This is a genomic window from Streptomyces sp. NPDC002958 (genome assembly GCF_055563255.1).
This window is the reverse complement of sequence record NZ_JBVHDS010000013.1, coordinates 57,672-115,342: the sequence shown is the minus strand read 5'-3', so window position 1 is coordinate 115,342 and position 57,671 is coordinate 57,672. Positions and strand designations below refer to the sequence as shown.

Here is a 57,671-nt window from a genome sequence, read left to right as displayed (position 1 = left end):
AACACGGCTTCGTCCGCAAGGCGGGCGCCTGGTACACGTACGAGGGCGACCAGCTCGGCCAGGGCAAGGAAAACGCCCGTAACTTCCTCAAGGACAACCCCGATCTCGCCAATGAGATCGAGAAGAAGATCCTTGAAAAGCTCGGCGTCGGCGTCAAGCCGGATGCTGCCGAGCCCGGTGCGGACGCGGCGGGCGGCGCCTCGGCTCCGGCCGCCAGCGCGAAGTCGGTGCCCGCTCCGGCCGGCAAGGCCAAGTCGGCCAAGACCGCGGCGGTCAAGGGCTAGACCGTGACGCGTCGTACGGAGTGGCCGGTCAGCGCCACCGACCATGGCGCCGGCCCCGTTCCCGAATTCGCCACCGGGCACACGGCCGAGCCCGAGGGCGCGTACGAGCCGGAGGCCGGTCCTGGTTACGGCACCGGCTCGGGCGCCGGATTCGTTGAGGGGGCGGGGCGTCGTGCCCGCTCCCGCTCCAGGAGCAGCGGCTCCCCCTCCTCGTCGAGGGCCGAGAAGGCCGAGAAGGGGGAGTCGCGAGACCCGGTCGAGCAGGCGCGCAACATCTGTCTGCGGCTGCTCACCGGGACCCCGCGCACCCGAAAGCAGCTCGCGGATGCCTTGCGCAAGCGGGAGATCCCGGATGAGGCGGCAGAAGAAGTGCTGTCGCGCTTCGAGGATGTCGGGTTGATCGACGATGCCGCGTTCGCGGACGCCTGGGTGGAGTCCCGGCACCACGGCCGGGGGCTGGCCCGCCGTGCTCTCGTCCGTGAGCTGCGCACCAAGGGTGTGGACTCCGCCGTGATCGACGAGGCCGTCGGGCAGCTCGACTCCGAGCGGGAGGAGGCGACCGCCCGTGAGCTGGTCGCGCGCAAGCTGCGCTCCACTCGAGGCCTGGACCGCGACAAGCGGCTGCGCCGCCTTGCGGGCATGCTCGCCCGCAAGGGGTACGCGGAAGGCATGGCCCTGCGCGTGGTGCGGCAGGCGCTGGAAGAAGAGGGCGAGGACACGGAAGGCCTTGACGAGCCCTTCTGACCGGGCCTGTACCGGGCGGTGGACGCGCAGCCTACCCGAGGCGTGGGCGGGCCCGGGGGCCGGAGCGGGGAAGCGCGCGGCAGAGGGACGCACGGGGAGGGCGCGGCAGAGGGACGCACGGGGAGGGCGGGGGAGACGAGGGCCGGGGAGCGCCAGGAGCATCGCCGACCCATGCGGGAGGCGGATCGCGGGGGGCCGGGGGCGGCCGCGGTGATTACTGCCCTGCGCGGGAGGCGCGGCTGATGGTGGCGTCGATCAGGGCGAGCGCATCCGCGGCGGTGCGGCCGGGGTGCCGATTCCAGGGCCCGATCAGTCCGGTCCAGCCCTGGGAGCGGAGCTCGGCGACGAGCCAGGCGCCGGCCCGGTCCACGGTGTCGAGGGAGCCGTAGCCCAGGTGGTGCGCGGTGAGGAGGGCGCCGCAGATGCACCGTGCGCCGCGGGCGTTGCGCAGCCGGTACGGGGTGTTCTGCCAGCCCCACTCGGTCAGGATCTGCCGTGCGTAGGCGAGATGGATGGAAGGCCGTACTTCGGGCTGTCCGATGCGCCGCCAGGAGTGGAGCCGGTCGGGGAGGATCGCACCCAGGCGTCCGGGGAGGGGCCGTTCGCGCGGTGCGGTCTCCGGCAGGGCACGGACCGAGTCGGCGATGAGCTGGTCGACCGGTACGGACAGCAGGTCGCGCCAATCGGCCGGGTGACTGTCGCGCAGTTGTTGCGCGGTGCCGGGGGAGGAGGGGAGTACGGGTTCGGGGGTGGTGAGGTCCCATCCCGTGACGATCTGCTGCCACGCCTCGGAGTCATGGAGGCGGGCGACCTGACAATCGAGCTGGTCAGGGGTGATGGTGGGGGTCGGCATGGGTGCGAGGTCTCCGTCACGTCGGTCCTTGGCGTTGAGGTGAATGTCCGTCGGGCAGGGGGATTGCTCCACCGGAGCGTGGCGTTCGGGTGTATCGCGTCGGATTCGGAGGACGCGAGCGGCGTGCAGGTTGGTCGGCGCGACCCGGCGTCAGGTCCTAGGGTCTTCCAGCCGTCGGTGGGCAGCCGGGCAGCGCGCGACAACTCCTTGAGGGTGCCCGCCGCGGTGGTGAAGGCGACAGAGCGCATGGCGCGGCAGGAACAGACGATTCAGCAGGACGGGCGACACACGCAGCCCGCATGGCGGACGCGGTTCATATGTACCCTCCGCGAGAGGCGCACATCGGTGTCGGTCACGTTTCGGAGTAGACCATGACATCCACAGCGGTCAATTGATGCCCGCAGTCTGGTCGGAGCGTACGGAGGCGCGCGCCGCGCCGCCGCGCACAGCGTCCGCTGCCGCGAAGAGCTCCCGGGGCCGTACCCCGCCGAACGACGCCACCAGATGACCGTCCGGCCTGATCAGCAGCACAGTGTGGGCCGACGCCCCCGGATAGCTCTCGGCCACCAGCAGCTCGCCCTTCACCGGCAGCGCGTTGACGGCCGCGACGAGGCGGGGCATGACACCCGCTGTCATCCAGTGCCGCCGGTCCCACACCCCGGTACCGGGCGCCACCAGGACCACCAGCAGATGACCCTGCCCCAGCCGCTCGCGCAGCCGCACGGTCGTGCCGTCGGGTGCCGTCACCCGTACATCGGTGACCGGCGCACCGGGGGGCGTACCCACAGATGTGTGCGCCTCGGCGCGTGCGGGCGCAAGGGGCGAATGCGAGTACGAGGGGGGCGCACCGAGGGGGCCGCACCCCAGATGTCCGTCGGTGAGCAGCGAGTCGTGCCCCCGTGCGCTCCCTGGTACCAGGGTCCGCAGACCTCCACCGCCGCGCAGTATCGGCAGCGACTGGTCCGCGGCACGCAGCCGTGCGGCGACCGCGGCCCGGCGCTCCGCCTGGTAGCTGTCGAGCAGTACGTCGGAGGCGCCGTGGTGCCAGGCCTGGGCCAGTTTCCAGGCCAGGTTCTCGGCGTCCCGCAGCCCCTCGTCGAGCCCCTGGGTGCCCAGCGCGCCCAGCAGATGGGCGGCATCCCCGGCCAGGAAGGCCCGGTCGGCCCGCCAGCGCAGGGCTAGCCGGTGGTGCAGCGTGTACACGCCCGTGTCCAGCAGTTCGTACGGCGGTGTCTCGCCGCACCAGCCCGCCAAGGTGTCCCGGACCCGGGTGATCAGGGCGTCCGGGGTGACGAGCTCGCCACGCGGCGGCAGCAGCCAGTCCAGCCGCCAGGCGCCGTCCGGCAGCGGCCGCGCGGTCACCTCGGTGCCGCCGGTGCGCCACGGCGGCAGCCGGTGCAGCACAGCCTGCCCCGGCCAGGGAAGTTCGGTGCGCAGCGCGGCGACGGCATGCCGCTCCACCGCCGTACGCCCGGGGAAACGGATGTCGAGGAGCTTGCGTACGGTGGACCTGGCGCCGTCACAGCCCACCAGGTAACTCCCGTGCCACCAGGTCGAGTTCGGCTTCCTGGTGTGCACAGTGACCCCGGCCGGGTCCTGCTCCAGCGTGTCGATCCGGCTGTACGGAGCCACCTGCACCAGCTCCTGTGCGGCCACCGCGTCCCGCAGCCCGCGCGTCAGGACGTGCTGCGGCAGATGGATGGGGGCCGGCAACGGATCACCTTCCGGGGAGTCCTCGCCGAGAGGCAGCTCACGCATTAGCTGCCTGCGCCGCATGGACCGCCAGCCGGACCACCGGATGCTCTCGTGCCGGAGCGCTTTGCAGCCGAGCCGTTCCACCAGGGCGGCGGTGTCCTCGCGCAGCACCACGGTGCGGGCGGGGCGTGTCTCGTCCTTGCTCGGGTCCTCGTCGAGCAGGACGGAGGGAACGCCTTGCGCTGCCAGGGCGAGCGACAGCGCCAGACCGACGGGCCCAGCGCCGACGACGATCACCGGGTCCACGACGAGGCTCCTCGAACGCGTGTGGGTGAAAGGCGTGAAACGGGCATAGGGGGCGGAGGGGGTGTGGCGGCGGGGGCTCGGTGCGCGATCACAGAACGTATGCAACCTACTGCCGGTGCTTGCGTCAAGCGAACCGGAACGCGGCGAGGGGCGGTGACGGATGCGCCACCGCCCCTCGGGGACGTCCATCGACGAGCCGTCAGGCGGCGCGCCCGTCGTCGACGACGAGCGACGGCGTACCGATGGTCTCGGGTGCGCACCCGGGCGCGGCACCCTTCCCCTTCTTGCTGCGCCGGAGCCACTGCTCCAGCCACCTGGCGAACGACGTGAGTGCGAAGTTCACGACTATGTAGATCAGGGCGACGATCGTGAAGCACGCGATCGTGTTCGCACCGTAGTTCGCGCTCATCGGGCGGACCGACGCCAGCAGTTCGGAGAAGGTCATCATGGCGCCGCCGAGCGCGGTGTCCTTCACGATGACGACGAGTTGGCTGACGATCGCCGGCAGCATGGCCGTCACCGCCTGCGGCAGCAGCACGGACAGCATGATCTGGCTCTTGCGCATGCCGAGCGCCTTGGCCGCCTCCGCCTGGCCCTTCGGCAGGGTCTTGATTCCGGCCCGCACGATCTCGGCGAGGACCGAGAAGTTGTACAGCACCAGTCCGGTCACCACGGCGTACAGCGGACGCACATCGGTATCGATGGTCGTGTACTCCGCGTACACCGCGTTCGCGATGATCATCAGGATCAGTACCGGGATGGCGCGGAAGAGTTCCACGACGATGCCGGCCGGCATCCGTACCCAACGGTGGTCCGAGAGCCTGCCGATACCGAACAGGGCGCCCAGCGGCAGCGCGATGATCAGGGCGAAGAACGCCGCCTTGAGCGTGTTCTGGAGGCCCGGCCAGATGTACGTCTCCCACGGCTGGGGGCTGGTGAAGAAGGGCTTCCACTTGATCCAGTCGAGCTGGTGCTTTTCGGCCAGACCGTCGTACACCCACCACACCACGGTCGCGGCACACAGGACGAACAGCACCGTGTAGAGGATGTTGCGCTGCTTGGCGCGGGGCCCCTGGGCGTCGTAGAGGACGGAACTCATCGCTTCACCGCCACCTTCTTGCTCACCCAGCCGAGGATCAGGCCGGTCGGGAGGGTCAGGACGACGAAGCCGAATGCGAAGACCAGCGAGATCAGAATCAGCTGGGCCTCGGCCTCGATCATGTCCTTCATCAGGTAGGAGGCCTCGACGACACCGATCGCGGAGGCGACCGTGGTGTTCTTCGTCAGCGCGATCAACACGTTGGACAACGGGTTGACCACCGCACGGAACGCCTGAGGAAGGATGATCAGCCGCAGCACCTGCGTGAAGCTCAGCCCGAGTGCGCGCGCCGCCTCGGCCTGGCCGACCGGCACCGTGTTGATGCCGGAGCGCAGCGCCTCGCAGACGAAGGCGGCCGTGTAGGCGACCAGGGCGAGTACGGCCAGCCGGAAGTTGATGTCTTCGATGACATCGGTGCCGAGCGAGATGTTCAGCGTCTGGTCCAGGCCCAGCGACGAGAAGACGATGATCACGGTCAGCGGAATGTTCCGGACCACGTTCACGTACGCGGTGGCGAAGCCGCGCATCAGGGGGACCGGGCTGACCTTCATGCCGGCCAGCAGCGTTCCCCATATGAGGGAGCCGAGGGCGGAGTAGACGGTGAGCTGCACCGTCACCCAGAAGGCCCCCAGCAGGTCGTAACCTTCAAGAAAGTCGAACACGATCTCCCGTGCTTCCGCGTGTAGGAGGGCACGGCGCGCCGCCGTTCACGGACGGCGCGCCCGGTCAGCCCTGCTTCACTTGACGATGTTGCCGATCTTCGGGGCGGGCTCGTTCTTGTAGTTCGCCGGGCCGAAGTTGTCCTTCACGGCCTTGTCCCAGGAACCGTCCGAGACCATCTTGGTGAGTGCGGCGTCGACCTTCTTCTTGAGATCGGCGTCGCCCTTCTTCAGACCGATGCCGTAGTTCTCGTTGGTCATCTTGAAGCCGGCCAGCTTGAACTTGCCCTGGAAGTTCTGCTGCGAGGCGTAGCCCGCCAGGATGCTGTCATCGGTGGTAAGCGCGTCGATGGCCTCGTTCTCCAGACCGGTCAGGCACTCCGAGTAGCCGCCGTACGTCTGGAGCTGCGCCTTCGGCGCCAGCTTGTCCTTGACGTTCTTCGCCGAGGTCGAGCCGGCGACCGAACACAGCTTCTTGTTGTTCAGGTCGGCCGGCGACTTGATCGAGTCGTCGTCGGCGCGGACCAGGATGTCCTGGTGCGCCAGCAGGTACGGACCGGCGAAGTCGACCTTCTGCAGGCGCTCGTCGTTGATCGAGTAGGAGGCGGCGATGAACTTCACGTCACCGCGCTCGATCGCCGTCTCACGGTCCTGGCTCTTGGTCTCCTTGAAGACGATGTCCTTGGCGTCGTAGCCGAGTTCCTTGGCGACGTACGTGGCGACGTCGATGTCGAAGCCGGTGTACTTGCCGTCGGGGGTCTTCAGGCCGATGCCCGGCTGGTCGATCTTGATGCCGATCGTGATCTTCTTGCCGTCGCCCGAGCCGCCGTCCTCCTTGTCGGAACCACAGGCGGTGGCGGTGAGGGCGAGAGCGAGCACGGCGGCCGAGGCGGCGGTGACCTTACGAAGCTGCATGGTGGTTTTCCCTAGAGTTGACGCGATGTGAGTGATCAGCCGGTCCGAGAACCGGTGGTGCAGGCTCCATCAGTGGTGAAGGATCTTCGACAGGAAGTCCTTGGCCCGGTCACTGCGCGGGTTGCTGAAGAACTGCTCGGGCGTGGCTTCTTCGACGATCTTCCCGTCGGCCATGAAGACGACGCGGTTCGCGGCCGAGCGCGCGAAGCCCATTTCATGGGTGACGACGACCATCGTCATGCCGTCCCGGGCGAGCTGCTGCATGACCTCCAGCACCTCGTTGATCATCTCCGGGTCGAGCGCGGAGGTCGGCTCGTCGAAGAGGATCACCTTGGGGTCCATCGCCAACGCCCGTGCGATCGCCACACGTTGCTGCTGGCCGCCGGAGAGCTGGGCGGGGTACTTGTCGGCCTGCGTCGCCACGCCCACCCGGTCCAGCAGCGAACGGGCCTTGTTCTCGGCGGCCTTCTTGTCCGTCCTGCGGACCTTGATCTGGCCCAGCATCACGTTCTCGAGCACCGTCTTGTGTGCGAAGAGATTGAACGACTGGAAGACCATGCCGACATCGGCACGCAGCCTGGCCAACTCCCTGCCCTCCTGGGGCAGCGGCTTGCCGTCGATCGATATGGCGCCCGAGTCGATCGTCTCCAAGCGGTTGATCGTGCGGCACAGCGTGGACTTCCCGGACCCGGAGGGCCCGATGACGACCACGACCTCGCCACGGGCGATGGTCAGGTCGATGTCCTGGAGCACATGCAGCGCGCCGAAGTGCTTGTTGACGTTGCTCAGTACGACAAGGTCGTTCGCCGCAGGTGCGGCGTCCTCGGCGCCCTTGGTCACTGAAACTCCGCTCATCGGCTTCTTGCTCCGTCCTCCTCGGTTGGGAAGGACCCTAGTGACGCAGTGCGACCAGCGTCATTACATCTGAGCGGAAATTGAGCATAACGATCCGGCGGCAACCGGACACTCCGCGTGAAGGGGACGGCGGGCGGGGCTCCCGGGGCGTACCGGGTGGATAACAGATGTCTCGATGCAATGGGCGGGCTCTTGACTGACGTACTGGTCATCGGAGTGGATGCCCTGGTACGCCATGACGTGAAACACCTCGGTACGGGGAAATGACGAGAGGCGTACGAAGAAATCGCACCGACACGCACCGGCGCCGCACCGGCGGAAGACCGGCACGCCGCACCTTCGGAAAGGGGGGCCATGAGACTGCTGCTCGTCGAGGACGACAACCATGTCGCCGCCGCCCTCTCCGCGATCCTCACCAGGCACGGCTTCCAGGTCGTGCACGCGCGCAGCGGCGAGGAGGCACTGCAGGCGCTGCTGCCCGCGGACAAGGAGCGCTTCGGCGTCGTGCTCCTCGACCTCGGCCTGCCCGACCAGGACGGCTACGAGGTGTGCGGGAAGATCCGCAAGCGCACTTCCACCCCGGTGATCATGGTGACCGCGCGCGCCGACGTCCGCTCCCGTATCCACGGCCTCAACCTCGGGGCCGACGACTACGTGGTCAAGCCCTACGACACCGGTGAGCTCCTCGCCCGTATCCACGCGGTCAGTCGACGCAAATCGGCCGGCGAGGAAACCGTGCCCACACCCGTCGCCGCTCTGCGCCTCGGGCACGTCCACATCGAGCTGCCGACCCGCCGGGTCAGCGTCGATGGATCAGAAGTCCAGCTCACTCGCAAGGAGTTCGACCTGCTCGCGCTGCTCGCCCAGCGCCCCGGAGTGGTCTTCCGCCGGGAGCAGATCATCAGCGAGGTGTGGCGCACGAGCTGGGAGGGAACGGGGCGCACGCTCGAAGTGCACGTCGCGTCCCTGCGTTCCAAACTGCGGCTGCCGGCACTGATCGAGACGGTGCGCGGGGTCGGCTACCGCCTCGTCGCCCCGTCCGCGTAGAGGCGTACGTCCCAGGTGCGCACCCGGCTGCTTCCCCTACTCATCATTCTCATGGCGAGCGTCCTGCTCGCCCTCGGCTTCCCGCTGGCCGTCAGCGTGGCAGCCGCCCAACAGCAACGCGTCGTCATCGATCGCATCGACGACGCGGCACGCTTCGCCGCGCTCGCCCAGTTCATCGCCGAACGGACCCCCGGTTACGACGAACGGCGCCGCACCCTGCGCAGCGAACTCGACACCTACGCATCGGTGTACGGCATCCGCGCCGGTGTCTTCTACCGCGACGACAGCGCCATGGCGAAGGCCCCGGCCACCTGGCAGCTGCCGATCGAGGGGGAGGGGAGAGAGGCCTTCAAGGAGGCGCTCCTGGGGCGTCGCAGCCACGATCCGCCGCAGGTCTGGCCCTGGCAGCGCGGCAGGGTCGTCGTCGCCTCACCCGTGGTACGGGACGGCGATGTCGTCGCCGTCGTGGTCATCGACTCGCCCACCTCCGAAATGCGCGCACGCACACTGCGCGGCTGGTTGCTCATCGCAGCCGGCGAAGCAGTCGCGATGCTGGTGGCGGTCGGCGCCGCGATCCGGCTCACCGGCTGGGTACTGCTGCCCGTACGGACCCTGGACGCGGCCACCCACGACATCGCCAGCGGCCGGATGAGATCCCGGGTCGCGGCCTCCGGAGGGCCGCCGGAACTGAGGCGCCTGGCCCGCTCGTTCAACGAGATGGCCGACAACGTCGAGGACGTGCTGGAGCAGCAGCGCGCCTTCGTCGCCGACGCCTCGCACCAGTTGCGCAACCCTCTCGCCGCGCTGCTGCTGCGGATCGAGCTCCTCGCGCTCGAACTCCCCGAGGGCAACGAGGAGATCGCCTCCGTGCGCACGGAGGGCAAGCGCCTGGGGCAGGTCCTGGACGACCTGCTCGGCTTGGCGCTGGCCGAGCACACCGCGGCCGATCTGCAGCTCACAGACATCGGCGCGCTCACTGCGGAGCGCGTCGCTTCCTGGCGGCCGGTCGCCGAGGAGAAAGGAGTACGGCTCAGGGCGGACGGCTCATCCGCCGTGACCGCCTGGGCGGACCCCATCGCGCTGTCGAGCGCCCTCGACGCCGTCATCGACAACGCCCTGAAATTCACCCCTGCCGACGAAGAGGTCCTCGTCACGGTCGCCTCCGGCCGCGATGATGTCTCGGTGGTCGTCGCCGACCGCGGACCGGGCCTCACCGCACAGGAGATGGAACGTGTAGGCGACCGCTTCTGGCGCAGCGCCCGGCATCAGAATGTGCAGGGTTCCGGCCTCGGGCTCTCCATTTCCCAGGCGCTCCTGTCCGCGGGCGGCGGCTCCCTCAGTTATGCCGCCCATGAGCCGCACGGGCTGCAAGTGACGGTGTCGGTGCCACGCAACGGCCCGCAGGGCTGAGCCGGGACGGGGGTGGTCCGCGCCGGGATCAGGGCTTGACCGAGCGGTAGTAGCGCTTGGCCCCTTCGTGCAGTGGCAGCGGATCGGTGTAGATCGCCGTACGCAGATCCACCAGCTGGGCCGCGTGCACCTCGCGCCCGATCCGATCCCGGCTGTCGATCACCGTCCGGGTGAACGCCTCGGTCATCGCCGGATCCGTACGGTCCGTGGTCACCAGCACATTGGCGACCGCCACCGTCGGCACCGACTGCCCCTGCTGCGCGTTGCGGTAGGCGTCGGCGGGCATCACGGCCGACCGGTAGTAGCGGGCGGACCCGCCCGCGGCCTGAAGCTCCTTGATCAGCGGGGCCTCCAGCGGCACCAGCCGGATCGCGAACCGGTCCGACAACTCCTGCACGGCGGAGGTTGGCAGCCCGCCGGACCAGAAGAAGGCATCGAGCAGGCCGCTCTCCAATCGCTTCGGCATGGTGTCGATACCGTCGGGAAGCGGCGTCACGTCCTTTGCCGGATCGAGACCGGCAGCCGTCATCAGCCGGTCGGCGACCAGCCGTACGCCCGAACCCTGCTGCCCCACCCCGACGCGCTTGCCGCGCAGGTCCGAGACCTTCCGCACCTTCGAGTCCCGGGGTACGACCAGCTGGATGTAGTCGTCGTACAGCCGCACACAGCCCCGCAGCCGGTCGGCGCCCGGCTTGCCGCTGCGCAGATAAGTGGCGAGGGCGTCGGCGGTGGCGATGGTGAAATCGGCCTTCCCGGTCGCCACCCGCGCGATGTTCTGCTGCGAGCCCTCACTGGTCTGCAGCCGTATCGAAACCTCGGGCAGATCCCTGGCCAGGTCCCCCTTGAGCCGCTCGCCGTAGCGCTGGTAGACCCCGCTGCGTACGCCGGTGCTGAAGGTCAGCGTGCCGCTCGGCGCCGGTTCCCCGAGCGGGAGCAGCCACCACAGCAGCAGCCCGAGAACGACGACGAGGGCTGCGCACGCCTGAAGGGTGCGACGCCGGCCGATACGGGACAGTGCCTGGAGCATGGCGGCGATCCTGCCAGCCCGTCCCGGCGATGACCAGGGCAGGTCTCCGGCGGCCCGGAGCCGCACTTCCCGCACCCCTGCACAGGCGCTGCGACGCCGGCCGGTGAGGCATTCATCATCATGGCTTGATCGGAGCCCTTACCCTGGACGGGTGAGCGGCAACGACGTGGCTGGTGGAGTAGTGGACGGTTTGAAGACGTACGAGGTGCGCACCTACGGGTGTCAGATGAACGTCCATGACTCCGAGCGGCTGTCGGGGTTGCTGGAGGACGCGGGTTACGTACGTGCCGCCGAGGGATCCGACGGCGACGCCGACGTCGTCGTCTTCAACACCTGCGCGGTGCGGGAGAACGCCGACAACAAGCTCTACGGCAATCTCGGCCGGCTCGCCCCGATGAAGACCAAGCGGCCCGGCATGCAGATCGCCGTCGGCGGCTGCCTGGCCCAGAAGGACCGCGACACCATTGTCGAGCGGGCCCCCTGGGTGGATGTCGTCTTCGGTACGCACAACATCGGCAAGCTGCCGGTGCTGCTGGAGCGCGCCCGTATCCAGGAAGAGGCGCAGATCGAGATCGCAGAATCCTTGGAGGCCTTCCCCTCCACGCTCCCCACCCGCCGTGAGTCCGCCTACGCGGCGTGGGTCTCCATCTCCGTCGGCTGCAACAACACCTGCACGTTCTGCATCGTCCCGGCGCTGCGCGGCAAGGAGAAGGACCGCCGCACCGGCGACATCCTCGCGGAGATCGAGGCACTGGTCGCCGAGGGCGTTTCGGAGATCACCCTGCTCGGCCAGAACGTGAACGCGTACGGCTCCGACATCGGCGACCGGGAGGCCTTCTCCAAGCTGCTGCGCGCCTGCGGGAAGATCGAGGGCCTGGAACGGGTCCGTTTCACCTCGCCCCACCCCCGCGACTTCACGGACGACGTGATCGCGGCGATGGCCGAGACGCCCAATGTGATGCCCCAGCTGCACATGCCGATGCAGTCCGGCTCGGACACGATCCTCAAGGCGATGCGGCGCTCGTACCGGCAGGAGCGCTTCCTCGGCATCATCGAGAAGGTGCGCGCCGCGATGCCGGACGCCGCCATCTCCACCGACATCATCGTGGGCTTCCCCGGCGAGACCGAGGAGGACTTCGAGCAGACCATGCACGCAGTCCGCGAGGCGCGCTTCGCCAACGCCTTCACCTTCCAGTACTCCAAGCGCCCCGGAACGCCGGCCGCCGAGATGGAGGGGCAGATCCCCAAGGAGGTCGTCCAGGAGCGGTACATGCGCCTGGCCGCCCTCCAGGAGGAGATCTCCTGGGAGGAGAACCAGAAGCAGGTCGGCCGGACCCTGGAGATCATGGTCGCGGAGGGTGAGGGCCGCAAGGACGGCGCCACCCACCGCCTCTCCGGCCGCGCTCCCGACAACCGCCTGGTCCACTTCACCAAGCCGGACGAGGACGTGCGTCCGGGCGACGTGGTGACCGTCGAGATCACGTACGCGGCCCCGCACCACCTGCTCGCCGAGGGCGTGCCGGTGAGCGTACGGCGGACCCGGGCCGGGGACGCCTGGGAGAGGCGCACCGCCACCGAGGCCGCCAAGCCGGCCGGCGTGATGCTGGGACTGCCCGGTATCGGTGCCCCGACGCCGCTGCCGGCAGCCGCCGCTCCCGGCTGCGGCTGCGACTGACACAGACGGGAAACAGACGGCGACGGCGGCCGACGGGCGCATCGGGCCCAAGCAGTACGCTGCCCCCCATGCTTGTCGCCGCCGCTGTCTGCCCCTGTCCGCCCCTGCTGGTACCCGAGGTCGCCGCGGGTGCCGCGCCCGAGCTCGACTCCCTGCGGGACGTCTGCGCCGATGCCATCGGCGTGCTCGCCGCCGCCCGGCCCGATCTGCTGATCGTGATCGGGCCCTCGGACCACGCAGGCCGTGGCCCGCACCCCGAGGGAGCCACCGGCACCTTCAAGGGCTTCGGAGTCGACCTCGGAGTGCGGCTCGGAAGCGACAGCGGGCCGGTGGCGGAGCGCCCGCTTCCGCCGTCCCTCGCCGTCGGCGCCTGGCTGCTCGCCCGCGCGCGATGGGCCCAGGCGCCGGTCGAAGGGCTCGGGGTGGGGGAGGCGCTCGAAACCGATCGCTGCGCGAGCACCGGACGGGACCTGGCCGCAAGGGCGGACCGGGTGGCCCTGCTGGTGATGGGTGACGGCAGCGCCTGCCGCACGCTCAAGGCACCCGGCTATCTGGACGACCGCGCGGAGGCGTTCGATGCGGCGGCCGCCGATGCGCTGGGCTCGGCGGATCCCGGCGCGCTGATCGCGCTGGACGCGTCGCTGGCGCACGAACTGAAAGCGGCGGGCCGGGCACCCTGGCAGGTGCTCGCGGGCGCGGCAGAGGGGACGCGCCTGGGCGGGCGGCTGCTGTACGAGGACGCCCCGTACGGCGTGGGCTACCTGGTCGGCACCTGGTCCTGAGTTCCCGCCCGCACCCGGGCGGGGCGGATGACGGCCGTGCAGCGTGATCGCTGCACGGCCGTCCGTCAGGCTTGGTAAGTTCATGTCTCAGGAGGTGGGCGGCGTACCTGGCGGCCTACCACCCTCGTGGGTGGGCGGCGTACCCGGCGGCGTACCACCCTCGTGCTTGTGGGACAGGCGCTCGACCGCGTCCTTGGCCTTCTTCGTGCCGGACTCGATCTTGTCGCTGTACTTGCCCTTGGTCTTTTGGTCGACCGTCCGTGCGGCCTTGTCGAGCCCTTGGTCGATCTTGTGCCCGTGCTGATGCGCGAGATCGCCGACCTTGTCCTTCGCGGGGCTCAACTTGGCCTTCAAATTGTCCAGGAAGCCCATCGGGCACCTTCCCTGCTTGGGGACTAGGGGCGGGCGTCCTCTCCGGCCCCGCTGCCGGCGGCCTCACCGGGCAGCCCTGAGGGCGAACGGCAAACCGTGAAAAAACGCCCGTATTCACTTATGAATTCTACTGGTACGGGCGAAGATCCGCGTCGCTCAGCGGCGTCGCAACCCGTTACTCGGAGATCCGGGGCGCGGGCAGGGGGCTTCCGGCCGGAACGGCGAACGACTTCCGTTCGGAGCCGGTCACACCACTCGTTCGGGAAGAGGGCCGGAGGTTTGCGAGACTGGGGCGGTGAGAAGTCCAGCTCCCGCACCGCGGGTCATCACCGTCGTCGGTCCCACTGCAGCCGGAAAGTCCGATCTGGGGGTATTCCTTGCTCAGCAGCTCGACGGCGAAGTGGTCAACGCCGACTCCATGCAGCTCTACCGGGGGATGGATATCGGCACAGCAAAGCTGACGCTCTCCGAGCGCGGAAACGTTCCGCACCACCTACTGGACATCTGGGATGTCACCGAGACCGCCAGCGTCGCCGAGTACCAGCGGCTGGCCCGTGCCGAGATCGACAGGTTGCTCGCCGAAGGCCGCACCCCCGTCCTGGTCGGCGGCTCCGGGCTCTATGTGAAGGGCACCATCGACGCCCTGGAATTCCCCGGCACGGATCCCGGCGTACGCGCCAGGCTGGAGGAGGAACTGGTCGAGCGCGGCTCCGGAGCACTGCACGCCCGGCTCGCGGCCGCCGACCCCGAAGCGGGCGGGGCCATCCTGCCGAGCAACGGCCGCCGAATCGTCAGGGCCCTCGAAGTCATCGAGATCACCGGCAAGCCCTTCACCGCCAACCTCCCAGGTAACGATGCGGTGTACGACACCGTCCAGATCGGCGTCGATGTGGCCCGCCCCGAACTCGACGAACGCATCGCCCTGAGGGTCGACCGGATGTGGGCGGCCGGACTCGTGGACGAGGTGCGCGCCCTGGAGGCGCACGGCTTGCGCGAAGGACGGACCGCGTCCAGGGCGCTCGGCTACCAGCAGGTGCTCGCCGCGCTGGCTCAGGAGTGCACCGAGGACGAAGCGCGCGCCGAGACCGTTCGCGCCACCAAACGATTCGCGCGCCGTCAGGACTCATGGTTCCGCCGCGACCCGCGGGTCCACTGGCTCAGTGGTGCCGCGGAGCACCGCGGGGAACTCCCGCACCAGGCGATGGCGTTGGTCGAACGAGCGGTTACAGCCTGATCACGTGATGGCATCGGGAAGCCCTGCCCGTCATTTCGGCGACCGGGAGCGTGCCATCATCGAGCATCGATCGACCAGTGGAGTCCGAGTTGGGAGGGCGCGTGGCGATGGAGGCCGGCCCTCGCGACACAGAACAAGACGCACCGGACACGCTGCACGAGGCAGGACGCTTGAGCCCCGACGGGCCCGATGACCTCGAGGTGACCCCCGAGGTCGAGGTCGAGCTGCGGCCCGCGCGACGTCTGCGCATCTGGCAGCTCGCACCGATCGTCATGCTCGCCGCCGTGGGATCGCTGATGTTCGCGTTCCCGCTGGCCTTCGAGTTCGGCGACGGCGGCGCGATTGTCGCCATGCTGGGCCTGCTGATCAGCTGCTGCGCCGCGGGCTGGGGCATGATGGCCGCCCGCCGCGTGGGCTACACCTGGCCCGGGCTGCCGCAGAGGGGCTCGGGCGAACGGTCCGACTGGCGCGTGATCGCCCTGTACGTCGCTGTGTGCGCCGCACTGGTCACGCTGTCCGTCTGGCGCGTGGCACGGCTCCGCTGACCAACGGAGCGGCTCCGCGGGTGTGACGCCAGGCTTCTGTCCGGTGCGCCCCCGCCTCCTGTCCGGCATCATTCCGGCCCCTGTCCGGTGCGCCGTCGCGCGGCCCGGTTTCGTCGGATGTCGGTGCCGCCTCGTACAGTTGCCCCGTGAGCACCTCGCAGATCGCCTTCCTCAAGGGCCACGGCACCGAGAACGACTTCGTGATCGTTCCCGACCCGGACAACGCCGTCGACCTGCCCGCGTCCGTCGTCGGCCGCCTGTGCGACCGCCGGGCCGGTATCGGCGGTGACGGGCTGCTGCACGTCGTACGGTCCGCCGCGCACCCGGAGGCGCGGGCCATGGCGGGCGATGCCGAGTGGTTCATGGACTATCGCAACGCCGACGGTTCGATCGCCGAGATGTGCGGCAACGGCGTACGGGTCTTCGCCCACTACCTTCAGCGTGCCGGGCACATCGAAGAGGGCGACCTCGCCGTCGCGACCCGGGGCGGCGTGAAGAAGGTGCACATCGCCAAGGGTGGCGACATCACGGTCTCCATGGGGCGTGCGCTCCTCCCCGAGGACGGCGTCACGGTCAGCCTGGCCGGCCGTAGCTGGAGCGCCCGCAATGTGAACATGGGCAATCCGCACGCGGTCGCCTTCGTCGACGACCTGGCGCACGCCGGCGATCTGCTCGCCGTACCGCCCTACAGCCCCGCAGCCGTCTACCCCGACGGCGTCAACATCGAATTCGTCGTGGACCGCGGACCCCGCCATGTCGCGATGCGGGTCCATGAGCGCGGCTCGGGCGAGACCCGTTCCTGCGGTACGGGAGCCTGCGCCGTGGCCGTCGCCGCGGCCCGCAGGGACGGCGCCGACCCCGCGGAGACCGGCACCCCGGTCACGTACACGGTCGATCTGCCCGGCGGCACCCTCGTGATCACCGAGCGGCCGGACGGCGAGATCGAAATGACCGGAGCCGCCGTGATCGTCGCCGAAGGCGTGATCGATCCGGCCTGGCTCGAAACGTTGATCAGCTAGAGCTTCGCTCGAATGGGTGATCCGTTTCACGCTGAGCGAGAGACGGACTCCGCCACGTGGTGGGCTCGGTAGCATCAAGCACCGGCCCGGAGGCGCGACCGCACCTTCCCACCGCCGGTCGACGTCGCCGGAGGTGCCCCATGAGCGCAGAGGCCACCAACCCAGGTGCTCCCATCCGCAGACGGGGCCGTCCCCGGATCGATCTCCGCAGGCTCGGCCGCGTCGCACTGCTCGGTCCCGTCTCCCGCGACCGGCTGCCCGACGCGATCGGCCATGTCGCCGAGGCCCACCGGGCCCACCACCCGGATGCCGACCTCTCCATCCTGCGCAGGGCCTACGTACTCGCGGAGTCCTCGCACCGCGGACAGATGCGCAAGAGCGGCGAGCCGTACATCACGCACCCGCTCGCCGTCACGCTGATCCTCGCCGAGCTCGGTGCCGAGACCACGACACTCACCGCCTCACTGCTCCACGACACCGTCGAGGACACCGAAGTGACCCTCGATCAGGTGCGGGAACAATTCGGCAAAGAGGTCTGTTACCTCGTCGACGGCGTGACCAAACTCGAAAAGGTCGACTACGGAGCGGCGGCCGAACCCGAGACCTTCCGCAAGATGCTGGTCGCCACCGGGGACGACGTCCGGGTGATGTCGATCAAGCTCGCCGACCGGCTGCACAACATGCGCACCCTCGGCGTGATGCGCCCCGAGAAACAGGCCAGGATCGCCAAGGTCACCCGTGACGTGCTGATCCCGCTGGCCGAACGGCTCGGCGTGCAGGCGCTCAAGACCGAGCTGGAGGACCTCGTCTTCGCGATTCTCTGTCCCGAGGAGTACGAACACACCCGCGCACTGATCGCCGCCGCGTCGGCGCTACAGGATGTCTCCGGCGCCGCGGCCGACCAGGACCCGCTCGCGGCCATCGCCGAGAACGTCGCAGCGGTGCTGCGCGAGGCCGGCATTCCCGCAGAAGTCCTCATCAGGCCGCGCCACTTCGTATCCGTTCACCGGGTCAGAATCAAACGCGGCGAACTGCGCGGCACCGACTTCGGCCGGCTGCTGGTCCTCGTCGCCGAGGACGCCGACTGCTATGCCGTGCTCGGTGAACTGCACACCTGCTTCACCCCGGTGATCTCCGAGTTCAAGGACTTCATCGCCGCCCCCAAGTTCAACCTGTACCAGTCACTGCACACGGCGGTCGTGGGCCCCGGAGGGGCGGTCGCCGAAGTCCTCATCCGTACGCACCGGATGCACAGGGTCGCCGAGGCGGGCGTCATCGCCCTCGGCAATCCGTACGCCGCGGACAGCGGCTCCGGGCCGCAGTCCGCCGAACCCGCCGACGGGGAGCGCGCCGACCCGACCCGGCCCGGCTGGCTCTCCAGGCTCCTCGAATGGCAGCAGTCCGCCCCGGACCCCGACACCTTCTGGACCACACTCCGCGCCGACCTCGCCCAGGACCGGGAGATCACGGTATTCCGCACCGACGGCGGCACGCTCGGGCTGCCCGCCGGAGCCAGCTGCGTCGACGCCGCCTACGCGCAGTACGGGTACGCGGCGCACAGCTGCATCGGAGCCCGGGTCAACGGCCGACTGGCCACCCTCGGCACCGTACTGAGCGACGGCGACACCGTGCAGCCGCTGCTCGCCGAGGACGCAGCCTCCGGCCCTTCTCCCGACTGGCTCGACCACGCCCGGACACCCGCCGCCCGTATCGCCATCACCGGCTGGCTGGACGCCCACCCCGAGGACGCCCAGGGCCCGCACAGCAACAGGACCGCGGAGCCCAGACCCGAACCACAGCCCCAGGAATCCGCCGGCCCCGGCGGCGACAGGGCTGCGGACCCCACCGCGAGCGCTGTGGTGGACCTGCCGGACGCCACCGTGCGGCTCGCGGGCTGCTGCACCCCCGTACCACCCGACGCCGTCACCGGATTCGTCGTGCGCGGCGGCGCCGTCACCGTGCACCGGCTGGAATGTCCCGCGGTGGCCCGGATGCAGTCCGTCGGCCGCGTGCCGGTCGGGGTGAGCTGGGGCGAAGCGGCCGGGTGCCGGGTCACCCTGGTCGCCGAGTCCTTCGGACGGCCCCGGCTGCTCGCCGATCTCACTGCGGCGATCGCGGCGGCGGACGCGGCGGTTATCTCCGCCACCGTCGAACCGCCCAGCGAACAGCGTGTCCGGCACACCTACACATTGCAGCTCCCCGATGCCGCCGGACTGCCTGCGCTGATGCGCGCGATGCGTGACGTACCAGGGGTCTACGACGTGAGCCGCGTCCAGCGCCCCGCCGCCACCGTCTGACCCCACCGCGCAGCGCCCATCTGCCACAGCGATCTCGTTCGAGTGGTGCGGCGCGCGCCGCACCTGCCCGGGTGGGAGTCGCTGGTAGCGGTAGTGCATGCCGTTCATCTCCCGCCGTCTGCGGGCCGCTCTGCTGGCCACCGCATCGGCCACCCTCGTTGCCGCTGCCCTCCCCTCACCCGTGCCGCTCGGCATCGGCGATCCACTCTTCCCACACCTCGGCAACCCCGGGTACGACGTCCATTCGTACGACATCGGCCTGACCTACCACGGCAGCAACAGCAAAGCGCTGGACGCCGTGACCACGATCGACGCGCGGACCACTGAGCCGCTGGACCGGATCAACCTCGACTTCACCCGGGGCACAGTCCGCGCGGTCGAAGTCAACGGTCTGCGCGCCGACTTCGCCGCGGCGGCCGAGGATCTGGTCATCCAGCCCCCGGGCCGGCTCCCGGCAGGAGTGCCGCTGCACATCACCGTCCGGCACACCAGTGACCCGAGCGGCGACCAGAACAGCGGCGGTTGGCTGCGTACCGCCGACGGTCTCGCCATGGCCAATCAGGCCGATGCGGCGCACCGGGTTTTCCCGAGCAACGACCACCCCGCCGACAAGGCGTACTTCACGTTCCGGATCACCGCACCCAAGGACCTCACGGTGGTGGCCAATGGCCTGCCCGCCGGCACGGCCCGGCACGGTGCCGAGACCACCTGGACCTACCGGACCGACCACCCCATGGCCACCGAACTGGCTCAGGTCACCATCGGCCGTTCCACTGTCCTGCAACGGACCGGGCCGCACGGAATGCCGGTGCGTGACGTGGTGCCGAGTGCCGACCGCAAGCGGCTGGAGCCCTGGCTCAGCAAGACACCCGGCCAGCTGGAATGGATGGAACAACAGGTCGGCCGCTACCCCTTCGAGACGTACGGACTGCTGGTCGCTGCTACCGAGACCGGCTTCGAGCTGGAGACCCAGACGCTCTCGCTCTTCGAACGGTCCCTGTTCACCGGGACCGCCTACCCCGAGTGGTATGTCGACTCGATCATGGTGCACGAGCTCGCCCACCAATGGTTCGGCAACAGCGTCTCCCCGCAGGCCTGGTCCGATCTGTGGCTCAGCGAGGGGCACGCCACCTGGTACGAGGCCCGTTACGCCGACGAGCACGCCGACAAGCCGCTGGAACGCCGGATGCGTGAGGCCTATATCAAGTCCGACGGCTGGCGCGCCGCGGGCGGCCCGCCGGCCCGGCCGGACGTTCCGGCGCCCGGGCACAAGCTCAGTCTGTTCCGGCCGGTGGTGTACGACGGCAGCGCACTGATTCTCTACGCGCTGCGCGAGGAGATCGGAGAAAGCGCATTCGACCGGCTGGAGCGGAGCTGGGTGAAGAAGCACCGGGACTCCAACGCCGCCACCGCGGACTTCGTCCGGCTGGCGTCACAGACTGCGGCCCGCGACCTGACCTCGTTCTTCGACGACTGGCTGTACGGGGAGAAGACTCCGCCGATGCCCGGGCACCCGGATTGGCACAGCGCCAAGCCCGCCGGACAGCGATAAACCCGGGTGACGGGCCCGGCGGACCATGCCACTATCGACGGGTCGCCACGGCGGCCGGACCGGAGATTCCCGACAACGGGAATCATCGGGAGAGGTCACGCGTTGTGACTGATGTAACGGACTTCCATCGACGTAAGGATCCAATGACCTCCTCTTCTTCCCTTCCCCAGGACGCGCAGGACGCGCAGAGCGCTACGGAGAATGTCACCGAGAGCCTCACCGAGAGCCTTCGGGCCGACGCCCTGATGGAAGAGGACGTCGCCTGGAGCCACGAGATCGACGGAGAGCGGGACGGCGAACAGTTCGACCGCTCCGAGCGCGCCGCGCTGCGGCGTGTGGCGGGACTCTCGACCGAGCTCGAGGACGTCACCGAGGTCGAGTACCGACAGCTGCGCCTGGAGCGTGTGGTGCTGGTCGGTGTCTGGACTTCTGGGACCGTGAATGACGCGGAGAATTCCCTCGCGGAGCTGGCCGCACTCGCGGAGACGGCGGGCGCCCAGGTGCTCGACGCCGTCTTCCAGCGCCGCGACAAGCCCGACCCGGCCACCTACATCGGCTCGGGCAAGGCGCTGGAGCTGCGCGACATCGTCCTCGAATCAGGGGCCGACACCGTCGTCTGCGACGGTGAGCTCAGCCCCGGCCAGCTGATTCATCTGGAAGACGTCGTCAAGGTCAAGGTGGTCGACCGGACCGCCCTGATCCTCGACATCTTCGCCCAGCACGCCAAGTCCCGAGAGGGCAAGGCCCAGGTCTCGCTGGCGCAGATGCAGTACATGCTGCCGCGGCTGCGCGGCTGGGGCCAGTCGCTCTCCCGTCAGATGGGCGGCGGCGGTTCCAGCGGCGGTGGCGGCATGGCCACCCGTGGTCCCGGTGAGACCAAGATCGAGACGGACCGGCGTCGGATCCGCGAGAAGATGGCGAAGATGCGCCGGGAAATCGCGGAGATGAAGACCGGCCGCGAGATCAAGCGCCAGGAGCGCAAGCGCAACAAGGTGCCGTCGGTCGCCATCGCCGGCTACACCAACGCGGGCAAGTCCTCGCTGCTCAACCGGCTGACCGGTGCGGGCGTCCTGGTGGAGAACGCGCTGTTCGCCACCCTGGACCCGACCGTGCGCCGGGCCGAGACGCCGAGCGGCCGGATCTACACCCTGGCCGACACCGTCGGGTTCGTACGGCATCTGCCGCACCACCTCGTCGAGGCGTTCCGCTCCACCATGGAGGAGGTCGGTGAATCCGATCTGATCCTGCATGTGGTGGACGGCTCCCACCCGGTGCCGGAGGAGCAGCTCGCCGCGGTGCGCGAGGTGATCCGGGAAGTGGGCGCGGTGAACGTGCCCGAGGTCGTGGTGATCAACAAGGCGGATGCGGCTGATCCGCTGGTGCTGCAGCGGCTGTTGCGCATCGAGAAGCATGCGATCGCCGTCTCGGCGCGTACCGGAGTCGGTATCGACGAGCTGCTCGCACTCATCGATAGCGAACTGCCCCGGCCCTCGGTCGAGATCGAGGCGCTCGTGCCGTACACCCGGGGTGGACTCGTCTCCCGGGTGCATGCCGAGGGCGAGGTGATCTCCGAGGAACACACGTCGGAGGGCACCCTGCTCAAGGCGCGGGTTCATGAGGAACTGGCAGCCGACCTCTCCTCGTTCGTCCCGGTTGCGCACTGACCGCAGCGCGGTACGGCTCAGTTCGGACCGAAGGCCCGCTCCCTCGCTTCGTCGGGAGCGGGCCTTCGCGTCTCCGGCGTGCCGGTGGCTGCTACCGGCTGCCGAACTTCTCGCTCATGGTGGTGAAGACGTCCTGTGTGCCCTTGCCCAGATGAGGGCCGGCGAGCCGACCGACCGTCACCACCGAAGATGCAGGTTCACCCTATGACGGTGCGGACCGCGCTTTTTGCCAGGGAGACACGCCCCCGCATGGGGGCACGGGCAGCTCGGCGCCGTAACGCGAAGGCAAAGGCCCCCGGCGGGGCAACTGCCGCACCGGGGGCCCTGATGTGCCGTCACCGTCGCCCGCAGCAGGTCGGGTAACGGTTCATCATCACTGCCCCGCGTACTTCTTGCTGACCGACTCGTACACGCCCTTGGCTTCCTCGCCGAAGCGCGGACCGGCCAGCCAGCCGGCTGTCACCGGGCCGATGGAGGTGTTCGAGACCAGTGCGGGCTTGCCGTCCTGGCCCGCCGCGACCCAGCCACCACCGGAGGCACCGCCCGTCATGGTGCAGCCGACGCGGTACATCGTGGGGTCCTGCGCGGTCAGCGAGAGCCGGCCCGGCTTGTCCGCGCACTGAAACGCCTTCTGACCGTCGTACGGCGGCGCGGCGGGAAAACCGGTGGCCGTCATGCTGTCGATCTCCGGCACGGCCGGGGCGTTGAACTCGACGGGCAGCGCGGAGCCGACCGTCTCCTCCAGGGACTTACCGGTCGAGCCCTTCTCCGGCGTGACATGCAGGACCGCGAAGTCGTACTGGGCGCCCTGTCCGCCGGACGAGGATCCCTGCGAGATCCACTGGTCGGACGTCTGCGCCCACTGACCCCACCACACGCCGTAGGGGGCGATCTCCTGCTTGGTCGCCTTCTGGAGCTCGGCTGTCGACAGACCGCTGTTGTTGTACGACGGAACAAAGGCGATGTTGCGGTACCAGCCGCCCTTCTTGCCCGCGTGCACACAGTGCCCGGCGGTCCACACCAGGTTGGACTTCCCGGGGTGCGCCGGGTCCTTCACCACGGTCGCGGAGCAGACCATGGAGCCCTCGGGGCCGTCGAAGAGCAGTTTCCCGGATTCCGCGGCATTGGCGTGGTACGGCGTCCGGACACCGGCGGCCTGGATCGGCGCGGGTGTCGGGTCCGTCACGCCCACATCACCTGAGATGTCATTGTCTACCGGCTTCTCCGGCGACTTGTCGGCATCCCGCATCCGGTCCGGGTTCCAGAGGCCCTCGATGATCGGGTTGACGAAGTCCTTGGCCTCGCGCAGCCACTTGTCCTCGTCCCAGTTCTTCCACTCGCCGTTCTTCCACTGGTCGAGGTCGATCCCGTGCTCCTTGAGCCGGTCCTTCAGATCATCCGGAATGGTGATCTTGCCGTCCGAGGACTGGCCGACGGGACTGCTCGGCTTGTCACTCGCGTTGTTCTCCTCCGGCCCGCAGGCAGTGGCGGTGAGCGCGAGGACCGCAGTGACCGCGGCCACGGCGAACGCCGAGGAGCGCGTGCGACGTGCGCTCCCCTGACGTGCGGTGAGAACTGGTCGAATGAGTCGCATCTGGTGATCCCCCTGGGACTTCGTAACTCAACACTTCTGTACTGCACTTCGGCGCTGCTCCGAGCCACCTGCTCCGAACGTCCTGCAGGCCCCCGGAAAGTTGTCCGAGTGTTCCGTGCGGCCCCCACTATGCCGGTGTCGATGGGGACGGCAGGCAGCAGGGCTACGTTCCGCCCCCGCAAGGGCCTTCGGATTTACCCGTGATCCGCTGCGCCCGGCGTCGTTGGTACGTACGAGGGACTCGGGGACAGTGTTCATCCCCGCAGTCCGTCCGGGCGTCAACGTGCTGACGTGCAACGCAACTGTTACAGCAGGAGGATCAACAGCCGTGGCCGTGACCGAACCAGCTCCGGTGGTAGCACCGGCGGTGCACGAGGGGATCCTGCGCCGCCAGTCGCTGCGCGAATCCGCCGCCCGTACCTATGCGCGCTCGCTGCCGATCGTGCCGGTGCGGGCCCGTGGGATGACCATCGAAGGCGCGGACGGGCGGCGATATCTCGACTGTCTCTCCGGAGCCGGCACCCTGGCGCTCGGGCACAACCATCCGGTGGTCCTGGAAGCGATCAAGAAAGTGATCGACTCGGGCGCACCACTGCATGTGCTCGACCTCGCGACCCCGGTCAAGGACGCCTTCACCACGGAGCTGTTCGCCACTCTGCCACGGCGCTTCGCAGACAACGCCCGGATCCAGTTCTGCGGACCGGCCGGTACGGACGCAGTCGAGGCGGCGTTCAAGCTGGTCCGTGCCGCGACCGGCCGCAGCGGACTCCTTGCCTTCACCGGCGCGTACCACGGGATGACGGAAGGAGCCCTGGCCGCCTCGGGCGGCGCCGAGGACGTACGGGTGACGCGTCTGCCCTTCCCGCAGAACTACCGTTGCCCCTTCGGTATCGGCGGCGAGCGCGGCGCGGAGATCGCCGCCCGGTGGACAGAGAACCTTCTGGACGATCCCAAGGGAGGCGCACCCGCGCCGGCCGGGATGATCCTCGAACCGGTACAGGGGGAGGGCGGCGTGAACCCCGCCCCCGACAACTGGATGCGCCGGATGCGCGCGATCACCGAGACCCGGTCCGTCCCCCTGATCGCCGACGAGGTCCAGACGGGCGTCGGCCGCACCGGTGCCTTCTGGGCGGTCGAGCACAGCGAGATCGTGCCCGATGTGATGGTGCTCTCCAAGGCCATCGGCGGTTCACTCCCGCTCGCCGTGATCGTCTACCGTTCCGAACTCGACACCTGGCAGCCGGGCGCCCATGCAGGCACCTTCCGGGGCAACCAACTCGCAATGGCGGCGGGCATGGCCACCCTTGCCTTCGTGCGGGAGAACCGCCTCGCCGAACGCGCCGCGACGCTCGGAGCCCGGATGGTCGCACGCCTCCAGGCACTGGCCACGGATCATCCGTCCATCGGAGACGTCCGCGGACGGGGCCTGATGATCGGGGTGGAGCTCGTCGACCCCGAGGCTCCCGCGCTGGGCGACAGTCCCGAGCCACCGCCCGCCCCGACCCTCGCCTCAGCCGTGCAGCAGGAGTGTCTGCGCCGCGGGCTCATCGTCGAACTCGGGGGACGCCACTCCACCGTTGTACGCCTCCTCCCGCCCCTCACCCTCACCGACGAACAGGCAACAGCGGTCGTGGACCGCCTCGCCGACGCACTGGCAGCCGCCGAGCGCTTGCCACACCGCCGGACCACGACCGGGTCGCTTCGCTGACCCCGGACACCATCACAAGGAAGACCGCCGTGAACCCCACCCCCGCGCCCCAGGGCGACGGCCCTCCCCCCACCCAGCAGCGAGGGCAGGCCGGGCTCACCGGCCCCCTCGTCGTCGAGCAGACCATCGTGCCCCGCCAGAAGGTGGCACCGAACGACGAGCGGTACGCCCCGCAGCCCATGACCACCGGTGCGGCATCGGCCGACCTCCTTGACCATCCGGACCCGTTGCGGGCCGCCGACACGGCGGGCGTCGAGAATCTGCTCCGCTGCTGGGTCCGGGAGAGCGACCTGCCCGGGCCGGAGGCGGACACACTCCGCATCGCCCTCCCCGCCAGCGGAACCGCTCTGCTGGTCCCCGTCCTCTACTGGTCTGCCACGGGCTGGCACCGCTTCGGCATGCCCGCCCTGGAGGGAGCACCCGAAGGAGCACCGCCCACCGACGCCGTCACGGTCGCCGCCCTCCTGGGCCGAGAGGCCGACCGCAACGAAGGCGCCGACATGGTGGCCCGGGTCGCCGACTCCGTACAGCGCACGGCCGCCTTCATCGCCGAGCGGCGCCGCACCCCTGATGCCCCGGCCGAAGCGGACCTCTTCCTCACCGCCGAACAGTCACTTCTGCTCGGACACCCGCTTCACCCCACCCCCAAGAGCCGCGAAGGCCTCTCCGACGCCGAATCCCGCCTCTACTCACCCGAGTTGCACGGCTCCTTCCCGCTGCACTGGATGGCCGTCGACCGGTCCGTGCTGGCCACCGACTCCGCCTGGACCGACTCAGGCCGTCCCGTGTCGGCCACGGAACTGATCACCTCCCATGCCGAAGGACTGCAACTCCCCGACAACACCGCGCCGATTCCGCTCCACCCCTGGCAGGCCCGCGAGCTCGGACACCGGCCCGGAGCCGCTGCCCTGCTCGACGCCGGACTCCTGCATGACCTCGGACCGCACGGGAAGTACTGGCACCCCACCTCCTCGGTGCGTACCGTGCACCGGCCCGGTGCCGAGGTCATGCTCAAGCTCTCCCTCGGCGTCCGCATCACCAACTCCCGTCGTGAGAATCTCCGCAAGGAACTCCACCGTGGAGTGGAGGTCCACCGACTGCTGCGCAGCGGACTCGCCGCGCAGTGGCATGCCGTCCACCCGGGCTTCGACATCGTGCGCGACCCCGCCTGGCTCGCCGTGGACGGCCCGGACGGCGAACCCGTCGCGGGCCTCGACGTGATGCTGCGCCACAACCCGTTCGGTCCGTTCGACGACGCGGTCTGCATCGCCGCCCTCACCGCCCCACGCCCCTGGCCGGGCCGGAAGGGTATGCACTCACGCCTCGCCGAGATCGTTCTCTCCCTGGCCGCTGCCACCCAAAGAGCCGTGGGAGCCGTAGCCACCGAGTGGTTCCTGCGCTATCTCGACCGTGTCGTACGCCCTGTGCTCTGGCTCGACGCCCACGCAGGTGTGGCCCTCGAAGCCCACCAGCAGAACACCCTGGTGCTGCTCGATCCGCACGGCTGGCCCGTCGGCGGCCGATATCGCGACAATCAGGGCTACTACTTCCGCGAGTCCTACCGCGCGGCATTGGAGCACCGGCTCCCCGGCATCGGATCGGTCAGCGACACCTTCGTCTCCGACACGGTCACCAACGAGCGCTTCGCCTACTACCTCGGCATCAACAATGTGTTCGGCCTGATCGGAGCCTTCGGCGCCCAGCACCTCGCCGATGAACACGTGCTCATCGCCGCGTTCCGTCGTTTCCTCGGCTCGGCCACCGCACTGGGCTCCCCGCTGCCCGCACATCTGCTGGAGAACTCCCATCTGCGGTGCAAGGCAAACCTGCTGACCCGGCTGCACGGCCTCGACGAACTCGTCGGGCCTGTCGACACCCAGTCCGTCTACGTCACCATCGCCAACCCCTTGTGTGCCTGAAGGAACATGACCACCGCCCGAACCGCCTAGAGGAGAGCAACACCATGGCTCCCGCCGATGCGCACACCGACGCCGGTACCGGCCTTGCCCCACAGGTCGAAACGGGCGGCGAGGACACCCTGGACCTGCCGCTCTCCGAAGAACTTCTCGCCCTGTTCGGGGAGGACACACCGGCCACCGCAGCACGGCCTCTGCCGCCGAATGTGCCCGCGTCATCTGAACCGGACGACGCGGGCCCGGTCGCAGGCACGCAGGAAACCACGAGCAGATCGGCCACTTCCGATCTGCTCGACCACCCGGCCGACTGGAGACCGGTCACCACCCCGGCCGGAGTGTTCCAACTCGTTCCCGTGCGCATGGAACGCGATCTCGCCGTGATCAGTCGCTGGATGAACGACCCCGCGGTCGCCGCATTCTGGGAACTCGCCGGATCCGAAGCCGCCACAGCCGACCATCTGCGCCCTCAACTCAACGGCGACGGGCGCAGCGTCCCCTGCCTCGGAGTACTGGCAGGCATCCCCATGAGTTACTGGGAGATCTACCGAGCGGATCTCGATCCGCTGGCGCGCCACTACCCCGCTCGCCCGCACGACACCGGAGTCCACCTCCTCATCGGTGGCGTGAACAATCGCGGACGCGGCGTCGGCACCACCCTGCTCCGAGCCGTCTCCGACCTCGTACTCGACAACCGCCCCCTGTGCGCGCGTGTTGTCGCAGAACCCGATCTGCGTAACACCCCGTCCGTCTCCGCCTTCCTGAGCGCCGGCTTCCGCTTCTCCGCGGAAGTCGAACTCCCCGACAAACGGGCCGCCCTGATGGTCCGCGACCGAAGCCACCGTGACCAGCTGTGAACGATCTGCTGCATTACATACACCGCTCGAACCCCATCGGTTCCATCCCGAGGAGTCCCCGTGCCGAAATATCCTGCGAGCCATGATTCAGCGGTGTCTGCCGCGCTGCTCAGCACGCCAGAACTGAACCAAACGGTCTGGGACGGAGCCGCCGCCCGGCTGCTCGCGAAGATGCTCGGTCAATTTGCCTACGAGGAAGTCATCGAGCCGGTCCGGCAGGCCGACGGCGGTGACACGTACACACTCGGGCTCGACGACGGTGGAACCCTGCGCTTCAGTGCCCGGCGGGGCGTGTACGGCAGTTGGCACATCGCCCCCGATTCGATTCTGGAGATGCGCGAGAGCGCCCGGGAGACGCCGACCGGGGCGACGTACGACAGCGACCGGGGCGCGCCCGCCGAGCCACTCGGGGACCGGAACGCCACCACAGCCCCCTTCCGCGACCCGCTTCAGTTCCTCGCCCGCGCCAGCCACCTCCTCGAAATCGACGGCGCCACCCTCGGCCATCTCATCCGCGAGATCACCACCACCCTCGCCGCCGACGCCCGGCTCGACCACACCGCGCTCTCCGCGGCCCGACTGGCCGACCTCGACTACGCCGAGCTGGAAGGGCACCAGACCGGTCATCCCTGGCTCGTCGCCAACAAGGGGCGTCTCGGCTTCTCGGCCGCCGACGCCTCCCGCTACACACCCGAGGCCCGGCGGCCGGTCAGACTGCCGTGGATCGCAGTCTCCACCCGGATCGCCGCCTACCGCGGAGCCACCGGCCTGGCCACGCCCGAGCAGCTGTACACACAGGAACTCGACCCGTCGGTCCGCGACTCCTTCACCGCCCTGCTCCGCGCCCGCGACCTCGATGCCGGCAGCTACCTCTGCCTTCCCGTGCACCCCTGGCAGTGGGATGAATGGATCGTTCCGGTCTTCGCCCCGGCCATTGCCGCGGGAGACATCGTTCCGCTCCACACCGACGCGGACCTCCGGCTGCCGCAGCAGTCCATCCGCACCTTCACCAACGTGGCCCGCCCCGACCGGCACACCGTCAAACTGCCCTTGTCGATCCTCAACACGCTGGTCTGGCGTGGACTGCCGACCGAGCGCACCCTCGCCGCTCCCGCCGTCACCACCTGGGTCCAGGGCCTGCGTGACCAGGACGCCTTTCTGCGCGACGCCTGCGGGGTCATCCTGCTCGGCGAGGTGGCCTCCGTGACCGTCGAGCATCCGCTCTACGACCACCTTCCCGAGGCGCCGTACCAGTTCAAGGAGATCCTCGGCGCGATCTGGCGAGAACCGCTCCAGCCCCGGCTCGCGCCGGGCGAGCGGGCCCGGACCCTCGCCTCACTGCTCCACACCGATCCGCAGGGCCGCGCCTTCACCGCCGAGCTCGTCGCCCGCTCGGGACTGACGCCCACGGCATGGCTGACCCGGCTCTTCGCTGCGCTGCTCCCGCCGCTGCTGCACTTCCTCTACCGGTACGGCACCGTGTTCTCCCCGCACGGCGAGAACGCCATCGTCGTCTTCGACGACCAGGACGTACCGGTGCGCCTGGCGATCAAGGATTTCGTGGACGATGTGAACATCAGCGCCCAGCCGCTGCCGGAGCACGAGTCGATGCCGCAGGACGTACGCCGCATCCTGCTCACCGAGGAGCCCTCCTTCCTCACCCAGTTCATCCACTCCGGACTGTTCATCGGTGTTTTCCGCTTCCTGTCCCCGCTGTGCGAGGAACAGCTGGGTGTCCCGGAGGCCGATTTCTGGTCACTTGTGCGGGCCGAGATCATGCGGCACCACGCCCGCTTTCCCGAGCTGAAGGAGAGGTTCGAGATGTTCGACATGCTGACACCGCGCATCGAACGTCTCTGTCTCAACCGCAACCGCCTGCATGTGGACGGCTACAGGGACCGACCTCGGCGCCCGCACGCCGCCATTCACGGGACTGTTCCGAACCCGCTCCACCCCTCCGTCCGAGTCCGGGAGTGATCGCCGTTGTCAGTGCTGCCCCGTAGGGTGGTCGGGCTATGACAAAGCCATCCCTCCCCGAGCTCCTCCACGCCGCCGTGACCGCCGTCGGCGGTGCGGAACGGCCTGGCCAGGCCGCCATGGCCGAGGCCGTTGCCGAGGCCGTCGACGACAATGCCCATCTGCTTGTCCAGGCCGGCACCGGCACGGGCAAATCCCTCGGTTACCTGGTGCCCGCGCTGGCGCACGGGGAGCGCGTCGTGGTGGCCACGGCGACGCTGGCGCTGCAGCGCCAGCTTGTGGAGCGCGACCTTCCGCGTACGGTCGACGCCCTGCACCCGCTGCTGCGCCGGCGCCCCCAGTTCGCCATGCTCAAGGGCCGCTCGAACTATCTCTGTCTGCACCGACTCCATGAAGGAGTGCCGCAGGACGAGGAGGAGGGGCTCTTCGACCAGTTCGAGGCCGCGGCCCCGTCGAGCAAGCTCGGTCAGGATCTGCTGCGGCTGCGGGACTGGTCGGACGAGACCGAGACCGGCGATCGGGACGACCTCACCCCGGGCGTCTCCGACCGTGCCTGGGCGCAGGTCTCCGTTTCTTCCCGCGAGTGCCTGGGCGCCAGCAAGTGCGCGTACGGCGCCGAGTGCTTCGCGGAGCTGGCCCGTGAGCGTGCCAAGCTCGCCGATGTCGTCGTCACCAATCACGCCCTGCTCGCCATCGACGCCATCGAGGGCGCTCCCGTGCTTCCGCAGCATGAGGTACTGATCGTCGACGAGGCCCATGAGCTGGTCTCCAGGGTCACCGGAGTGGCCACCGGCGAGCTCACCCCCGGCCAGGTCAACCGCGCGGTGCGCAGAGCGGCGAAGCTGGTCAACGAGAAGGCGGCCGACGCCCTGCAGACCGCTTCGGAGGGCTTCGAGCGGGTGATGGAGCTGGCGCTCCCCGGCCGCTTGGAGGAGGTCCCCGAGGACCTCGGCTACGCACTGCTGGCGCTGCGCGACGCCGCGCGTACGGTGATCTCGGCCCTGGGCGCCACCCGCGACAAGTCCGTCCAGGACGAGGACGCCGTCCGCAAGCAGGCACTCGCATCGGTGGAGACGATTCACGGCGTCGCCGAGCGCATCACCCAGGGCTCGGAGTACGACGTCGTCTGGTACGAGCGCCATGACCGATTCGGCGCCTCGGTACGGGTCGCGCCGCTCTCCGTCTCCGGACTGCTGCGTGAGAAGCTCTTCGCCGACCGGTCCGTCGTCCTCACCTCGGCCACGCTCAAGCTCGGCGGAGATTTCAACGGGGTGGGAGCGTCCCTGGGCCTGGCCCCCGAAGGGACCGCGGGCGATGACATCCCGCAGTGGAAGGGCCTCGACGTCGGATCGCCCTTCGACTACCCCAAGCAGGGCATCCTGTACGTCGCCAAGCACCTGGCCACACCCGGCAGGGAGGGCTCCCGCACCGACATGCTGGACGAGCTCGCCGAGCTGGTGGAGGCGGCGGGCGGTCGCACCCTCGGGCTGTTCTCGTCCATGCGGGCGGCGCAGGCCGCCGCCGAGGAACTGCGCGGCAGACTCGACAAGCCGATCCTGCTGCAGGGCGAGGAGACCCTGGGAGAACTGATCAAGAATTTCGCAGCCGATCCCGAGACCTGCCTCTTCGGCACACTGTCGCTCTGGCAGGGCGTCGATGTGCCGGGGGCCAGCTGCCAGCTGGTGGTCATGGACCGGATCCCGTTCCCACGCCCCGACGACCCGCTGATGAGCGCACGCCAGAAGGCGGTGGAAGAAGCGGGAGGCAATGGATTCATGGCCGTCGCGGCGACACATGCCGCACTGCTGATGGCTCAGGGCGCCGGCCGACTGGTAAGGGCCACGGGCGACAAGGGGGTGGTCGCGGTGCTCGATCCGCGGCTGGCCAACGCCCGGTACGGCAGCTACCTGCGCGCCTCCCTCCCGGATTTCTGGTACACCACCGACCGCAACCAGGCACGTCGCTCACTCGCGGCGATCGACGCTGCGGCCAAGGCCGACAACCAGTAGTCGGGCGTCTGGCGGCACAGGCAGGGCCCCGGGATCGGCGCAGTGGATCCCGGGGCCCGGTCAAGACCGGCGAGTCTTCATACCCGCCGAAGCACTGCCACCACCTTGCCGAGGATCGTCGCCTCGTCGCCCGGGATCGGCTGGTACGCGGAGTTGTGCGGGAGCAGCCAGACATGGCCGTCCTCCCGCTTGAAGCGCTTGACCGTGGCCTCACCATCCAGCATGGCTGCCACGATGTCGCCGTTCTCCGCAACGGGCTGGCGGCGCACGGTGACCCAGTCGCCATCACAGATCGCCGCCTCGATCATCGAGTCACCGACGACCTTGAGGACGAACAGCTCTCCGTCACCGACCAGCTGGCGGGGGAGGGGGAAGACGTCCTCGACCGATTCCTCGGCGAGGATCGGGCCGCCGGCTGCGATCCGGCCGACCAGCGGCACGTACGACGCCGCGGGCTTCCCGGTTGTGTCGGTCGGCTGCGAGCTGGGCTGGTCCGAACCGCGGACCTCGTACGCCCGCGGGCGATGGGGGTCGCGGCGGAGGAAACCCTTGCGCTCCAGGGCCATCAGCTGATGGGCGACGGAGGACGTGCTGGACAGGCCCACCGCCTGACCGATCTCCCGCATCGAGGGCGGGTACCCACGCCGCTGCACGGAGTCCCGGATCACCTCGATCACTCGCCGCTGCCGGTCCGTGAGCCCCGAGCTGTCCGCCCGGATTCCTGGAGGTCGGCCGGGCAACGAGCGCGCCGGGCGCACGGGCTCCGGCCCCTCCGCGTTCGTGACTGAGTCATTCATGGCATGCACCGGCTCGAATCGGCTCTGGGAGCGGTCCTGGGCAGTGATGGTGGCACTGTCTGCGGTGGTGGTCACGTCGGCCCCTCTCGAATGGTCTCCCTAGCTGGACAACGGTAGTAGCTTTCGAAAGGTTGCGCCAAACACACGTTCGAGTGAAAAACGAAAAAAAGTCTGTCGTGTGTTCACTGCTGGGTGTATGCGCGACGAGCCGGAGCGGCCGGAACCCTGCTCGGGGCGACCGGTTGGCGTGGTCGGACGGGTCGACCGGCAATTCAGATCATTACGGTAGCGTTCGCCGACGCGGTATCGCCGCGCGGGGTGGTCTCCCGATCGTTGGTCCGAGGTCTGACGGCAGGAGCCCCACGATCCTGGCAGCAGCGCGGTTCCCGTAACCTCGTGCTCGGCCGTAGGCTGCCTGCGATCTGCCCGTGAGGCGCGACACGCGCTAGGGCCGAATGCGCGACCAAACCCAAGATCTAGTGGTTGGATTGTTCCAGCTGCCCAGAAGTTGTGGTCCTCGGTCCGCCGGGGGTGCAGCCATCGCCTATGCTTGAGACTGCTTCGAGGGGCCCTGGCGGCCCCGAAGAGGCTATTCAGTCGTGCCGTGAAGGAGGGTTGGGAGCCATGCACTGCCCCTTCTGCAGGCACCCCGACAGCCGGGTCGTCGACAGTCGCACCACCGATGACGGCACGTCGATCCGCCGTCGCCGTCAGTGCCCCGACTGCTCCCGCCGTTTCACGACGGTGGAGACCTGCTCGCTGATGGTGGCGAAGCGCAGCGGCGTGACCGAACCCTTCAGCCGTACCAAGGTCATCTCCGGTGTGCGCAAGGCATGCCAGGGGCGGCCGGTCACCGAGGACGCCCTCGCCAAGCTCGGCCAGCGTGTCGAGGAGGCGGTGCGTGCCACCGGCAGCGCCGAGCTGACCACCCATGACGTGGGTCTGGCCATCCTCGGCCCCCTGCAGGAACTCGACCTCGTCGCGTACCTGCGATTCGCGTCCGTGTACCGGGCGTTCGACACGCTCGAAGACTTCGAGGCCGCCATCGCGGAACTCCGCGAGCGGCGGCCTCCCGTGGAGGAACGCGGGACCGGCGAGACCCTTGAGGTACCCGTTCCCGCCGTCGCCGCCGACTGAGCGACACCGGCCGATCGACACGGGTCCGTGGATCGGCGACAGCGCGGCTGTATATAGACCTGCTCCGGGCGCTGTGCGTGGCACCCGAAGCATCAGAGACAGACTGTGCCCTGGGAAGATCTGGGCACTTCAGGGCGTTTTTGCCCACATATGGGAGGCGGCATGACAGAGACGGCGAGCGGCCCGGCACGAGGTTCCCGAGCCAAGGGATCCAAGCCGAGCAAGGGTCTGCGTATCGAGCGCGTCCACACCACCCCCGGCGTGCATCCGTACGACGAGGTGGCATGGGAGCGCCGTGACGTCGTCATGACCAACTGGCGCGACGGTTCGATCAACTTCGAGCAGCGTGGCGTCGAGTTCCCCGGCTTCTGGTCGGTGAACGCGGTCAACATCGTCACCAGCAAGTACTTCCGCGGGGCCGTCGGCACCCCGCAGCGCGAGACCGGTCTGCGACAGCTCATCGACCGGATCGTGAAGACGTACCGCAAGGCCGGCGAGGACCACGGCTACTTCGCCTCTCCCGCGGACGCCGAGATCTTCGAGCACGAGCTGGCGTACGCCCTCCTGCACCAGATCTTCAGCTTCAACTCGCCGGTCTGGTTCAACGTCGGTACGTCCCAGCCGCAGCAGGTCTCCGCCTGCTTCATCCTGGCCGTCGACGACTCCATGGAGTCGATCCTCGACTGGTACAAGGAAGAGGGCATGATCTTCAAGGGCGGCTCCGGCGCCGGCCTGAACCTCTCCCGTATCCGCTCCTCCAAGGAGCTGCTGTCCTCCGGCGGCAACGCCTCCGGCCCGGTCTCCTTCATGCGCGGTGCCGACGCCTCCGCCGGAACGATCAAGTCCGGTGGCGCCACCCGACGCGCGGCCAAGATGGTCATTCTCGACGTCGACCACCCCGACATCGAGAACTTCATCGAGACCAAGGTGAAGGAGGAGGAGAAGATCCGCGCCCTGCGCGACGCGGGCTTCGACATGGACCTGGGCGGCGACGACATCACGTCCGTCCAGTACCAGAACGCCAACAACTCGGTCCGCGTGAACGACGAGTTCATGAAGGCCGTCGAGTCCGGCGGCAAGTTCGGGCTGCGTGCCCGGATGACCGGTGACGTCATCGAAGAGGTCGAGGCCAAGTCCCTCTTCCGTAAGATGGCCGAGGCGGCCTGGGCCTGTGCCGACCCGGGCATCCAGTACGACGACACGATCAACCAGTGGCACACCTGCCCGGAGTCCGGCCGGATCAACGGCTCGAACCCCTGCAGCGAGTACATGCACCTGGACAACACCTCGTGCAACCTGGCCTCGCTGAACCTGATGAAGTTCCTCAAGGACGACGGCAAGGGCAACCAGTCCTTCGAGTCCGAGCGCTTCGCCAAGGTCGTCGAGCTGGTCATCACCGCGATGGACATCTCCATCTGCTTCGCCGACTTCCCGACCCAGAAGATCGGCGAGAACACCCGCGCCTTCCGTCAGCTGGGCATCGGTTACGCCAACCTCGGCGCCCTGCTGATGGCGACCGGCCACGCCTACGACAGCGACGGCGGCCGTGCCCTCGCCGGTGCCATCACCTCGCTGATGACCGGCACCTCGTACAAGCGCTCCGCCGAGCTCGCCGCGGTCGTCGGCCCGTACGACGGCTACGCCCGCAATGCGGAGCCGCACCAGCGCGTCATGAAGCAGCACGCCGACGCCAACGCCGCGGCCGTCCACATGGACGACCTGGACAACCCGATCTGGGCCGCCGCGACGGAGGCTTGGCAGGACGTGATCCGCCTCGGCGCGAAGAACGGTTTCCGCAACGCGCAGGCCTCGGTCATCGCGCCCACCGGCACCATCGGTCTCGCGATGTCCTGCGACACCACCGGCCTCGAGCCCGACCTCGCCCTGGTCAAGTTCAAGAAGCTGGTCGGCGGCGGCTCGATGCAGATCGTCAACGGCACTGTTCCGCAGGCCCTGCGCCGCCTGGGCTACCAGGAGGAGCAGATCGAGGCGATCGTCGCCCACATCGCCGAGCACGGCAATGTGATCGACGCCCCTGGTCTGAAGGCCGAGCACTACGAGGTCTTCGACTGCGCGATGGGCGAGCGTTCCATCTCCGCGATGGGCCACGTGCGCATGATGGCCGCCATCCAGCCGTGGATCTCCGGCGCGCTCTCCAAGACGGTGAACCTGCCGGAGACGGCCACCGTCGAGGATGTCGAAGAGGTCTACTTCGAGGCGTGGAAGATGGGCGTCAAGGCGCTCGCGATCTACCGCGACAACTGCAAGGTCGGCCAGCCCCTCTCCGCGAAGACCAAGGAGAAGGACAAGTCCGAAAGCAGCGCGGTCACGGCCAAGGCCGAGGAGACCATCCGTGCCGCGGTCGAGAAGGTCGTCGAGTACCGCCCGGTCCGTAAGCGCCTCCCCAAGGGCCGTCCCGGCATCACCACCTCCTTCACGGTGGGCGGCGCCGAGGGCTACATGACCGCCAATTCCTACCCCGACGACGGTCTCGGCGAGGTCTTCCTGAAGATGTCCAAGCAGGGCTCCACCCTCGCGGGCATGATGGACGCCTTCTCCATCGCCGTCTCGGTCGGTCTGCAGTACGGCGTCCCGCTGGAGACGTACGTCTCGAAGTTCACCAACATGCGCTTCGAGCCGGCCGGTATGACGGACGACCCGGATGTGCGGATGGCGCAGTCGATCGTCGACTACATCTTCCGCCGCCTCGCGCTGGACTTCCTGCCCTTCGAGACCCGCTCGGCACTCGGTATCCACTCGGCCGAGGAGCGTCAGCGCCACCTCGACACCGGTTCGTACGAGCCCTCCCTGGAGGACGACGAACTGGACGTCGAAGGCCTGGCCCAGTCCGCCCCGGTGCGGACGGAGCCCCTGAGGGCGGTGGCCACCGTGCAGGAGGCCGAGAAGCCGGCCCCGAAGACGGCGCACACCTCGGCGGAGCTCGTCGAGATGCAGCTGGGCATCAGCGCGGACGCGCCGCTCTGCTTCTCCTGCGGTACGAAGATGCAGCGCGCCGGATCCTGCTACATCTGCGAGGGCTGCGGCTCGACCAGCGGTTGCAGCTGACATCGGGCGCAGTCGCGTGGGACACGATGTCCGACGTAGCCGGCACGCCTAGCTGATCAGCAGCGCGTACGAAGGGGACCGACGGTCGGTCCCCTTCGTCGTGCCACAGCCCTGGGCGGGACGGGACTGTGTGCTGCGTGGACGCGTTGTGCGGACCATGTCCTGCACGCGTCACGTTCAGGGCGTACGGTTCCCCATCGTTTCGGCGAATGAATCGGGGTCCCCGTCGAAGCCCCTGACCGTACCGTGGAATTCCCAGGCGCCGGTTGCGCCGCGGATGAATTCGGCGACGGTTGCCGCGGTGGCGGCGCCGACCGCGGAGAAGTCGTCCTCTGCCAGATTCGTGTAGCCCTCCCGAACCTGGACACCGGTGCTCTCTATCTCGGCGAATGTCCTGCGTCCGTCGCGCTGCTGAATGGCGACTCCTACGACGACCCGGGTGTACGCGGCCGACAACCGGCCCAGTTCCAGCGTCATCACTTCGTCGAAACCAAACCCCTGGCCGGTCCTGCTGTCGCGGTTGAGGGTGATGGTGCCGTCCGGTGAGCGGCTGTCGAAGTGCACCAGATACGCGGGACTGCCGTACGGTGCGTCCGCGAGGTAGGTCGCCGCGATGATGTCGAGGTCATGGGCCGGCGCACCCGAAGGGCTGGGATCCCATTTGAGCCTGACTTCGACCTTCTCGATGTCCTTGTTGGGTGTGCTCATCGGACTTCCCTCCCTGGTGTGCCGCTGGCCGTCGGGCCGTTCGTACCACCCGATCATGTCCGTAACCGCCCGTGGATCCAACCGGCTTGGCCGTCTGCGACGGAATCGGGCCACTCGGTTCGGCGGTTCAGTGCGGAATACGGCGCGGCGGTCGCTGCCGGACCTCTTCCTGGAAGAGCTCGATGGCGCTGCTGACCTGACGGATGAGCTGGGTGCGCTCGATGCGGTCGAGGTAGAGGCAGTTGCGGGCCACTCCGTCCAGCTCGAAGGCGAAACAGAGCGTCATCAGAGGGTTGATGAACAGTTCGCTGCCCTGCGTCCGCGAGGTGAACTGTACGTCCCCGAAGGCTCCTTGGACGGCCGCGACAATCGACCCGTTGACGATGCTGGGGTGGTCGCGGGTGTGGTGTTGAGCGTGTGCGACCGCGTCGACGAAGAGGGCGCCTTCGCGTGTCGTACCGGGATACGGAGAATGCGCCGAGGCAGGAACCGTCGCGTTCGAGTGCGGCGATGTTCTCCAGGACCAGGCCATGACTCACTCCGTGATACGCGTCGATACCGAAGCCGAGGGAGACAACCAGGCGTTCCGGCACGTCGATTGCGGCAAGCGCCGCGACGCTGGTCAGGTCTTCCTCCGGTGTGCCGAGGCCGGATTCGTCGCCGCGCATGAGGATGTCCGTACCGCCGTCGACCAGGACGACCGCATCGATGTCGTACTTCTCGATCAACGCCCGGTAGGCGGCCCGCAGCGGTTGCACGCCCACTCGGGAGAAGGCGTGCACACTGCTCGGACAGCCGTGCAGGGCGAGCCACTGGGCGAGGGTGCGTTCGGGGAAGTAGGCCTGGTGGAGCGCCGTTTCGGGGGTGATGACGGCGACGTCCGGAGCGAGCCAGGCGTCGAGAGGGAGTCCTTCGATGGCACTGAACGACAGGTCGCGAGCTGGACGTGCTTGCCCTGGTGGAAGAGGGAGAGGGCGTTGGGGAGTCCCGCATAGATGTCGAAGCCGCCGCCGGTACCTGCGACGAGGATGCGTTGTGCGGATTCGAGCCGGGAGAACAGGGGGTTGGTGTGCAGCGAGGACATGGGGATCATTCTGCGGTTCACGGCGCTCGGTTCGGGTGTACTCCATCAGAGCATGACCCGCGCCACGTTCGGCACCGTACGATGGCGCGGTGCTGGTCAAGTGGATTCGTTGCACCGTGGTGGATCGTCGAGGTTTTGAACGGGGACAGCGAAAGTGGGCGGGGCTGCTGGGTGAGCCGGGGTTCAGGGGACAGGGCGGCGGGTGGAGTCGAGGGCGTCCGGAAGTGGCGCACGTCTTCGCTTTCTGGGAGAACCGCGTCTTCTACGACTCGTTCATGGCGCGCGCGCACGACGGGCTGGCTGCCGCACAGTCCGGTACGTACAGCAGCATCCAGGTCAAGCTGTTCGAGTACCGCTTCGATGTGAAGACCGGTTTTGAGCCGCGCTTCACCGATGCGGATGTCGTCAGGGTGGCGCACAGCAAGGTGCATGAGGACCGGGTCGAGCATTTCGCATTGATGCAGGAGAGGGTGTGGAACCCGGCTATGGCCGGTTCGCCCGGCATGCTGCGCGGGGTGTTCGGGGAGGCGCCGGGTCACGAGTTCCTCGTGTTGTCCATGTGGCAGTCGAGCGCCGAGCGTGGCAAGTATCGGGCGGGGAGCATCGAGCGGCTGACGCAACGGGCGCAGACCGAGGACGATGTGGCGGCTGTAGCGGGAGACGTTGTGCAACTGGAGCCGTCCTGGACGGTGTGATCGGCCGGGGCGGATCGGTGCGGGCGGGCGGTGCGATCGGCCGGGACGAGCCGGTACGGGCGGGCGGTGCGCCGAGGCCGCTTCGGTCAGTGATCAGGCGGGTTCGGCCGGGACGGGCGGGGTGGTGAACACGCCTGCTCGGGCGGCTGCGAGCACCGCGTTCGCAGCCGAGGTCGGCAGACGTCCCGTCGATGGGCTCGCGGGTGATGAACAGCCTGAGGAACAAGGGTGAGGTCACTGCCCCGACCAGCGCTCCCGCGCCCGTGTGCCGGTTCCAGCTGAGCAGAGCGCCGCGTGGAGGCGCTGGGAGCAGTCCTACGCGCAGTGGTGCCCAGAGGCGGCGCAACTGGAGGAGTACACGGCGACCACCGCTCACGGTGTCGCGGTCGGCCGGGGGCATCAGAGACAAGAACACGATGGCGTAAGACCGGGCAGCAGGCCGGGTCCAGGCCTCGGTGTCCGGACGGATCCGCAACGCGCGCAAGCGCTTGGAGCGACTGAGGGAGGAGCCCGGCCCCGGGCCATCGGCCCGCTGCGCTTCACCGCTCGGTCCAAGGGCCGGCGCGACCGAAGGGGAACTGGTGTCCCTGATGGGCATACGGGCCGGTGACCGACTCGCGGTGGACTGGCTCTGCGTGGCCGCAGGCGACAGACTGCTGATTCACGGCGGCAACGGGCGGGAAAATCCACCCTGCTCCGCGCCGCGGCGGGCGCACTCGAACCGGACGCGGGCCGAGCGATCCAGCGGGGCTGCATCGACTGCCTCGCGCAGGAAATACCGGTGCACCGCCCGGCGGAGTGTGCTCGCTGCCTGCGGTCGAGGGCTGCCGCCCACCGACGACGAGCAGGCGGAACTGCTGCTTCCGTACGGGCTGTTCCGGTCCCGGGATCTCCACGTGCCGGTCGGATCGCTGTCCGCGGGTCAGCGCAGATGGTTCGCTTTCGCCCGTCTGCCGGCCCGGCCTGCTGTCCTGCTGCTGCTCGACAAGCCCGCGCATCACCCGGCGCTCGGACTCGTACAGGCGCTGGAAGAAGCGCTGGCCCGCCGGCAGGGCTCGCTGGTGGTGGCCTCCCACGACCGGCTGCTGGGACGCCGCTTCAACGGCGACATCCGTCGGATGGATTCCGGACAACTGCTCGAATGAGCCGCAGTCGATCTAGGGTCGGTACATGGCACGACCGCAACGCATTGTCCTCGTCCGGCACGGGGAGTCCGAGGGCAACGTCGATGACACGGTGTACGAGCGTGAGCCGGATCATGCGCTCAGGCTCACCGCGACAGGGCTGCGGCAGGCCAGGGAGACGGGCGTACGACTGCGCGAGCTGTTCGACGGCGAGCGGGTCAGCGTGTATGTCTCGCCCTATCGCCGCACGCACGAGACGTTCAGGTCCTTCGGGCTGGACCTCGAGCGGGTGAGGGTGAGGGAGGAGCCGCGGCTGCGGGAGCAGGACTGGGGGAACTGGCAGGACCGGGATGATGTGAGGCTGCAGAAGGCCTACCGGGATGCGTACGGGCACTTCTTCTACCGCTTCGCGCAGGGAGAGTCCGGGGCCGATGTCTACGACAGGGTCGGGGCCTTTCTGGAGAGCCTGCACCGGAGTTTCGAAGCCCCCGACCACCCGCCGAATGTTCTGCTGGTCACGCACGGACTGACCATGCGTTTGTTCTGCATGCGCTGGTTCCACTGGTCGGTGGCCGAGTTCGAGTCGCTGTCCAATCCGGACAACGGAGAGACCAGGACGCTGATACTCGGACAGGACGGGCGCTACACCCTTGACCGGCCGTTCGAGCGCTGGCGCACCCCCGAGCCGTACGGCATCACGGGATAGAGTGGAAGGGCGATGACAACCGCTGACTCTGTTTCCGACCAACGTTTCGAACGCGCCCTGGCCAGCCTGCGTGGGCTGTCCGTGGGAGATGCACTGGGCTCCCAGTTCTTTGTGCCCGCCAACTATCCGCTGCTGAAGCAGCGCGAACTTCCACCCGGGCTCTGGCAGTGGACGGACGACACCGAGATGGCCGCTTCCGTGCTGGCCGTGCTGGTGGGGTACGAGCGAATCGACCAGGACGCACTCGCTCGTTCCTTCTCCGAGCACCATGACTTCGACCGGGGGTACGGCCCTGCCGTGAACCGGCTGCTCAGGCTGGTACGGGAAGGCGGCGACTGGCGGGAGCTGTCGTCCGCGCTGTTCAACGGCCAGGGTTCCTGGGGCAATGGCTCGGCGATGCGCATTGCACCGCTCGGTGCCTGGTACGCCGACGACCCGGAGCAGGCCACACACCAGGCCGAGATCTCCTCGTACCCCACGCATCAGCATCGCGAGGCGGTTGTGGGCGCGATGGCCGTCGCCGCGGCTGCCTCGCTGGCGGCAGCGACCGCGGGGCCGCCCACCCCGGCAGAGCTCCTCGACGGTGTGATCGCGCTCGTACCCCGTAGCGCGGTCGGTGCCGGACTGCGGCGGGCTCGTGACATGCTCGACTACGACGATGCCGGGACGGTCGCCGCGGTCCTCGGCAACGGCCGACGCACCAGTGCACATGACACCGTCCCGTTCGCCCTCTGGTCGGCGGCGCGAAGCCTTGGCGATTTCGAGCAGGCTTTCTGGGTGACGGCCCAAGCGGGCGGTGACGTCGACACGACCTGTGCGATCGTCGGCGGGATCGTTGCAGCAGGCAAGTCGAGCGCACCGCCCGCCGAATGGTCGGCACGGACGGAGGAGCTGCCGGACTGGCTTCCGCGGTAGTTGCCGGACCGGTGCTGGCGGTGGGGCGAAGGCGACGGCGGAGTCGCCGACGATGCGGCGCTCCAGCCGGGCCATTCGACTGTCACGGTACTGCCACAGCCCTTCCTCGCGCGGTCGTAAACGGTAGGGGGAAGCTACTCTTTCGGCCACGCCCGCCCTTGGTGGTCATCCTGATGGGCGTGCACCGAAATGAGACGCCGGGGTGCCCCCGCGCCGCCCGGCGGCGGGGTGCGCAGACCCCGGTGGGGGAGGGGTCCCATGTCCGATCACATGTCAGAAACGCCCCGGCCGGAAGATGTCTCCGAGCGATCGGAGTCGTCGGGTCAGGCCGAGACGGCCGAGTCGGCCGCGTTGTCGAAGGCTCCGCTGCCGGAGCCTCCCGGCGCCGCCCCCGAGCCGCCGAAGGTGCCGAGATACGCGCAACAGGTCAGACAACAGCACCCGCCCAACCCCTGGCAGCAAGGCACACCCCAGGCCTCGGCGCTCTCGCGACTGCGCCCGGCCAAGCCGGCCGCCATCCGGAGCTCGACGCTCTACTCCGTCCTCGCCACCGCGATGCTGGGCGCCCTGCTGCTGGGGGACGGACTTGCCCTGAATCTGCTGATCGTCGCGGTCCCCGCAGCGCTCGCGTCCTTCTTCGCCGCGCAGGCGGCCGGTCGCCGCCTGCGCCCATGGACAGCTGTCTGGGCGGTCGGTGGATTGGCGCTCCTCACTGTCCCGGCCCTTCGGGACGCCGGATGGCCCACCTTCCTCGCTGTCGTGTCGGCCGTCGCACTGGGCTCACTCGCCCTGCACGGCAGTCGCAGCTGGCTCGGGGTATTTCTCGGCTCATTGGGCCTGTTCAGCTCCATCGCCGACGGTCTGGCCTGGGGCGGGCGCGGCGTGCGCGAGCGGATGGCGGGCTCCCGAGGCCGACTGGGCGTCGTATTCCGCACCAGCGCGGTGGCGGTCGTCCTGCTCATCGTGTTCGGGGCGCTGTTCGCAAGCGCCGACGCCGCTTTCGCCGATGTGCTCGGTAACCTGGTCCCCGATATATCGGTGGGCGACAGCCCCTGGCGGGTGTTCCTCTTCGTGATCGGCCTGGTCGGTGCGCTCGCCGCCGCGTACTCCGCGGCCGCCCCGGTGCGCTGGGACGGCATCACCGTCCGCCCGGGAAAGGCCCGCGGGCGGCTGGAATGGGCCCTGCCGCTCATCGCGCTGAATCTGCTGTTCGCCGCCTTCATAGCCATTCAGCTCACCGTGCTGCTCGGCGGTTACGACAAGGTGATGGCCGAGACCGACCTCAGCTACTCCCAGTACGCCCGGCAGGGTTTCTGGCAGCTTCTCTGGGCCACACTCCTCACGCTGCTGGTGATCGCACTCGCCCTGCGCTGGGCCCCTCGAGGACGCGGGAGCGATCGCACTCTCGTACGGAGCGTGCTCGGCGCGCTGTGCCTGCTCACCCTCATCGTCGTGGCATCCGCACTGAGGCGGATGGACCTGTACGTCGATGCGTACGGCCTGACGCGGCTGCGCATCTCCGTGGCTGCGGTGGAACTCTGGCTGGGCGTGGTGCTCGTCCTGATCATGGCAGCCGGCGTGTTCGGTGCCCGCCTGCTGCCGCGCGCCGTCGCCGCGAGCGGGGCCGTTGCTGTACTGGCGTTCGGACTGATCTCGCCCGACGGGCTGATCGCGGAGCAGAACGTTCAGCGGTACCGCAACGACCGCTCGATCGACATCGACTACCTGCGGGGCCTCTCGGCCGACGCCGTACCGGCCCTGGACACGCTGCCCGAGCCGCTGCGCTCCTGCGCCCTCGAGGACATCGAACGGTCGCTGCGAGCCTCCGACGCTCCCTGGTACGCCACCAGCTGGGGCGAGGCACGGGCCCGGGACATTCTGAGAAAGCGGAACTCGAACGATCTGGTGGAGTCCTGCGACGGCGCGGGAACGAGAGGCGGAGACAGCGACCGCGGCGGTGACGAAGACGATCCGTACGACCCTTACGACCCGTACTGATACGACCCCTACGGACGGCACTCAGTGAGCTGAGCCGTACCGGTGCAGGTCGCCCCGCGCCGCTGCGGGGTGGCCTGCACCCCGGTGCGTTCCGTGCTTCACGAATGTGATGCAGATACCGCTGAGAGCCTTCAGCCGGTGACTCGCACTCGCGCTTTCCTTCCGCCGGTGCAAGCCATCGTGATCACCACTTCGTGCGCACAGCTCTTCGTAGGCGCAGTCCTCCAGGGAAGTTTCCAGCCGGGACACCGTGCTGGGCCATGTGTTGCCCGAAGCCATGAGCGAGCCGGTCACCGACGCCACCCCTGGCCGCGACGGTGTACCGCAGCAAACTGCACGCGGGCGTCCGCGACCGGCGTGGCCGTCGGGCGCCCCCGGGGTGTTGTCGGCGTTTCCATCGGCGTACGCTGACAGGCGCCATGCCGTACGAACCACCTACGCACACCGTCGAGCGCTCACTGCGCGCTACCACTGGTGCCAAGATCGTCGCCGGTGTCGACGAGGTCGGACGCGGAGCGTGGGCGGGACCTGTCACTGTGTGTGCGGCCGTCACCGGCCTTCGCAGACCTCCCGCCGGGCTCACCGACTCCAAGCTGATCAGCCCCAAGCGCCGCGCGGAGCTGGCCCCGTTGCTGGAGCACTGGGTCACTGCGTTCGGCCTGGGTGATGCCTCTCCGCAGGAGATCGACGACTTGGGGATGACGGCGGCACTGCGCCTCGCCGCTGTGCGCGCCCTCGATGCCCTGCCGGTGCGGCCCGACGCGGTGATCCTTGATGGAAAGCACGACTACCTGGGACAGCCCTGGCAGGTTCGCACAGTGATCAAGGGCGACCAGTCCTGTATCGCGGTCGCGGCCGCTTCGGTGATCGCGAAGGTCCGACGGGACACGATGATGGCCGAACTGGGCGCGGACTCCGGCGAGTACGCCGCCTTTGCCTTCGACGCCAACGCCGGCTACCCGTCGCCCGTACACAAGGCCGCGCTGGAGGAGTGGGGACCCACACCACATCACCGCCTCTCGTGGGCCTACCTCGACGTGCTGCCCAGGTGGCAGCACCTCAAGAAGGTCCGCTTCTCTGCCGAGGCGGCTGCACTGGAAAGCGGGGGCCAACTCGGCTTCGACTTCTGATCGCGTACATGTACCCACCCGCTGATGCCTTGCGTGTCGGCGTTTGATAGACAACCACCCATGCCTCTCATCCCCGAGGAGCCTCAGATTCACGAGAGCGCCCAGGGTCCCCGCGTCACTCCGGCCGCAGGCCGCACCGCGTCGACCCCCCGTCCCGTACCCGGTCCGCGTTCAGCGGCCACGCCGCGCCCCGGTCGCCCGGGACCCGGCTCCGTGCGGCCCGCGCCTCCGGCGCAGCGCCCGCACTCCACCTCCGGCCAGCCGCAGGCGGCCCGGCCGGAGAATCGTTCCGCACCGCAGATCCAGCTGATCCCCGCCTCGGCCGCCAGTGCACTGGACGCCGCCGACGAAGCGGTGGATCTGCTGCTCGACTCCGGACGCGCACCGGGCGACATCCTGGTGCTCACCACCGGTGAGCAGCACCCCTGGGCCGCGCACGAACTCTCCTTCGGCGAGGCCGCCTACTGGGCGCAGCAGGAAGCCGGCGACGATGTCTTCTTCGCCGGTGCGGCGACCATGGACCGGGTGAATCCCCGTCCCGCGGTGATCGTCGCCATCAACGGCGACGGTGACGCCGTTACCGGCGCACTGACCAGTGCCCGTGAACGCGCCGGTGCCCTGCTGATCGTGTGCGGGGACCCGCAGCGGATCAACGCAGTGCTCGGTGCGAACGTCTGAGCCGCAGGGTCCAGAGGACCGTGGTGACCCGGCTGCCCGGCAGGGCGGCCGGGCCCGCGACCACGGGTCAGTGGGCCGCGGTGCGCCGCAACACCTGAGCTGCACCGCCGCCGCTGCGCAGCGGGAACGGATCATGGTCGCGCGATGTGTCGGCGAGAGCGGACGGCTGTGACGTGGAGTTGGGGCGACGCCCGCCCCGGCCCTCGCCCAGCACCTGCCAGCCGTCGCGGGTCAGCGTGATGTACGCGCCGCATCGCAGGCCGTGCAATGTGCAGGCATCCCGCAGGCCCCACATCCATGCTCCGTCCTCCTCCGTCCAACGCTCGTCGCCCTCGCGGCAGTAGAGCAGTACTGCGGTACGGACAGGTGCGCGGCGGCGAAGGTCGTGCGGGATGACCCGGCGCAAATGCGCCAACAGTGCATTGCGGAACTCCCAGCCGTCCGCGGCTGTGGAACGGCGGGCGAACGAGGCGCTGGCCGTGAGGCGTTCCTCATGGTCGAGTACGGCCACGACAGCGGTGGCCGGGGTCGGCCGGTGCCGGGCGTGCAGGCCGCTGACAACCTCGCGGGGACTGCGCAGCAATGGTATGCCCGCTTCGGCCCACTCGGCCGGTTCGAGCATCCTGGCAAGGCGGTTGGCGGAGTCGGTGGATGCCGAAGACGCCGACATCGAAGTGGCTGCGGACGGAGCGAATCCGAAGGTCACGGTCCTCCCTTCGCATACGCGCGCACGGTGCGGGCAGGGTCGAGTGGGGCGCACCGCGGCACAGCCCTTCCGGGCCGCGAAGGGACCGTGCGGGGAGCGAGTCCAATTGTTCCTGGCGTATCGGCGGGCGGCAACGAGCAATTGGCGCAGCTGACGGGAATCAGCCGGAATGACTCTGATATCCCTGCCCACGCTGTGCCCGGATGACGCCTGCTGTCACGCCTGAACGGCGAGGACCAGCGGAAACACCCCCTGTGCCCCGGCCCGGCGCAGCAGCCGCGCCGCCACGGCCAGTGTCCAGCCGGTGTCCGAGAGATCGTCCACAAGCAGTACCGGACCGCCTGCCGCGGCCAAGGAGTCGGCCAGTTCGGGCTCCACGACCAGTGCTTCGTGCAGAGCCCGAACCCGCTGCGCGCTGTTGGTCTGCGAGATCCGTACTCCTGCGGCCCCTGACGCATAGGTGACGCTGCCGAGCAGGGGCATCCGGCCGACCTCGGCGATGCGGCTGCCGAGCGATTGGATGAGCTGAGGCTTGCTGTGCGAGGCGACCGTGACCACCCCGACCGGTCGGGGTGAGGCGTCCTCGGCTTCGGATGCCCATCCGCCGGCCCCCTTGGCCCAGTCGGCCAGTACGCTCACCACCGCGTTCGTCACGTCGACCGGGACGGGGGCATCCGGTGTCTGCGCCGCCAGTATCGGACGCAGCCGGTTGCCCCAGCCGATGTCGGAGAGTCGGCCCAGCGCACGGCCGGTGAACGAGAGTTCTCCCGCAGGAATACGGCCCTTGAGGTCGACGCCCACGGCAGCCAGGCCGGTCGGCCACATCTTGCGGGGCTCCACCTCCACGCCGGGCCTGCTGAGTTCGCCCCGCGCACCGTCCAGGGCCGCACCGGACACGTGGTTGTCGAAACGGCCACCCGCGCAGTTGTCACAGCGTCCGCAGGCGGTTGCCTCCTCGTCATCCAACTGGTGGCGCAGGAACTCCATCCGGCAGCCTTTCGTCGTCGCGTAATCGCGCATCGCCTGCTGCTCGGACGCCCGTTGGCGGGCCACCCAGGTGTAGCGCTCGGAGTCGTACACCCAGGGCTCACCCGTGGCGACCCAGCCGCCCTTGACCCGCCTGACCGCGCCATCGACGTCGAGCACCTTGAGCATGGTCTCCAGGCGGGTGCGTCTCAGGTCGACCAGCGGCTCCAGAGCCGGCAGGGAAAACGGACGACCGGCCTCGGCGAGAGCATCGATCGTCCGCCGGACCTGCTCCTCGGGAGGGAAGGCAACCGATGCGAAGTACTGCCAGATCGCCTCGTCCTCCTTGCCCGGGAGCAGCAGCACCTCCGCATGCTCGACGCCACGGCCCGCGCGCCCCACCTGCTGGTAGTAGGCGATGGGGGAGGAGGGGGAGCCCAGATGAACGACGAAGCCCAGGTCGGGCTTGTCGAACCCCATCCCCAGCGCGGACGTTGCCACCAGGGCTTTGACACGGTTGGCAAGGAGGTCGTCCTCCGCCTGCTGGCGGTCGGCATTCTCGGTGCGGCCGGTATAGGACGCCACCGTGTGCCCGCACTGGCGTAGATACGTGGTGATCTCTTCGGCGGCAGCGACCGTCAGCGTGTAGATGATCCCCGATCCCGGGAGTTCCTTGAGGTGATCGCCCAGCCAGGCCAGCCGGTGCGCGGCAGTGGGCAGTTGGAGGACACTGAGGCTGAGGCTCTCCCGGTCCAGCGGGCCACGCAGTACGAGCGCATCCGTACCCGCGCCGGTCCCCAACTGCTCTGCGACATCCGCGGTCACCCGTGCGTTCGCGGTGGCGGTGGTCGCCAGCACGGGTACGCCGGCGGGCAGGTCGGCCAGCATGGTCCGCAGACGTCGGTAGTCGGGCCGGAAGTCGTGGCCCCAGTCGGAAATGCAGTGCGCCTCGTCGACCACGAGCAGCCCGGTCGCGGCGGCGAGGCGGGGCAGAACCTCGTCCCGGAAATCAGGATTGTTGAGCCGCTCGGGGCTGACCAGCAGCACATCCACATCCCCGGCCGCCACCTCGGCCTGGACGCTGTCCCATTCCTCGGTGTTGGATGAATTGATCGTGCGCGCGCTGATTCCGGCCCGGGCCGCTGCCGCGACCTGGTTACGCATCAATGCCAGCAGCGGTGAGACGATCACGGTCGGTCCACCGCCCTGCGCACGGAGCAGCGACGTTGCGACGAAGTACACGGCGGACTTGCCCCAGCCGGTCCGCTGGACGACCAGGGCTCTGCGCTTGTCGGCGACGAGCGCCTCGATGGCACGCCACTGATCCTCCCGCAGCCGTGCAGCGCCTGAGGTGTCCCCGACGAGTCGGGCAAGTACGGAATCGGCCGAAGCCCTGAGCTCTGCGCGGTCTGCGTTGGTCATGCCCCCATGCAACCCGATGACTACGGCAAACCGCGAACGACCCCGCTACCCCTGTGGATAACTTTATCCACAGGGGTAGCGGGATCTGGCCGTCCGCGGGACCGTCATGCCATGAACCAGCACCACGAATCCACCGGTCCGGTCGACGAGCAGCAGATCACCCTGCGGGGGCCTGCCGAACTCGCCGACGCCCTCCCGTATCTCATGGGGTTCCACCCGAACGACAGCGTGGTCATGGTCGCCCTGCACGGCGGCCGGGGGCGCTTCGGCGGGCGGCTCAGGCTCGGCATCCCGCAGTCACCTCAAGAATGGCCGCCCGTCGCCGAGCAGCTTGCCGAGTGTCTGATCAAGGGGAGCGAGCGGCGTGGGGAGCGCCCTGACGCGATCGTCATCTTCCTCTGCCAGGATCCTGTCGAGGGCGGGAACGGCAGTCAGGTCATGGAGCGGCTTCGGCCTCTTGCCCAGCGTCTGCGTACGGCCTGCGGCGCGCTCGACGTACCCGTGCTCGAGGCGCTCTGCATCTCTGACGGCCGGTACTGGTCGTACTGCTGCCCGGACGAGCGTTGCTGCCCGACCGAGGGGAACCAGCTGGCTCTTTCAGGCACCTCGGTGATGGCGGCCGCCGCCGCATACGCCGGCATTCAAGTGCGGGGATCGCTGCGGGAGATGGAAGCCAGGCTTGCCCCCCTGGACACCACGGCGGCGGCAGAGCAGCAACGGGCACTTGACTCGGCCGGGGCCGAGCTGGTGCCGAAGATCCTCGACGAGGTGGGACGCAAGGATGTGGCCCGAGAGACCCTGGGACTTGCCCGAAAGCTCATGGAACGCCTCAGGGAGGCGCCGGTGACGGTGCCCTCCGCGTCGGACGTCAATGACGACCGGCTGATCAGCCATGACGAAGCCGCTGCGTTGATCCTTGGTCTGCAGGACCGGGAAACCCGTGACAAGGCCGCGGAATGGATGGAAGGCCCCGAAGCCGATTCCGCGTTGCGGCTCTGGCGGGCGCTGTCCCGTCGCTGCGTCGCACCGTACGAGGAGCACGCCGCAGCCCCGCTGACCCTGGCCGGGTGGGTCTCCTGGTCGACGGGTGATGAACCGGGTGCACGGGTCGCGCTGGGTCTCGCCCTGCGGGTGGATCCTGCGTACACCTTTGCTCAGCTTCTGCATGAGGCCTGCAATCAAGGGCTTGATCCGGAGACGCTGCGTCGCTGTCTCCGGGGGGAGCGCACCGCCCGGACGGGCCGGCGCGGCCACCGTGCGGACCGGAGCACGCGGCCCCGCACGGTACGCCCGGCCACTACGCGGCGAAGGAAGACCCCATCCAGCTCCGTCCGCCCCGAAACGGCCGCTGGCCGACGCCGGTCCGGGCAGGCATCGCCCAGCCGTCGCGGTTCCAGGAGCGGTCGATGAGCCCCGCGCCTTGTCACTCTGTGATCCCTCTTGTCGAAGGCCCGGCGCAGGGATCCTTGGTCGGCACCGCGCGGAGGGCGGAGGCAGCGGGGGTTGTGCCGTATGCAGCTTCTCGGAACGCTCCGGCCGCCCCACCCAGCGAGGTCACCCGACAGGCTCTCAGCTCAGCCGGAGGCTGTGGTGGCGGCCCGGGTGCTGCGCCGGTATGCGGTGTGGGCGGCCGGTGCTCAGTAGGACACCGGCTTGAGGGGGTCACGACCCATCGGGGCGAAGCCGTGCCGCTTCAAGGGCCGGCTGCGGTTCGACGCCCGCTGCGGGGACGGCCCAGGAGGAGCCGAAGTGGTGCACGGACTCGGTGATCTCGGCAGCGTCGGTGGCCGGCGCCCCGGAGGCTCCCGGTCGGCCGACGGTCCCGGACCGGCGGTGAGCCGCGGTCATCGACGGTGCGGTCGGGCTCGGGACCGGGGCTCGCAGCCCCCGGGCGGACCCGGGGGAGCGAATGCCGGCCCCCGGGAGGAAATCCCGTGTCACGACGGACGAAGAGCCTGGCGGGATCACGACACAGCGAGTCACGCCGAAGAACATGAGGAAGGCAGTCACGCGAAGAGCACAGCGAAAGGAGTGTTTATCGTCAGGCAGACGACTATGATCGCCGCATGCCGCCCTACGACCCGTCGACCTTTCCGCCCTTCGCTGTCACCGTCGACCTGGTCGTGCTCACGGTGCGCCGTCATGCGCTCTGTGCGCTGGTGGTGCGCCGCGGTGAGCCACCGTTCCAGGGGCGATGGGCACTGCCCGGCGGGTTCGTCAAAGCCGATGAGGATCTCGGAGCCGCAGCGGCGCGCGAGCTCGTGGAGGAGACCGGCCTGTGCGCCCAGGACCCGGCAGCCCCGGCGGTAGGCAACGGTGCCCATCTCGAACAGCTCGCCACTTATGGCGACCCAGGGCGTGACCCCCGGATGAGGGTCGTCAGTGTCGCTCACCTCGCTCTGGCCCCCGATTTGCCGGCCCCGCGGGCGGGCGGCGATGCGAACAGCGCACGCTGGGCACCTGTTGAGGACCTGCTCGGACCGGAGGGGGGATTTGGCCAGGAGGGTGAAAACCAGGCTCCGCTGGCCTTCGATCATGCGCAGATCCTTGCTGACGGCGTCGAACGCGCGCGTTCCAAGATCGAGTATTCCTCCCTGGCCACTGCTTTCTGCCCGCCGGAGTTCACGGTCGGTGAACTCCGGCGGGTGTACGAGGCGGTGTGGGGCGTGGTTCTCGACCCGCGGAACTTTCACCGCAAGGTGACAGGCACGCCCGGCTTCCTGGTGCCAGCCGGCGGGACGACCACTCGGCAGGGCGGTCGCCCCGCCCAGCTCTTCCGGGCCGGTGCGGCCACCGTGCTCAACCCGCCGATGCTGAGGCCGGAAGTCTGACCTTGCGGAACGCCCGCAGGGTCGGTGTTGCGCAAAAAGTCGGATATGTAGCGTTATCTTGCTGCGGTACCCGCCCTGCCGCCGAGCGGTCTCATCTTCCGAGAGAGAAGCGATGCTCCAGGCCATCGGACTCACCAGCGCCCCCCGCTGCGGCCTTCCGGCCACAGTCGACGATCTCACCTTCGAAGTCGGGCCCGGTCACGTCACCGCACTTCTGGGCGTCCCCGGATCCGGAAAGACCGCAGCCCTCCGCCTGATGCTCGAACTCGACTCGGGGCGGGGGGTCACCTACTTCCGCGGCAGACCGCTGCACCGCATCCCGCACCCCGCGCGTGAGGTGGGCGTATTCCTCGGAGACGTGCCTGGGCACCCCGCCCGTACCACCCGTGGTCAGCTACGCATGCTCTGCGCCGCCGCAGGTGTACCGGCGTCCCGGGCCGACGAGCTGCTCGAGGCCGTCGGTCTTGCCGGACTCCGGGACGAGCGCATCGGCGCGCTCTCGCGCGGCATGGACCGCAGGCTCGCCCTCGCTTCGGCGCTGCTCGGCGACCCGCACACGCTCATCCTCGACGACCCCGCAGAAGGTCTCTCTCCGCGCGAGGAGTGCTGGTTGTACGGGCTGCTCCAGGCCCATGCCGCCCAGGGTGGGACCGTCCTCTACACCACGACCGATCCAAAAAGGGCCGCGAGGACTGCCGATCAGGTGGTCACCATCGACTGCGGACGTCTCGTCGCCAACCAGGGTGTCAGCGACTTCTCCCGGACCCGACTCCGCCCCCGGGTCGCGGTCCGGACCCCGCACGCAGCCCGCCTCGCCGCCGTCGTCAGCCGCGAGGCCCGAGCGGCCAAGCGCTCGGTCGAGGTGGTCACCGAGGCAAGCAGTCGTCTCTCCGTGTACGGCTCCACCTGCGCGGAGATCGGCGACGCGGCATTCCGGCACGGGATCCCGGTGCATCAACTCGCCGACGAGGTCGGCGACACTGGTTCCACAGACACCACAAGCCCCACAGGCGCCATGGACCCCGCAGGCCCCGAGGACCCCGCTGTTGGCGGAGGAGAAACCGAATCGCGGCCGGTCGCGCGGGCATCTGGCTCGGAACTGCCTCCGCCGATCCGACGCTGCCCGACCCGTGGCCCGCTCCACCCGCTGCGATACGAACTGCGCCGCCTCCTCGGTGTCAGAACAACGACCCTGGTCATGGCCGCTGTTCTTGTCTCCTCGGTCGCGCTCTCTGTTCTCCTCGCCCGCTCCGGTCATGCCCAGCTGCCGAAGGTGCTGGCGGCCTGGCCGTCGCTGCTGCCGCTGCCACCAGCAGCAGTCGGAGCCGGACTGCTCGGCGCCCTCTCGTACGGTGACGAGTTCCGCTATCCCGCGCTTGCGGCGGGCCGAGGTGCTGTCCCCCGCCGTCTGGGGTTGCTTCTTGCCAAGCTGGTGGTGTCAGCGGGCGTCGCTCTGGTGCTCGCTCTGAGTGTCGTGCTGGCCTCTGCCGAAGCGCTTCGCTTCGTGTACGGCGACGATTTGATCAGGATTCCGCCGAATTCTGTATCCCTGAGCGCGAATTGGGTGGGGCTGACCGTGGGCTGCGCCTGGGCGGGTCTCTTGGCCGCCGGAGTCTTCCGGGTGACGGCGGCCGGTGTTGCTGCGGTACTCGCCGTTCCCGTACTCGTTGCTCCACTTGTCCGGAGTGTGCTGACGGGGTCGACCTCTCGTCCGGTCGTCGGACTCCCGGGCGGGCTCGGGGAGCTGGTGTGGCCTCGCTGGCCGCACGAGACGGACCGATGGGTGGCAGCTGTCGTGCACGTGGTGGCACACCCTGTGGGTGCTGCGTTGTTGTTGTCGTTGTCGCTCCTGATCTGTGCGTATCTGTTCACCAGCCTTCGCGGCAGGGTTCGTTGGTGATCGCGGGGTGGCGGAAGATCGCTCTAGCCCCGCAACTTCCTTGAAAATGTCCGATTTCAACCCATAAGGCGTCAATTGGGGGGTGGGTGCTGATCACCCTTTCGTGTGCTTTTCACCAAAGACCTCAAGGGTCGGCTGAGCCGCGCCGACAAAGGATGCGTGAGTACCCTTGCGCACACCATGATGACCGCCGCCCGCTCCGCCGATTCCGGCCTCGCCGGCGCGGGTGAACTCGACCGCTACCCGTATGCGGAGGCGCCGACCGGCGAGCGTGCCGCTCTTCGCTCTTGGGACGGTCCCGATGCCGAGCTGGGCCGGGCAAGCCGACGGGGCTCGGCCAGTCGGGGCCGCGGCCTCCACGGCCAACTCGTTCAGCAGTTGGGCCAGATGATCGTCTCCGGTGACCTGGGCGCCGACCGCCCCCTCGTGCCGGAAGAGATCGGTCAGCGTTTCGAGGTCTCCCGCACCGTCGTACGCGAATCGCTGCGCGTTCTCGAGGCAAAAGGCCTGGTCAGTGCCCGGCCTAACGTAGGCACCCGGGTTCGCCCCGTCAGTGACTGGAATCTGCTGGACCCCGACATCATCGAATGGCGAGCCTTCGGCCCTCAGCGTGAGGACCAGCGCCGTGAGCTGGGTGAGCTCAGGTGGACGATCGAGCCGCTCGCTGCGCGTCTTGCCGCAGGTCACGGCCGCGAGGACATCCAGCAGCGCCTCGGTGACATGGTCGAGATCATGGGGCACGCGCTCGGGCAGGGCGACGGGATCACCTGCTCCCGGGCCGACGCGGAGTTCCACTCCCTGCTCATCCAGGCGGCGGGCAATCGCATGCTCGAACACCTCTCCGGCATCGTCTCCGCGGCCCTGCAGGTCTCGGGTGGTCCCGTCACCGGCTGCGACCGCCCCACCGAGGCATCTCTCGGTCACCACGCCCGGATCGTCGATGCCCTCGCATCCGGTGACTCGGCAGGCGCCGAGGCGGCCATGCGCCAACTGCTCATCGTCCACCCCGAGGTAGAGCGGGTGGTGCCCGCGCCCCGCGAGCACTGAGCGCAGCACGGCCAGGGTGTGCGAATCACGTGTCGCCGGGCCTCGGTGGTCCGGCGGCACAATTGTGGGGGGATGCTACCCCTGGTCACGTTCGTCGCAAATGAGGTGTGACTCGGGCCACGCGGATTGGGCGTAACACTCCTCGAAACAGCGCGATGACTTAAGAGGTGACCGCCGCGGAAGGAATACAGCAGCCATTCAGTGCGCTGTGGAGTTCTGAGGCCAAACCCGCGCCGTCGGTACATTCCCAGCCCGACGGTCGTCGGCTCAAGCCCTCTCCAGGGCCGGGCCGGAAGCCGTTTCCATCGTTCCGAGAGGTTGTTCGTGTCGGCCAGCACATCCCGTACGCTCCCGCCGGAGATCGCCGAGTCCGAGTCTGTGATGGCGCTCATCGAGCGGGGAAAGGCTGATGGGCAGATCGCCGGCGATGACGTGCGTCGGGCCTTCGAGGCTGACCAGATTCCGCCAACCCAGTGGAAGAATGTTCTGCGCAGCCTCAACCAGATCCTCGAGGAAGAGGGTGTGACGCTGATGGTCAGTGCCGCGGAGCCGTCCAAACGTGCCCGCAAGAGCGTCGCAGCAAAGAGCCCGGTCAAGCGCACCGCCACCAAGACTGTCGCGGCCAAGACGACCGTGACCAGGACTGTCGCGGCCACTGCCGCCCCGTCGGCAGAGACCGTGGACGTGGTGGCTGACGACGCTGCCGCGGTCGGCCCTGCGAAGAAGGCAGCAGCCAAGAAGACGGCTGCCAAGAAGACCGCCGTGAAGAAGACGGCGGCCAAGAAGACAGCAACGAAGAAGTCCGGAAAGCAGGACGACGAACTCCTCGACGGCGACGAGGCGGCCGAGGAAGTAAAGGCCGGCAAGGGCGAGGAAGAGGAGGGCGAGGGCGAGAACAAGGGCTTCGTCCTTTCCGACGACGACGAGGACGACGCACCTGCGCAGCAGGTCGCCGTCGCCGGCGCCACGGCTGACCCGGTCAAGGACTACCTGAAGCAGATCGGCAAGGTTCCCCTCCTCAACGCCGAGCAGGAGGTCGAGCTCGCCAAGCGCATCGAGGCCGGTCTGTTCGCCGAGGACAAGCTGGCGAACTCCGACAAGCTCGCGCCGAAGCTCAAGCGTGAGCTGGAGATCATTGCCGAGGACGGCCGCCGCGCCAAGAACCACCTGCTGGAGGCCAACCTCCGTCTCGTGGTTTCGCTGGCCAAGCGTTACACCGGCCGCGGCATGCTCTTCCTGGACCTCATCCAGGAGGGCAACCTCGGTCTGATTCGCGCGGTCGAGAAGTTCGACTACACCAAGGGCTACAAGTTCTCCACGTACGCCACCTGGTGGATCCGGCAGGCGATCACCCGCGCCATGGCCGACCAGGCCCGCACCATCCGTATCCCGGTGCACATGGTCGAAGTCATCAACAAGCTCGCCCGTGTGCAGCGTCAGATGCTCCAGGACCTGGGTCGCGAGCCCACGCCGGAGGAGCTGGCCAAGGAACTCGACATGACCCCCGAGAAGGTCATCGAGGTCCAGAAGTACGGTCGTGAGCCGATTTCCCTCCACACCCCGCTGGGTGAGGACGGGGACAGCGAGTTCGGTGACCTGATCGAGGACTCCGAAGCGGTCGTCCCTGCCGACGCAGTCAGCTTCACGCTCCTCCAGGAGCAGCTGCACTCGGTGCTCGACACGCTCTCCGAGCGTGAGGCGGGCGTGGTCTCGATGCGCTTCGGTCTCACCGACGGTCAGCCGAAGACGCTGGACGAGATCGGCAAGGTCTACGGCGTGACGCGCGAGCGCATCCGTCAGATCGAGTCGAAGACCATGTCGAAGCTGCGCCACCCGTCGCGTTCGCAGGTGCTGCGCGACTACCTCGACTAGGTCGCAGGAGTGTACAGGCCGAGGGCCCGGATCCCGTGGGGAGCCGGGCCCTCGGCCTATCTGCGGGTGCGGTCGGTGACAGCCGGGATGACTCTGAGTGAGAATGGTTCACCACATAGTGAGGAGTGCGCATGTCCCGTACCGTCTTCCGTGCCGTGATCGGAGCGCTCGCCCTGGTTGCCGCCTCGGCTGCGATACCGCTCGGATCCCCCGCTCCGGCTGCGGCGGACAGCATTGTCATCGGTGGTCAGCCCGCACACGTCAAGGACAGTCCCTGGGTTGTGGCGCTGTCCAGTCGCGACCGGTTCGGGGAGGCGCGCGCCGGCCAGTTCTGCGGCGGTGTCGTGGTGGCGCCGAAGAAGGTGCTGACCGTTGCGCACTGCCTGAGCCGGGAGGCCCTCGGCGTTGATGTCGGCAAAGTGCGCGATCTGCGGGTCATCTCCGGCCGGGATGCCCTGCGTGGGACCGGGGGGCAGGAGGTGCCGGTAGAGGCGACATGGAGCAATCCGGGGTTCAATCCCCTCACGAACGCGGGGGACCTGGCGGTGCTCACCCTGGCCGACGCGTTGCCCGCGAAGAGCGTGGTCCCGATGGCCGAATCCGGAGACGCGGCATACGAGCCGGGTACTGGGGCCCTCGTCTACGGGTGGGGTGACACGACCGGCGATGGCGACTACGCATCGTCACTTCGCTCGGCGAAAGTGAGCGTCCTGCCGGACAGCTTGTGCGAGCAGGCCTACCCGGGCGGCAGGGACGGTACGTATGACGCCTCAGTGATGCTCTGCGCGGGCGAACTG

Annotated in this window: 46 protein-coding genes and 1 pseudogene (2 of these 47 cut by a window edge); 32 read left to right on the top strand and 15 right to left on the bottom strand. The window is 68.8% G+C overall.

Annotation, left to right across the window (positions count from 1 at the left end; translation table 11 throughout):
• Window positions 1–284: the final stretch of a recombinase RecA gene (gene recA, locus ACZ3IC_RS22585; RefSeq protein WP_467418524.1), read on the top strand. 838 nt of this gene lie to the left of the window's left edge; 284 of the gene's 1,122 nt are visible here — the last part of the coding sequence; its start codon lies off the left edge, out of view; its stop codon occupies window positions 282–284.
• A 3-nt stretch (window positions 285–287) separates the two neighbouring features.
• Window positions 288–1,028 carry a recombination regulator RecX gene (gene recX / locus ACZ3IC_RS22580; protein WP_467418523.1) on the top strand — a complete coding sequence of 247 codons (741 nt, stop codon included), beginning with the start codon at window positions 288–290 and terminating at the stop codon, window positions 1,026–1,028.
• Window positions 1,029–1,242: 214 nt separating this feature from the next.
• Here recX and ACZ3IC_RS22575 read toward each other — a convergent pair whose 3' ends face one another.
• The 6 genes from ACZ3IC_RS22575 to ACZ3IC_RS22550 all read right to left on the bottom strand — a co-directional run bounded on the left by ACZ3IC_RS22575 (window position 1,243) and on the right by ACZ3IC_RS22550 (window position 7,410).
• A complete protein-coding gene (locus ACZ3IC_RS22575) occupies window positions 1,243–1,881 on the bottom strand; it encodes a DUF6197 family protein (RefSeq protein ID WP_467418522.1) in 639 nt (212 codons plus the stop codon).
• Window positions 1,882–2,268: 387 nt separating this feature from the next.
• On the bottom strand, window positions 2,269–3,882 hold the full coding sequence (locus ACZ3IC_RS22570) for an FAD-dependent monooxygenase (protein ID WP_467418520.1): 1,614 nt from the start codon (window positions 3,880–3,882) through the stop codon (window positions 2,269–2,271).
• Between the two features lie 199 nt (window positions 3,883–4,081).
• The gene (locus ACZ3IC_RS22565) at window positions 4,082–4,981 is read right to left on the bottom strand and encodes an amino acid ABC transporter permease (RefSeq protein ID WP_467418518.1); all 900 of its coding nucleotides are present in this window, start codon (window positions 4,979–4,981) and stop codon (window positions 4,082–4,084) included.
• Complete coding sequence (locus ACZ3IC_RS22560) at window positions 4,978–5,643, bottom strand: amino acid ABC transporter permease (RefSeq protein WP_467418517.1); 666 nt, start codon at window positions 5,641–5,643, stop codon at window positions 4,978–4,980. The genes ACZ3IC_RS22565 and ACZ3IC_RS22560 overlap by 4 nt, the downstream gene beginning before the upstream one ends.
• A 75-nt stretch (window positions 5,644–5,718) precedes the next feature.
• A complete protein-coding gene (locus tag ACZ3IC_RS22555; RefSeq protein ID WP_467418515.1) occupies window positions 5,719–6,555 on the bottom strand; it encodes a glutamate ABC transporter substrate-binding protein in 837 nt (278 codons plus the stop codon).
• Between the two features lie 69 nt (window positions 6,556–6,624).
• The gene (locus tag ACZ3IC_RS22550) at window positions 6,625–7,410 is read right to left on the bottom strand and encodes an amino acid ABC transporter ATP-binding protein (protein ID WP_467418514.1); all 786 of its coding nucleotides are present in this window, start codon (window positions 7,408–7,410) and stop codon (window positions 6,625–6,627) included.
• Window positions 7,411–7,764: 354 nt separating this feature from the next.
• On the opposite strand from ACZ3IC_RS22550, the gene ACZ3IC_RS22545 reads away from it, so the two are divergent.
• Window positions 7,765–8,457 carry a response regulator transcription factor gene (locus ACZ3IC_RS22545; protein ID WP_467418512.1) on the top strand — a complete coding sequence of 231 codons (693 nt, stop codon included), beginning with the start codon at window positions 7,765–7,767 and terminating at the stop codon, window positions 8,455–8,457.
• A gap of 15 nt (window positions 8,458–8,472) precedes the next feature.
• Window positions 8,473–9,867 (top strand): sensor histidine kinase, encoded by a 1,395-nt coding sequence (locus ACZ3IC_RS22540; RefSeq protein WP_467418511.1) that lies wholly within the window; start codon window positions 8,473–8,475, stop codon window positions 9,865–9,867.
• Between the two features lie 28 nt (window positions 9,868–9,895).
• Here the strand turns inward: ACZ3IC_RS22540 and ACZ3IC_RS22535 are convergent, their stop codons facing one another.
• On the bottom strand, window positions 9,896–10,894 hold the full coding sequence (locus ACZ3IC_RS22535) for a TAXI family TRAP transporter solute-binding subunit (RefSeq protein ID WP_467418509.1): 999 nt from the start codon (window positions 10,892–10,894) through the stop codon (window positions 9,896–9,898).
• Window positions 10,895–11,075: 181 nt separating this feature from the next.
• Between ACZ3IC_RS22535 and miaB the strand changes: the two genes are divergently transcribed.
• Both miaB and ACZ3IC_RS22525 read left to right on the top strand, forming a co-directional pair.
• The gene (gene miaB / locus ACZ3IC_RS22530) at window positions 11,076–12,569 is read left to right on the top strand and encodes a tRNA (N6-isopentenyl adenosine(37)-C2)-methylthiotransferase MiaB (RefSeq protein WP_467418573.1); all 1,494 of its coding nucleotides are present in this window, start codon (window positions 11,076–11,078) and stop codon (window positions 12,567–12,569) included.
• Between the two features lie 68 nt (window positions 12,570–12,637).
• Window positions 12,638–13,351 (top strand): class III extradiol dioxygenase subunit B-like domain-containing protein, encoded by a 714-nt coding sequence (locus ACZ3IC_RS22525; protein WP_467418508.1) that lies wholly within the window; start codon window positions 12,638–12,640, stop codon window positions 13,349–13,351.
• Window positions 13,352–13,438: 87 nt separating this feature from the next.
• On the opposite strand, the gene ACZ3IC_RS22520 is transcribed toward ACZ3IC_RS22525, so the two are convergent.
• Window positions 13,439–13,723 (bottom strand): antitoxin, encoded by a 285-nt coding sequence (locus ACZ3IC_RS22520; RefSeq protein WP_467418506.1) that lies wholly within the window; start codon window positions 13,721–13,723, stop codon window positions 13,439–13,441.
• Window positions 13,724–14,018: 295 nt separating this feature from the next.
• Between ACZ3IC_RS22520 and miaA the strand changes: the two genes are divergently transcribed.
• The 6 genes from miaA to hflX all read left to right on the top strand — a co-directional run bounded on the left by miaA (window position 14,019) and on the right by hflX (window position 22,034).
• The gene (gene miaA, locus ACZ3IC_RS22515) at window positions 14,019–14,957 is read left to right on the top strand and encodes a tRNA (adenosine(37)-N6)-dimethylallyltransferase MiaA (protein ID WP_467418505.1); all 939 of its coding nucleotides are present in this window, start codon (window positions 14,019–14,021) and stop codon (window positions 14,955–14,957) included.
• A gap of 107 nt (window positions 14,958–15,064) precedes the next feature.
• Window positions 15,065–15,502, top strand: coding sequence for a hypothetical protein (locus tag ACZ3IC_RS22510; RefSeq protein WP_467418503.1), 438 nt, complete (start codon window positions 15,065–15,067; stop codon window positions 15,500–15,502).
• A 146-nt stretch (window positions 15,503–15,648) separates the two neighbouring features.
• On the top strand, window positions 15,649–16,521 hold the full coding sequence (dapF, locus tag ACZ3IC_RS22505; RefSeq protein ID WP_467418501.1) for a diaminopimelate epimerase: 873 nt from the start codon (window positions 15,649–15,651) through the stop codon (window positions 16,519–16,521).
• A 140-nt stretch (window positions 16,522–16,661) separates the two neighbouring features.
• Window positions 16,662–18,818, top strand: a complete 2,157-nt coding sequence (locus ACZ3IC_RS22500) for a RelA/SpoT family protein (RefSeq protein ID WP_467418500.1) — start codon at window positions 16,662–16,664, stop codon at window positions 18,816–18,818.
• A gap of 97 nt (window positions 18,819–18,915) precedes the next feature.
• Complete coding sequence (locus ACZ3IC_RS22495; RefSeq protein ID WP_467418499.1) at window positions 18,916–20,370, top strand: M1 family metallopeptidase; 1,455 nt, start codon at window positions 18,916–18,918, stop codon at window positions 20,368–20,370.
• A gap of 143 nt (window positions 20,371–20,513) precedes the next feature.
• The gene (hflX, locus tag ACZ3IC_RS22490; protein ID WP_467418498.1) at window positions 20,514–22,034 is read left to right on the top strand and encodes a GTPase HflX; all 1,521 of its coding nucleotides are present in this window, start codon (window positions 20,514–20,516) and stop codon (window positions 22,032–22,034) included.
• A gap of 373 nt (window positions 22,035–22,407) precedes the next feature.
• On the opposite strand, the gene ACZ3IC_RS22485 is transcribed toward hflX, so the two are convergent.
• On the bottom strand, window positions 22,408–23,628 hold the full coding sequence (locus ACZ3IC_RS22485; protein ID WP_467418496.1) for a trypsin-like serine peptidase: 1,221 nt from the start codon (window positions 23,626–23,628) through the stop codon (window positions 22,408–22,410).
• Between the two features lie 328 nt (window positions 23,629–23,956).
• Between ACZ3IC_RS22485 and ACZ3IC_RS22480 the strand changes: the two genes are divergently transcribed.
• The 5 genes from ACZ3IC_RS22480 to ACZ3IC_RS22460 are packed head-to-tail and all read left to right on the top strand — an operon-like array spanning window position 23,957 to window position 32,092.
• Window positions 23,957–25,336, top strand: coding sequence for a diaminobutyrate--2-oxoglutarate transaminase family protein (locus ACZ3IC_RS22480; RefSeq protein WP_467418494.1), 1,380 nt, complete (start codon window positions 23,957–23,959; stop codon window positions 25,334–25,336).
• 29 nt (window positions 25,337–25,365) lie between these two features.
• On the top strand, window positions 25,366–27,255 hold the full coding sequence (locus tag ACZ3IC_RS22475; RefSeq protein ID WP_467418492.1) for an IucA/IucC family protein: 1,890 nt from the start codon (window positions 25,366–25,368) through the stop codon (window positions 27,253–27,255).
• A 44-nt stretch (window positions 27,256–27,299) separates the two neighbouring features.
• Complete coding sequence (locus tag ACZ3IC_RS22470) at window positions 27,300–28,106, top strand: GNAT family N-acetyltransferase (RefSeq protein WP_467418490.1); 807 nt, start codon at window positions 27,300–27,302, stop codon at window positions 28,104–28,106.
• A 60-nt stretch (window positions 28,107–28,166) separates the two neighbouring features.
• Window positions 28,167–30,083 carry an IucA/IucC family protein gene (locus tag ACZ3IC_RS22465; RefSeq protein WP_467418488.1) on the top strand — a complete coding sequence of 639 codons (1,917 nt, stop codon included), beginning with the start codon at window positions 28,167–28,169 and terminating at the stop codon, window positions 30,081–30,083.
• A 38-nt stretch (window positions 30,084–30,121) separates the two neighbouring features.
• Complete coding sequence (locus ACZ3IC_RS22460) at window positions 30,122–32,092, top strand: ATP-dependent DNA helicase (protein WP_467418486.1); 1,971 nt, start codon at window positions 30,122–30,124, stop codon at window positions 32,090–32,092.
• A 77-nt stretch (window positions 32,093–32,169) separates the two neighbouring features.
• Here the strand turns inward: ACZ3IC_RS22460 and lexA are convergent, their stop codons facing one another.
• Complete coding sequence (lexA, locus tag ACZ3IC_RS22455; protein WP_467418484.1) at window positions 32,170–32,964, bottom strand: transcriptional repressor LexA; 795 nt, start codon at window positions 32,962–32,964, stop codon at window positions 32,170–32,172.
• A gap of 549 nt (window positions 32,965–33,513) precedes the next feature.
• On the opposite strand from lexA, the gene nrdR reads away from it, so the two are divergent.
• Window positions 33,514–34,026, top strand: a complete 513-nt coding sequence (nrdR, locus tag ACZ3IC_RS22450; protein ID WP_467418483.1) for a transcriptional regulator NrdR — start codon at window positions 33,514–33,516, stop codon at window positions 34,024–34,026.
• Window positions 34,027–34,188: 162 nt separating this feature from the next.
• The gene (locus tag ACZ3IC_RS22445) at window positions 34,189–37,092 is read left to right on the top strand and encodes a vitamin B12-dependent ribonucleotide reductase (protein ID WP_467418481.1); all 2,904 of its coding nucleotides are present in this window, start codon (window positions 34,189–34,191) and stop codon (window positions 37,090–37,092) included.
• Between the two features lie 177 nt (window positions 37,093–37,269).
• Here the strand turns inward: ACZ3IC_RS22445 and ACZ3IC_RS22440 are convergent, their stop codons facing one another.
• Together ACZ3IC_RS22440 and ACZ3IC_RS22435 are read right to left on the bottom strand one after the other, a co-directional pair.
• Complete coding sequence (locus ACZ3IC_RS22440) at window positions 37,270–37,800, bottom strand: TerD family protein (RefSeq protein WP_467418479.1); 531 nt, start codon at window positions 37,798–37,800, stop codon at window positions 37,270–37,272.
• A gap of 127 nt (window positions 37,801–37,927) precedes the next feature.
• Window positions 37,928–38,884 (bottom strand): annotated as a pseudogene (locus ACZ3IC_RS22435) (DUF1152 domain-containing protein).
• Window positions 38,885–38,973: 89 nt separating this feature from the next.
• Here ACZ3IC_RS22435 and ACZ3IC_RS22430 point away from each other — a divergent pair.
• The 7 genes from ACZ3IC_RS22430 (at window position 38,974) to ACZ3IC_RS22400 (ending at window position 46,130) form a co-directional block, all read left to right on the top strand.
• Window positions 38,974–39,579 (top strand): YdbC family protein, encoded by a 606-nt coding sequence (locus ACZ3IC_RS22430; RefSeq protein ID WP_327258682.1) that lies wholly within the window; start codon window positions 38,974–38,976, stop codon window positions 39,577–39,579.
• Window positions 39,580–40,379: 800 nt separating this feature from the next.
• Window positions 40,380–40,724: a hypothetical protein gene (locus ACZ3IC_RS22425; RefSeq protein WP_467418476.1), complete on the top strand. Its 345-nt coding sequence runs from the start codon at window positions 40,380–40,382 to the stop codon at window positions 40,722–40,724.
• A gap of 25 nt (window positions 40,725–40,749) precedes the next feature.
• The gene (locus ACZ3IC_RS22420; RefSeq protein WP_467418474.1) at window positions 40,750–41,409 is read left to right on the top strand and encodes a histidine phosphatase family protein; all 660 of its coding nucleotides are present in this window, start codon (window positions 40,750–40,752) and stop codon (window positions 41,407–41,409) included.
• A gap of 12 nt (window positions 41,410–41,421) precedes the next feature.
• Window positions 41,422–42,324, top strand: a complete 903-nt coding sequence (locus tag ACZ3IC_RS22415; protein ID WP_467418473.1) for an ADP-ribosylglycohydrolase family protein — start codon at window positions 41,422–41,424, stop codon at window positions 42,322–42,324.
• Between the two features lie 258 nt (window positions 42,325–42,582).
• Window positions 42,583–44,322 (top strand): DUF4153 domain-containing protein, encoded by a 1,740-nt coding sequence (locus ACZ3IC_RS22410; protein ID WP_467418471.1) that lies wholly within the window; start codon window positions 42,583–42,585, stop codon window positions 44,320–44,322.
• Window positions 44,323–44,741: 419 nt separating this feature from the next.
• Entirely contained in the window at window positions 44,742–45,452 is a 711-nt protein-coding gene (locus ACZ3IC_RS22405; RefSeq protein ID WP_467418469.1) for a ribonuclease HII, read from the top strand.
• 60 nt (window positions 45,453–45,512) lie between these two features.
• Window positions 45,513–46,130 (top strand): hypothetical protein, encoded by a 618-nt coding sequence (locus ACZ3IC_RS22400; protein ID WP_467418467.1) that lies wholly within the window; start codon window positions 45,513–45,515, stop codon window positions 46,128–46,130.
• Between the two features lie 67 nt (window positions 46,131–46,197).
• On the opposite strand, the gene ACZ3IC_RS22395 is transcribed toward ACZ3IC_RS22400, so the two are convergent.
• Both ACZ3IC_RS22395 and ACZ3IC_RS22390 read right to left on the bottom strand, forming a co-directional pair.
• On the bottom strand, window positions 46,198–46,836 hold the full coding sequence (locus ACZ3IC_RS22395; RefSeq protein ID WP_467418466.1) for a hypothetical protein: 639 nt from the start codon (window positions 46,834–46,836) through the stop codon (window positions 46,198–46,200).
• Between the two features lie 216 nt (window positions 46,837–47,052).
• Window positions 47,053–49,224, bottom strand: coding sequence for a RecQ family ATP-dependent DNA helicase (locus ACZ3IC_RS22390; protein WP_467418465.1), 2,172 nt, complete (start codon window positions 49,222–49,224; stop codon window positions 47,053–47,055).
• A 111-nt stretch (window positions 49,225–49,335) separates the two neighbouring features.
• On the opposite strand from ACZ3IC_RS22390, the gene ACZ3IC_RS22385 reads away from it, so the two are divergent.
• The gene (locus ACZ3IC_RS22385; protein WP_467418463.1) at window positions 49,336–50,634 is read left to right on the top strand and encodes a DUF4192 domain-containing protein; all 1,299 of its coding nucleotides are present in this window, start codon (window positions 49,336–49,338) and stop codon (window positions 50,632–50,634) included.
• Between the two features lie 252 nt (window positions 50,635–50,886).
• On the opposite strand, the gene ACZ3IC_RS22380 is transcribed toward ACZ3IC_RS22385, so the two are convergent.
• A complete protein-coding gene (locus tag ACZ3IC_RS22380; protein WP_467418462.1) occupies window positions 50,887–51,072 on the bottom strand; it encodes a hypothetical protein in 186 nt (61 codons plus the stop codon).
• 218 nt (window positions 51,073–51,290) lie between these two features.
• On the opposite strand from ACZ3IC_RS22380, the gene ACZ3IC_RS22375 reads away from it, so the two are divergent.
• From ACZ3IC_RS22375 to ACZ3IC_RS22355, 5 genes are all read left to right on the top strand, one after another.
• Window positions 51,291–52,055: an NUDIX hydrolase gene (locus tag ACZ3IC_RS22375; protein ID WP_467418460.1), complete on the top strand. Its 765-nt coding sequence runs from the start codon at window positions 51,291–51,293 to the stop codon at window positions 52,053–52,055.
• A gap of 112 nt (window positions 52,056–52,167) precedes the next feature.
• Window positions 52,168–53,955 carry an ATP-binding cassette domain-containing protein gene (locus ACZ3IC_RS22370; RefSeq protein WP_467418458.1) on the top strand — a complete coding sequence of 596 codons (1,788 nt, stop codon included), beginning with the start codon at window positions 52,168–52,170 and terminating at the stop codon, window positions 53,953–53,955.
• Window positions 53,956–54,114: 159 nt separating this feature from the next.
• Entirely contained in the window at window positions 54,115–55,002 is an 888-nt protein-coding gene (locus tag ACZ3IC_RS22365; RefSeq protein ID WP_467418457.1) for a FadR/GntR family transcriptional regulator, read from the top strand.
• Between the two features lie 324 nt (window positions 55,003–55,326).
• Window positions 55,327–56,874, top strand: coding sequence for an RNA polymerase sigma factor (locus tag ACZ3IC_RS22360; protein ID WP_093899047.1), 1,548 nt, complete (start codon window positions 55,327–55,329; stop codon window positions 56,872–56,874).
• 131 nt (window positions 56,875–57,005) lie between these two features.
• A protein-coding gene (locus ACZ3IC_RS22355) for a S1 family peptidase (protein ID WP_467418455.1) crosses the window boundary here: on the top strand, window positions 57,006–57,671 show its 5' portion. Its footprint extends 165 nt past the window's final position; the window shows 666 of its 831 coding nt (coding positions 1–666); its start codon is at window positions 57,006–57,008; its stop codon lies beyond the right edge, outside the window.

Bases quoted from the DNA above. Each gene is read 5' to 3' on its own strand.
- ACZ3IC_RS22415 (WP_467418473.1), top strand. From the start codon at position 41,422: ATGACAACCGCTGACTCTGTTTCCGACCAACGTTTCGAACGCGCCCTG.
- ACZ3IC_RS22410 (WP_467418471.1), top strand. From the start codon at position 42,583: ATGTCCGATCACATGTCAGAAACGCCCCGGCCGGAAGATGTCTCCGAG.
- hflX (WP_467418498.1), top strand. From the start codon at position 20,514: ATGACCTCCTCTTCTTCCCTTCCCCAGGACGCGCAGGACGCGCAGAGC.
- ACZ3IC_RS22495 (WP_467418499.1), top strand. From the start codon at position 18,916: ATGCCGTTCATCTCCCGCCGTCTGCGGGCCGCTCTGCTGGCCACCGCA.
- ACZ3IC_RS22375 (WP_467418460.1), top strand. From the start codon at position 51,291: ATGCCGCCCTACGACCCGTCGACCTTTCCGCCCTTCGCTGTCACCGTC.
- ACZ3IC_RS22535 (WP_467418509.1), bottom strand. From the start codon at position 10,894: ATGCTCCAGGCACTGTCCCGTATCGGCCGGCGTCGCACCCTTCAGGCG.
- ACZ3IC_RS22390 (WP_467418465.1), bottom strand. From the start codon at position 49,224: ATGACCAACGCAGACCGCGCAGAGCTCAGGGCTTCGGCCGATTCCGTA.
- ACZ3IC_RS22420 (WP_467418474.1), top strand. From the start codon at position 40,750: ATGGCACGACCGCAACGCATTGTCCTCGTCCGGCACGGGGAGTCCGAG.
- ACZ3IC_RS22440 (WP_467418479.1), bottom strand. From the start codon at position 37,800: ATGAGCACACCCAACAAGGACATCGAGAAGGTCGAAGTCAGGCTCAAA.
- ACZ3IC_RS22550 (WP_467418514.1), bottom strand. From the start codon at position 7,410: ATGAGCGGAGTTTCAGTGACCAAGGGCGCCGAGGACGCCGCACCTGCG.
- ACZ3IC_RS22460 (WP_467418486.1), top strand. From the start codon at position 30,122: ATGACAAAGCCATCCCTCCCCGAGCTCCTCCACGCCGCCGTGACCGCC.
- ACZ3IC_RS22565 (WP_467418518.1), bottom strand. From the start codon at position 4,981: ATGAGTTCCGTCCTCTACGACGCCCAGGGGCCCCGCGCCAAGCAGCGC.
- ACZ3IC_RS22370 (WP_467418458.1), top strand. From the start codon at position 52,168: ATGCTCCAGGCCATCGGACTCACCAGCGCCCCCCGCTGCGGCCTTCCG.
- ACZ3IC_RS22485 (WP_467418496.1), bottom strand. From the start codon at position 23,628: ATGCGACTCATTCGACCAGTTCTCACCGCACGTCAGGGGAGCGCACGT.
- ACZ3IC_RS22500 (WP_467418500.1), top strand. From the start codon at position 16,662: ATGAGCGCAGAGGCCACCAACCCAGGTGCTCCCATCCGCAGACGGGGC.
- ACZ3IC_RS22520 (WP_467418506.1), bottom strand. From the start codon at position 13,723: ATGGGCTTCCTGGACAATTTGAAGGCCAAGTTGAGCCCCGCGAAGGAC.
- ACZ3IC_RS22510 (WP_467418503.1), top strand. From the start codon at position 15,065: ATGGAGGCCGGCCCTCGCGACACAGAACAAGACGCACCGGACACGCTG.
- ACZ3IC_RS22470 (WP_467418490.1), top strand. From the start codon at position 27,300: ATGGCTCCCGCCGATGCGCACACCGACGCCGGTACCGGCCTTGCCCCA.
- ACZ3IC_RS22400 (WP_467418467.1), top strand. From the start codon at position 45,513: ATGCCTCTCATCCCCGAGGAGCCTCAGATTCACGAGAGCGCCCAGGGT.
- nrdR (WP_467418483.1), top strand. From the start codon at position 33,514: ATGCACTGCCCCTTCTGCAGGCACCCCGACAGCCGGGTCGTCGACAGT.
- ACZ3IC_RS22385 (WP_467418463.1), top strand. From the start codon at position 49,336: ATGAACCAGCACCACGAATCCACCGGTCCGGTCGACGAGCAGCAGATC.
- ACZ3IC_RS22405 (WP_467418469.1), top strand. From the start codon at position 44,742: ATGCCGTACGAACCACCTACGCACACCGTCGAGCGCTCACTGCGCGCT.
- ACZ3IC_RS22575 (WP_467418522.1), bottom strand. From the start codon at position 1,881: ATGCCGACCCCCACCATCACCCCTGACCAGCTCGATTGTCAGGTCGCC.
- ACZ3IC_RS22380 (WP_467418462.1), bottom strand. From the start codon at position 51,072: ATGACCGCGGCTCACCGCCGGTCCGGGACCGTCGGCCGACCGGGAGCC.
- ACZ3IC_RS22525 (WP_467418508.1), top strand. From the start codon at position 12,638: ATGCTTGTCGCCGCCGCTGTCTGCCCCTGTCCGCCCCTGCTGGTACCC.
- ACZ3IC_RS22555 (WP_467418515.1), bottom strand. From the start codon at position 6,555: ATGCAGCTTCGTAAGGTCACCGCCGCCTCGGCCGCCGTGCTCGCTCTC.
- ACZ3IC_RS22545 (WP_467418512.1), top strand. From the start codon at position 7,765: ATGAGACTGCTGCTCGTCGAGGACGACAACCATGTCGCCGCCGCCCTC.
- ACZ3IC_RS22445 (WP_467418481.1), top strand. From the start codon at position 34,189: ATGACAGAGACGGCGAGCGGCCCGGCACGAGGTTCCCGAGCCAAGGGA.